Below are 57,671 nucleotides of genomic sequence, written 5' to 3'. Positions count from 1 at the left end.
AGGTATTCCCACCCTTGATGGGCTGGGTGCAACTGGCGCTGCCCCCCATGCGGAATATGAGCACATTGAAATAGCCTCAATTGTACCGCGTGCGGCGATCCTGGCGGCGTTGATACGGCAGGTCTGATACGCCATTCAGCCGTTTGTCAGTGCGTTAAATAAATAACTATATGAAAAAATATTCAGGAAATTTCAACGTGAAAACTAGATCAATACAAAGAATGGCCATGCCCGATGCCTTTGTGATTCTGTTTGGGTTATTACTGGTGGCTTGGCTATTGAGTTTCTTTATTCCCTCGGGCCAGTTTGAGCGAACCACAGAGGGGCGTCCTACGGTTATTCCCGGCAGTTTTCATCTGGTGGAGTCTAGCGGCCTTAATTTTTTCGATATTTTTCTTTCTATTCAAAACGGTTTTATCAGCTCAGCAAACCTCATTGCTTTAGTTCTGGTAATGGGCGGTGCGATTGCAGTGGTGGAGTCTACTGGTGCGATCAATGCAGGTATCAAAAGCCTAGTTGATAAAGCCCGGGGGCGTAAATATCTGCTCGCGATTGTGGTGTCTTTTGTATTTGGCGTGGTATCTGCCATTGGCGTTGGGTCGAATGCCGTTATTGCCTTTATTCCGTTGGGTATCGTGTTGGCACGAGCGCTTAAGTTAGATGCGATCGCGGGGATCGCCATTGTCTATCTGGGCTATTTTTCGGGCTCAGCGGCGGCTGTTTTCGATCCTATTACGCTGGGTATCGCGCAATCTATAGCAGGGCTGCCACTATTTTCTGGCGCGCCGCTTAGGGTGGCGCTATTTTTCGTGCTACTGGCAGTGACAATTGCTTATGTGTGTCGGTATATCAAACGCATTAGCGACGATCCCGCCCGTAGTTTGATGGGGAATCAGCCCTTTAGCACTGAAGCCATTGGGTCCGATGATGAGAACTTAACGTTTACGCGTCGGCATCTGGTCATTTTAATCTTCTTTGTTGCCTGCCTGGCGGTGTTTATTTATGGCTCTTTAGGTTTGGGATGGGGCGTTAATGAGCTTTCTGCCATCTTTATGATCAATGGGATAGGAAGCGCTGCACTCGCTCGTTTCTCGCCTAATGAGTTTGTGCAGATGTTCATGAAGGGGGCCAAAGGTATGCTATATGGTGCCTTTATTATTGGCATTGCCAAAGGCATTACGGTGCTCATGGCCGAGGGGATGATTCTCGATACGGTAGTGAATTCAATTTTTGTGCCCTTGAGTACGCTTCCCTCCATGTTGGGTGCGCTCGCTGTTTTTGTATTCAACCTCTTTTTCAACTTCCTGGTGCCTTCTGGTAGCGGTCAGGCAGCTGTAGTGATGCCGATTTTGACGCCGCTTGCGGATATGCTTGATATCACTCGGCAAACGGCGGTGATTGCATTCAAGCTTGGTGATGGGATCACCAATATTATTACGCCGACATCGGGGGTGTTGATGTCTGTGCTTGCCGTGGGCGGAGTGCCATGGAGTAACTGGGTACGTTTCGCGTTTCCGTTGGTATGCCTCTGGACGCTAGTGGGCATCGCCTTTGTAGTTACCGCTGTGTTGATTAACTACGGGCCTTTCTAATCAAGCGTAAGAATACGCTCGGTTAGTATGCAATACATTGGAAATAAACAACCAAACCGCTCAAGTTGAGCGGTTTGGTTCTCCATTAATGATATTTATAAGATATCGAATGACATTTATATAGTATTTTACCCTCACGTGAGGGCACTGGTAGCTTCCTGAGGTGGTTAACTCAGGAGCTAGCAACATGATTTTGAAAATTTCTGTTTCAGAAATTAAAGCAAGGCAAGAAATTTTTTTAACTAATCTTAAAAATAAGCACTGCGACGCAGCGTTGCTTTTTAGTGTTACCGATATCTTCTATCTTACAGGATTTAACTTCCGCCCTTCAGAAAGGCCGATTGCTCTTATTGTGGATGCACAGGGCTTTTTCAGTTTATTTGTGCCCCGCATGGAGGTAGAGCATGCACAAGAATACGCCGTTATAAGTACTTCTTACGATTACCCTGAATACCCTGGCATTACTCATCCGATGGAGTATCTCAAAAAGGTACTTCAGGATAAGAACTTTGGTTCTTTAAGTGTTGGCATTGATGCCGAGGGGTATGGGTCAGCAAAGGGCTATGCGGGGCCGGCAATTACTTCACTGATCACTTTTGCCGATAAGGTGCTTATCAAAGGGCTCGTTGAAGAGCAGCGTTATATTAAATCATCGACGGAAATAGAGCTGATTAAAGAGTCTGCCCGATGGGGTAATTTGGCGCACAACCTGCTGACTAAGTATACCCATGCGGGTGGCCGTGAAATGGAGGCGGAAAGCCGCGCTACCCAGGAAGCGACCAAGGCGATGTTCGAAACCCTGGGCGCAGGTTATCGTTCCTATGGATCGCCAGCGCATGCATTCTATCGCGGTCAGATTGGCTCGCATTCGGCTTTCCCTCATTCGCAAAACCAGAACGCCATGTTCAAGAAAGGGTTCAATGTTGTCTCGCAGGCGGCCTGCGATGTTTGGGGCTACAAGAGCGAGCTAGAACGTACCATGTTTATTGAAGAAGCAACAAAAGAACAGGAAATATTCTTCAATCATATGTATGAAGCGCAGGAAGTAGCTTTTAGAACTATTAAACCAGGTATTCCCGCTTCTAAAGTAGAGGAAGAGGTGCAACGATACTTTAAGGATAATGGCTTAACGCAATACGTTAAACATCATACCGGCCATAACATGGGACTTTTAAACCACGAGGCCCCATTTTTCGACCTGGGAGATCACACTCTGCTTGAACCAGGCATGGTCTTTTCCGTTGAGCCGGGGCTGTATGTCGATGGCCTGGGCGCTTTCCGACACTCCGACACTATCGTGGTAACGGAAAAGGGTATGGATATGATCACTTACTTTCCCAGAGACTTCGAGTCGCTAATCATTGGTTAATTCACAATAGGGTGAGGCCTTTGACCTTGCCCTTATAAGTTTTAGAGAGGTAAAAATGAAAAAAATAGACCCGAATGCCTCAGCTGTTAAAAAGAAGAAAAATATACCTGACTCCTATGTCATCCTGTTCGCGATGCTAATGATTGCATCAATAGCGACGTGGTTCATTCCAGCAGGCAGCTTTGAGCGTACAACAGAAAGTGGCACTGCTATGGTGGTGCCAGGTAGCTATGAAGCGTTGCCTGCAAGTCCCACCACGCTCTATGATTTTTTTCTTTCGATACAGTCTGGTTTGATCGATTCTGCCAGCATTATCTTTCTTGTGCTGACCATTGGCGGCTCGTTCGCCATCCTGGATCACACAGGAGCCATTCAGGCTGGCATTATGAAGCTGATCAAGAAAACGCAGGATAAAAAATATGCGTTGATAGTGGCGGTGTCTATCGCTTTTTCGGCAGCGGGGTTTATTGGCGCGTTACAAACGGCTGTTATTGCATTTATCCCCATCGGCATCATTATCGCCAGAGCCTTTAAGCTAGATGCGGTAGCAGGCGTGGCGATTATTTACCTGGGAGCATATGCAGGCTACACGATTGGCGGTTTGGATCCGATTACCACCGGGTTTGGTCAAGAGATCGCGGGGCTCCCCATTTTCAGCGGCCTATGGTTTCGTTTTGCCGTCTACCTCTGCATTTTAGCGTCGACGATCGCCTATCTTTGTCATTACATTTCCAAAGTTTCAAAAGATCAAAGTAAATCTGTGCTGGGCGCTACACCTTTCCCCACAGAGGTTGAAAACGCTAACACAATCCCCGCCGAGTTTACTCGGAAACATAAGGTGATATTGGGATACTTTTCGACCTGTATGATTGGCTACGTAGTGGGCGTTTTTAACTTAGGATGGGGGTTGCATGAAATGGCCGCGCTGTTCTTGGTAATAAGCCTGGGAACGGCGGCGATTGAAAAGGTACCCGCAAACCAGTATGTGAATCTGTTCATCAGAGGTGCGCAAGGAATGCTGTACGCAGCATTAATTGTGGGCCTTGCCAGGGCAATTGTGGTCGTGCTCGAAAACGCTTACGTTCTGGACACCATTGTTAACTCGATTGCGATGGTACTTCAGCCATTACCTAATGTGTTGGCGGCACTAGGTATGTACGGGTTCAATCTGGCGTTCAATATCATCATTAGTTCTGCCAGCGGTCAGGCGGCGATTGTTGTCCCCGTGATGGCGCCATTAGCAGACACTATCGGTTTGACCCGGCAAGTTGCCGTGCTGGCTTATAACTTTGGTGATGGTTTTACTAACATTATTACCCCTACGTCGGGAATTTTAATGGCCAGTATTGCGATCGGTGGGGTTCCATGGCTTAAATGGCTTAAGTTCGTGATCCCTTTGCTATTAATCTGGATAGCCATTGGGGCTGCGGCGCTAAGCATTGCGGTGGCCATCAACCTAGGCCCTTTTTAAGAAAGCAGATAAGTTTTAGGCACGATCGGCTTTTCGATCGTGCCTTCATTTATCTTCGATTCAATATACTGAATAAAGAAACGTGCCGTATCAGTCAATAAATTGGAATTCCACGCCATCGAGCTGACCTTTTGCACATCTGAATTAATCGACTTGTACACCACATGGTCATTTTTTATGTAGGTGGCCGAGTGGGGAAGTAGCGTAACGCCCATTTCGGCGGCCACGAGTGCCACCAGTGTTTGCTGCTCCTGAGCTGTCTGAATGACATTGGGCTTGAAGCCATGTTCTTTACACAGAGCCATTATCGCATCATAGTAACCGTGCCCTGCTTCTCGGGGTGTCATCACCCAGTTTTCATTACTGAGTTTACTTACGTCGACCTCCTGGTTAGTGGTCGCTAGTGAATGGCTTTTAGGAAGACAGGCAACGAAGTGCTCTTCTAGTATCGTGATATTGTCTATTCGTTTGTCTGAGACAGGAGAGACAAGAAATCCGACATCAATTGTCCCATGTATCAAGCCGACAATCTGATTGTGAGTGGTAAGTTGTTGCAAACGTATGTCGATACCTGGATGGCTTCTTTTAAAGTCTTTAACGATAGATGGAATCAAGTGAAACGACATAGTACCGCTAAATCCGATTGAAATAGATCCCTCCTTGCCTTGTGCTATTCTTTGAGTAAAGGCTATTTCCTTATCCAGCGTCGCAATGCACTTTCTTGCCGCTTCGAGAAAATGCTGACCCGCTGGCGTGATGCGGACTTCCTTGTTATTCCTAATAAGAAGCTGAACGCCGATTTCTTCTTCAAGGTTTTTTATCTGATTACTTAGGGGTGGTTGCGATATATTAAGTAATTTAGCCGCGCGCCCGAAGTGAAGTTGTTCGGCGACGACAATGTAGTATCTTAAGTGTCTGAGTTCCATGAGCTCCCTTTAGTGCTGGTTTTTATTTATTGAAAAAGGCTGCTGTATTGGCTGAGAAACCACGATTTTATGTAGAAAAAAATAGTATAAATGCAGAGAATAAGCCATGTTAGCAATATATGGTGCTATAGAGTACTCTTTTTCCGACGACCTATTTAATGATATTTCACACATTACATTGGTCGTTTCCCCAAGATATTACTTACATTGTTAAAACTCCTCAGGTGAAGCGTCAGATTATGCATAAATAGTTAAAAACTGCTCCGGTTCGTCGAAAAGCTAATTAATCGTCGAGCTTGCCAATTGCCTTCCACCTGCTAAGAGCCTTCCCGCCACAGCTCCGCTAGTGAACCTCCTGCCGGGGAATCCTCGGGTAAGGCAACGGCAGCGACTCGGGCTTTTGCTGCTGCAAGTTGTGCGGGATCACCGCGCTCTATTTCCGGCTTTTGGCCTGGTGGGTAGGCGCCTACCATGCAGAAATCATCGTCCGCCTCCAGGCTGGCATGCCCAACTCCTGCCGGCAGCACCAGCACATCGCCCGGGGAAAGCATCAGCTCCTGGCCGTTAGGGCCACCTAGCCGTGCCCGGGCCTGCCCACGGAAGATGCCCAGTGCTTCATGGGCGGTGGAGTGAAAGTGATCAAAGTCATACAGGTGGTAGCGCCACGCAGGCGGCCAACCGTGGTGTTTGAACATGCTTTCAAAGGCATCGGCCCGCTCCTCTGCATTGCTGATATCGAGAACCTGGCGATAAACCAGCACTGGTAGAGGGGAGTTGGGGTAGCCGGTCGCTGCATCGCTGTCGAGATGGAGTCGTTCTGGCTGAGGGGTAGACATCCTGGTCTCCTCGTTGGGGGTGTGTTTTTAAAATAGCTTTGAGCACACTCTTTTGCATAGCCGCGCTAACCGATAACAAACTGGCTGTGTGTTTTGTCAATTACCGCCCGGCAGCGTATCCCTCGTTTTCTGTTCGATTGCCTTGATAGCATCAGTCGGTATCATATCGTTGATGTTGTCCATCATTACGCCCTTTTACCGCGAGCTTCTATGACCCAATCTAAAACGCCCTTCACTGTGGTGCTGAGCCTGGCAATGACCATGATGCTGGGCCCGTTTTCCATGGATACGTATCTGCCGGCTTTTCCGGTTATTGGTGAATCGCTGGGGATTTCTCAGCAGGCGGTATCGTTGAGCGTTTCAGTGTATGTACTCGCGTTGGCGTTTGGCCAGTTGATCGGCGGTGCGCTTTCAGACCGCTTCGGGCGCCAGCGGGTGCTGATGAGCGGGCTGGCGATTTTTGCGCTCTCAAGCATCGTCATTGGTATGGCGGATTCTTTGAACACCCTGCTCGGCGGGCGGGCAGTTCAGGCTCTTGGCGCCGGTTTTACCCTGGTATCTGTGCCGGCGCTGGTGCGCGACCGGGTGGCGGGCCGCGACGCCGCGAAACTGTTCTCGATGATGGGCTTTATCATGGTGCTGGCACCTGGAATCGCTCCGAGCGTAGGCAGCGCGATTCTGGCGCTGGGTTCCTGGCACTATATCTTTTTTGCCTTGGCGGTGTACGCGGTGCTGCTGGTGCCGTTGCTGGTGCGGGTGCTGTTTACCGGCCCGGGAAAGGTGTCGCGCGCGAAAAGCCCTAAGATGAGCCTGCTGGCGCGTTACAAACTGGTACTGTCGACAAAACCGGCGCTGCCGTTCATCGTTTGGCAGGCTGCTTCGTTTTCTACTCTGATGATGTTCATCACCTATGCGTCATTTATCTATCAGGGGCATTTCGGCCAGTCGCCTTCAAGCTTTTCGATGCTGTTTGCGGCGAATATCGTCGCGATGCTTATTTTCAACATTCTCAATCGAGTGTTGCTTTCCAGGCTACCGTCACTGCGTATCCTGCAGTTGGCAACGGGCTGTCAGGCAGTGGGTATAGTATTGCTGGTGATGGCTGCCTTTATGGATTGGTCGCTTTACGCCTTCCTCGCCGCCATGATGCTGACCATCGGCGCGGTGGGGGCGATCTCTCCGAATATTCAGGCCTGCTTTTTGGAGTTCTTTCCCACCAGTGGCGGGACGGCCGCAGCGCTTCTGGGCGCAGCACAGTTCGGTGTCGCCGGGCTGCTGAGCGCATTGTCCGCCATGTTGCCGCATACGCTTGAAGCGGTCATTCTGGCCATGGCCGCCTGTGGCTCGGTGGCGTATCTGATGCTTGCCCGCTCTATCATCAAAGGGCGTGCCGCTGTCGAGGCACACTGAGCCAGGCCACACTCCTTTGTCAAAAGCCCCGTGTTTTGGATAACACGGGGCTTTTTTTATTTGTTGATCAGATGCCGCTGGTACACGAGCGCTGCAGATATAGGACGGGTAGTCGGTTGGTGCATGACCTCATACGTGTATTGCAATCATGAACTAAAGTTCAAAATAAATGATTATGATTTGTGTTATTACTATTGACTAGGTGCTGCCACCTTTGGATACTCTCACGGCCTTTTAAAAGAAAACCATAAGGCGAGCAGGGCCGGTTTAATCATTTCAAGGGATCTTCAACATGACTGATAGCAGTAGCACAGTCCGGCGCAACGCAAGTTGGTTACGGTGGCAGCAGACCACTACCGCCATTCTGTGCGGCACCACGCTGGTGACTATTCCCATGATTGGGAACGCCCAGGAAACCGGCGAGAGCAGTGAAGGTAATGAGGGCTATCGCCTTGCTCCCATTATCGTCAATGCTCAGGCTTACGCTGATGATGATGCCAACTCGATAGTGGCCCAAGAGCTATGGGTCGGCGGTAAGGTGGCTACCAGTATCCTTGATACCCCCGCTTCCGTGTCGGTCGTCACTGAGAAGGAGATTGAGCAGCGCAACGCCTCTACCACCGAGGAAGTGCTGCAATATACGCCAGGCGTCCTCACTGATTATTACGGCACCGATGACCGTAACGACTATTTTAAAATTCGCGGATTCGAGGCCACCACCTACCGTGACGGGCTTACGCTAGGCTCAATGCGCGGTGTACGCGAAGAGCCTTACGCCTACGAACGCGTTGAAGTGTTGCGTGGGGCCAACTCCACCCTGTTTGGCCCGGCGGATCCAGGTGGTTCGGTCAACTTCGTGAGCAAGCGGCCACGCTTTGAGCGTTTTGGAGAGGGCTATCTCTCCTACGGTTCATTTGACGCAAAAGAAGCCGGTGTTGATGTGGGTGACACGCTGAACGCTGACGAGACAGTGGCCTACCGCTTTACCGGCACCATCCGAGACAGCGACCGCGAATACGATCACTCCAAAGACAACAATGGTTTCCTGATGGGGGGCTTGGCCTGGGAGCCGACAGATTACACCTCAGCAAGCGTTATCTTCGATTACCTGAAGCGTGACGACACCCCTAACAGCGGCGGTTATCCACTCGACCGGGAGTACGATCGCAGCGAGTTCTTTGGTGAGCCTGATTTTAATTATCACGATGTTGAGCGTACCAGCCTTACCGGACAGCTCACCCATGATTTCAACAACGGGCTGACGCTGCGGGGTAATCTGCGCTATAGCGACCTGACTGATGACTTCGGCTACGTTTATATCACTGACTCCGCGGCGCGAGTTGGTAGCGTGGTGGATCGCGACTATTTTGGAACGGACAACGAAGCCCAGGAGTTGATCGGCAACGCTATCCTGCAATACGACGCCCGCTTTGATCAGGTCGATAGCAGCACGCTCGTGGGTGTCGAGTATCGCGAAGCTTCAACCGAAGACCGTTCGTTTTACGGGGATGCGACCTCCATTGATATCGCAAATCCCGTTTTTAGCGGTGCCCCGAGTAGCCTGAACGTCTACAGCAGCAACAAGCAGGACTTCACCACTGAGTCTGTTTTCCTGACTCAGAATTTGTCCTTCTATGACCGATTCATTGTGACAGCGGGTGTGCGCAACGACTCGATGGATGTCTCAAGCACCAACATGGCGGGCGTTACCGATTCCGATGACTTCTCTGAGACCTCACTTCGCGGTGCGCTGACCTATCGGGTCACCGACGAAATTTCTACCTATGTCAGCATGGTGGAGTCGGTCGCACCGCCCACGATTGGTGTCGACCCCGAACGGGGTGAGCAGTACGAAATTGGTGCGAAATATTCCCCCTTTGGTACCAATGCGCTGTTTTCGGCGGCCATCTATGACCTAACCAGGGACGACGTCACCATCTCGGTTGTACAGGACAATGGCGTTATCGAGCGGGAAACCGTGGGTGAGTCCCGCGTACGGGGTCTTGATCTGGAAGCGAAGGCTGAGTTGACCGATAGCTTTAGCGTGGCCGGTGGTTACTCCTATATGGAGTCGGAGGTGGTACGCGACAGCAACGCAGCCAGAGAGGGTAACGAGTTCACCGCAGCACCCAAACATACGGCGTCGCTGTGGGGCTACTATACCTTGCCAAGCCAGGATATGAGCGTTGGTCTCGGCGCCCGTTACATTGGCTCCTACTACTTTGATGTCGCCAATACGTCAAAGAGCAGTGCGGCAACGCTGTTTGACGCGGCCTTCAGCTACCAGCTCACTAAAGACGCCGACCTAGCCGTCAATGTCAGCAACTTGCTCGACGAGCAGCACGTGGTCGGTTCAAGCACGGCCGATTACTATAATCCGGGTCGCGAAATCAGCGCGAAAGTGAGCTATCGCTGGTGATGTAATTCCGCCTATCCCAGAGGTAAAGCAACGGCAAAACGCCCCGACTTGGTTCGGGGCGTTTTGGTATCGCGTTTTCCATCCCCCAGAGCGTTCGTGGATGTTTAACAGCAAACATTTTTTGGGATTTTTGCTGTATAGGTGTACAGTTTAAGTCGCGATTTATACTTAGCTAACTAAGAAAGTCGCTTTAGCGACAGGTAGATCGGGATAAAAACGGGGGCGCAATCGATGAATGACCAGCAAATACAGATATTCACCAGCGAAGATGGCAAAGCGCAGCTGGAAGTGGCGTTGGAACAGGACTCCGTGTGGTTGAGTCAGGCGCAGATGTGTGAACTGTTTGGGCGTGAGCGTTCGGTTATTACAAAGCACATTCGTAACGTTTTTAACGAGGGAGAGCTGGAGCGAAATTCAGTATGTGCAAAATTTGCACATACTGCCGAAGATGGCAAAGCTTATCAGGTTGATCACTTCAATCTTGATGTCATTATTTCAGTTGGCTACCGCGTGAAATCTCAGCGTGGTGTACAGTTCCGCAAGTGGGCTACCGATGTACTCAAACAATATCTGGTTCAAGGCTATACCCTTAACCAACGCCGACTAACCGAGCGCGGTATCGAGTTTGAACAGGCAGTCAATCTGCTCAGCCGAACCTTGACCAACCAAGGGCTGGTATCTATCGAGGGCGAAGCCGTTGCGCGTGTTATTAGCGACTACGCACGCTCCTGGAGTTTGCTGCAGGGCTACGATGAACAGCAATTAGCTGAGTTAAACATCAAGCAGCCTGATATGCATTCGCTAGGGTTAGAAGAGGCACTGAAAGCCATTAGTGAGTTGAAGCGAACTCTCATTAGCAAAGGCGAAGCAACCGAGCTTTTTGGACAGGTGCGGGGTGATGGTTTGACATCAGCTCTCGCCACCATCGAACAAGGTTTTGGTGATGAGCTATTTTACCCCAATGTGGCTACCCGAGCGGCGCACCTGCTTTATTTTGTTATCAAGAACCATCCCCTAGCTGATGGAAATAAGCGCTGTGGCTCTTTTCTGTTTTTGTGGTACCTGCGCCGCAACGCCGCGTTACTGGCACGCCCTGTTGAGCAGCTTATTAATGACAACACGTTGGTCGCGTTAGCGTTATTAGTGGCGGAAAGTCTGCCCGATCAGAAAACGCTGATGATTCGATTGATTGAGCATTTTGTACTGCTTAAAGAAAGTTGAGCGCTAACGCGGGGGTAATCGTTGCGTCATGATTGGGATAGGGAAAATCGGCCCCGCAAAGGCGAGGGTTCCATCGCCTTTGCAGGTGAGGTTCTTTAGGCTTCTGTTAGGCCATCAACGATAAAAACGCGGTAGTCGGCGCCCTGGAAGCGATGCTTGCGGGCTTCCTGATAGGCGGGGCTTTGATACCAGGCGCGGGCGGCAGCCATATCCGGAAAGCGCAGAATCACCGCACCTTCCATAGCGCTACCTTCAAGCACTTCAAAATCGCCATAAAAAGCGAGCGGTTGCGGATCGTGGCCTTCGCGAGCAGCTTTTGCTTTCTCGCCGTAGCGCTCCATTTCCTTGGCGTCGTGAGTATGTTCACGGGTTAGTACGACGTAAGCGGGCATTAAATTCTCCTGATGTAATCGTTAAGAAATCAACTAGAGCATATCACCGCCCACTAGCGGAGCCACATTAGAAAGACCGCTATTCAGCTTTACTGAGTATCTCTGCAGTGAGGGGCGGGTTATACGTCTGGCTCTGATTCAATCACGATTTCATGTTCCCGACGCTCTTTTTCCAGTGCCGCCAAGGCAATTTGATAACAATCTTCAACATGGCTGTTACCCATGTACTTCATGGCGGTGAAGCTAATGCCACCTGCCACAGCGCTACCTACAAAGGGCACGAACTTAGCAACACCTTTAGACGCTACCTTGACGCCCATCTTGCTTAACAGCATCACGATAAGTTTTTTCGTGATGTATTTACCGGCCATTTTGCTGCCGGTATTTGAGATGGCCGTCATCACAAAGAGCTTGGATTCTGTATCCAGGCTGTCGATTTGTTCAGGCGTTAAACCAAATTTCTGGTTAATTTTGGGAATTAGCCGCATCAATATGGCAACGTCTGAACCTATATCCACCCCTGGAATGGGTATAACCGCTGCGCCCGCAGAGAGGCTCGAACTCTTGGTGACCATCGAATGACACGTTTTTCTAATCGCTTCGAGTTCTTCTATTGATTCAATCATGATGAGGTCCTTTCATTTATTGCCAGATTGATCCAGTGCTGGCTGTACCACTTCCGGGTTCACTTCCTTTCCTAGATACTAGCATTCCTGACCGTTCTTCGAGGTCATTTGAGAATCGCCTGTAGTAAAGTCGTCGGCGAAGGTGGAAGTGTCAAACGGTGTTTGGAAAGGTGAAACTGAAGCGGGAGGCTTGAATGACGAACTTGAGAACCCTATACCCACCGATCGAACCCTACGAAACAGGCATGATCAATGTTGGGGGTGGCCATACGGTCTATTTTGAGCGTGTTGGCAAACCGGGCGGTAAGCCTGCGGTGTTCCTGCATGGTGGCCCCGGCGGTGGAATTTCGCCTGATCATCGACGTCTGTTTAACCCTGAGCACTACGATGTTCTTCTCTTTGATCAGCGTGGCTGTGGACGTTCAGAGCCCCATGCCAGTATCGAAGCCAATACTACGTGGTATTTAGTCGAAGACATCGAGAGGCTACGTGAGCATGTTGGCGTAACCCAGTGGATGGTTTTTGGCGGCTCTTGGGGTTCTACCCTGGGCCTTGCGTACGCCCAGGCGCATCCTGAACGTGTCAGTGAGTTGATTTTGCGAGGCGTCTATACGGTCACTCAAGCGGAGATTGACTGGTACTATCAGTTTGGTGTGTCTGAAATGTTCCCCGATAAGTGGGCGGCGTTTCAGACGCCTATTCCTGAAGCAGAGCGACACGATATGGTGGCCGCCTACCATCATCGTTTGATGGGTGACGACCCTATCGCTCAGCTTGAGGCGGCGAAGGCCTGGACGATATGGGAGGGTGAAACCATCACCCTGCTACCAGACCCTGCCTTATCGGCTCCCTACAGAGAGGGGCATTTTGCGTTAGCCTTTGCGCGGTTAGAGAACCATTATTTCACTCATCGCGCTTGGCTGGAGGAGGGGCAACTGCTTGCTAACGCTTCACGCCTAAAAGGCATTCCCGGCGTCATTGTCCATGGGCGGTACGATATGCCATGCCCTGTTCGTTATGCGCTGGCACTGCATAACGCTTGGCCAGAATCCGAATTCCATTTGATCGAAGGGGCAGGGCATGCCTGGAGCGAACCCGGCATTCTCGATCAGTTGATACGCGCGACAGATCGCTTTGTATCATAAATCTTAACCATGACAATACTTGCTACTGCGCGGTTAATTGAAGTAGTGCATGAGTTAACCTGGTATGAGTTGTTCATATAAAGGCTTCTTTAGAACAAACGGAAAAGGCGGCAGTACAACAGGCTGCCGCCTTTTTTTACGCGGAGGGTTAAGTGTTTACTCATCGCCATCGTAGGTCACGCGCCAAACGGCGTTCGTCAGGTCGTCAGCGATGATAAGGGCGCCCTCTGGATCGATGGTGACGCCGACTGGGCGACCGCGAGTTTTACCGTCTTCAGTAAGAAACCCGGAAACGAAATCAATTGGGTCACCGTCGGGCTCGCCATTGCGGAAAGGGATAAAGACAACCTGGTAGCCCACAGGGTCTGAGCGGTTCCAACTGCCATGTTCGCCGATAAACACGCCTTCAGCGAACTCATCTCCCATTTCCGGTATGGAGAAGGCGAGACCCAGTGGTGCTACGTGCGAGCCTAGGCTGTAGTCGGGTACCACTGCTGACTCCACTTTTTCAGGGTTCTGCGGGCGTACGCGGGGGTCAACATGCTGCCCCCAATAACTAAATGGCCAGCCATAAAAGCTGCCGTCCTGTACGGTGGTTAGGTAGTCTGGAACCAAGTCCGGGCCTAGTTCGTCACGCTCATTAACGACTGCCCAAAGTCGCTCAGTATCGGGTTGGATAGCCAACGCCGTGGGGTTGCGCAGGCCGGTGGCATAAGGCCGATGCATGCCGGTGTCGGCATCAATTTCCCATACCTCGGCTCGACTAACCTCCGCTGCCATGCCACGTTCGGTGATGTTACTGTTGGAGCCAATGCCCAAGTACAAGTAGTCTCCGTCAGCGCTCGCGGTCATCGCCTTGGTCCAGTGGTGGTTGATTTCCGAGGGTAGCAGCGTAATTATTTCTGGCGACCCACTGGCCTCGGTTTGGCCTTCCTCGTAATCGAAGCGTACAACCGCATCTTGGTTAGCGACATAGAGGTTGTTATCAACCAATGCCAGCCCATAAGGCGCGTTGAGGTTCTCGGCAAACACCGTTTGCTCTTCGTAGCTGCCGTCATCGTCGCTATCGCGCAAAAGGGTCAATCGGTTACCGCTTTCAACGGAGGTGGTGCCCTGGCTTTTTATGTAGCCAGCAATAAAATCTTTTGGCTTCAGGGGCGGTGCGTTGCCGCCGCTTCCCTCTGCCACCAGAATATCGCCGTTGGGCAACACCAGCGTTTGGCGCGGCACCTTAAGATCAGTAGCAATGGCCGTAATGGTGTAACCGTCGGGAACCGTCGGTAGCTGGTCGCCCCATTCTGCGGGCTCGGGAACTGACATATCCGGCAGAAGCCCACGTTGTGGTTCAGGAAGGTCAGGGTTTGGCCCATACTTTTGAGAGTCCTGAGCGCGAGCAACACCTGCCACCAGAAGTATCGAGAGAGGAGCGGCGAAGAAATGGGAAAACTTCATGGCTTATCTCCGATACCAAAGCGGGAAAAACCGACCCACGTCGCCGTGCCTGCGAGCAAAACAACGACGATCGAAAGAGCAAAGCCAACTGGCATCATGGCCCAGGCGTCTCGTGCATGGGCTAACGCATTGACAAGACCCAGTACCCAGGTGAGCAATAGCAGCGCTGGATACATCAGAAAAGCCAAACGACGGTCTTGGGAACGAAAAAAGCCAATAATTGCGCACAAAAGCGCAAGTCCCGCGAAAATAAGCCCACCCAAATTTAGCCAAGAAGCAAAGGTGGCCCACTGAATATGGTAGGTGGTTGAGTAGGCGTAATCACATAGCATGGTGCCAAGAAAGAGTGGCGTAGTCCCTGCAAGCATTACGGTATGAAACGGGTTTGGTCCGCTTCGATAAGTGCGATCGTTAGTGGCTGTCACGGCAAACTCCTTATGCTGTTCAAGCTGACTAATTTACCTTTGTTGGCTGGCGCTGCACGCTAGCCAACAAAGGCAACGACATCATGTTCGTTAGGGCGCAGTATAGTTGACGATAAACAACTTGCCCAAAGCGAAGCGGCGCTGGTCGCCGCGATTTTTGCCAGCTCGTTATAACCCTTCTGCACCGTAATAATACATCGTCGATACGTTAAACCTGCTTCTTTTAGCCACTGCACCCACGCTTAACACTCTCTTCTTTAGGCCTAATTAGCCAGTTCATCATTTATCTTGACCTCAAGTTAACCTGAGGTTTTAAAGTAAGCGCCGATTCTTATTTTAGCAATGGCCGATAAAGGGTGGGCAGTGGGTATGCGCAATAGCAATTCGAGATCAATACCGTTGGTAAGAACGATCCTTCTGATCATTCTGATTGGGCTCAACCTGAGGCCATCCATGGCGGCTATTGGCCCGCTGGTTGAGGCAATCCGGTATGATGTGAGTCTTTCATTTACACAGCTGTCGCTTTTAACCACGTTACCGGTACTAGCGATGGGGTTGGGGTGTTTTGTTAGCGCGTTGCTTGCAAAGCGGATCGGCTTTAATAGCGTGATTACCCTGGCGCTTGCGTCGATTGCTTTATCGGACGCGTTACACTGGTTTGGCTTCGGGTATACAGGCTTATGGGCAGCCGCGCTGGGCGCCGGCATTGGCATAGCCTTTATCCAGGCGGCACTTCCTGCGGTGATAAAACAGGCGGCAGGCGAGAAAACCCCGATGGTGATGGGGTTCTACATTGCCTCCATCATGGGGGGCGCGGCTCTAGCCTCTGCCATTACGCCTGTGGTGAGTGATTATATTGGCTGGCAGAGCGCCTTGGCGTTATGGGGACTTTTAGCACTTGCAGGGCTCGTTTGCTGGGTGATGCGCAGGCGAATACTGCCAGCCCCTAGTCAAAACAACAGTGTTAGCATCGCTTTTTCAGCGATGGCTCGGCAGCCTCGGTTTTGGTCGTTGGCGATTTTCTTTGGTTTAGGTACGGCGGGTTATACCTGCCTTCTGGCTTGGATTCCGCCCACCTTTATCAATTTAGGCTGGTCTCAAACGCAAGCGGGGCTGGCGCTTAGTTGGCTAACTGCCATTGAGGTGATGGCTGGCCTAACGTTTCCCATACTGGCTCAACAGATGAAAGACCGTCGCCCGGTGTTATTGCTGGTGCTTCTGTTATCGGTGGCGGGCTTTTTGCTTCTTGGGCTAATGCCTAAAACAATGGCTTGGTTGGCAACCGCGCTGCTGGGGTTAGGAATTGGAGGCCTTTTTCCCTTAAGCTTGATCATCACTATGGATCACTCAGACGACCCCGTGCTATCTGGTCAGCTTGCTGCTTGGGTACAAGGGATCGGCTATCTCATCGCCTCTTTAGCACCTATCGCGGCGGGGTTGATAAAAGACTTACTGGGAGGGTTTGAGCAGGCATGGCTGATGCTTGGGGTGATTTTTATTGGGCTGATAGTGATGAGCCTACGTTTTGATCAATCTAAAGCACCCCAACAGCTACACTTTAGTTAGCGAAAAGGGCTTCTAGGCAAACTAAATGGAAAAGACGAAACGCTAGTGTCCTCGGTTCGTTAGCGTTCTGCTTAATCCGCCCACTGCCAGGGCGGTTCATCTAGCCACCCCTGGCCTAGGATAACGGTCTCACCAAACTCTTTATCCAGCGCGATAGAGTTACAGGCCTGATCTTGCTCCAGTGTTGCCACTAAGCGTGGCGCGTGGGAGACCACCCACACCTGAGTTTCCCTCGATGCACGGATAATCAGGCGGCCCAAGGCGGGAAGCAAATCCGGATGTAGACTGGTTTCTGGCTCATTCAACACTAGCAAGGAAGGCGGCCTGGGTGTGAGCAGCGCCGCCACCAGCAACAGATAGCGAAGCGTGCCGTCTGATAGTTCGGACTGGTTTAAGGGGCGCAACAGCCCCTTTTGTAGAAACTGCAGTAGAAAGCGATTCCCAGCATCGGCCCCAAAATCAATCGTTGCGCCGGGGAAGGCGTCTTCAATTGCCTCATACAAGGCCTTTCGGTCGCCAATCTCGTGTATGGTGCGCAATGCGGCCACTAGGCTGTGGCCATCGTGATCCAGCACCGGGGTACGGGTACCGATTTGCGGTGTGCGGATGATGGAGTGCGGATCGGTTCGGAACTGATCGTAGAAGCGCCAATGACGAATAGTTTGCCGAACCGCATGGACTTCAGGCACGGCGATCGGGTCACTGATTTCGTTCAGAATGCTTTCGTAACTGTTAAGGTGGGCGCCGTAAACCTGCCATTTACGACCTGCACGCACTTTGACCACAGACCCAACTCGGTCAATCAAACAGCTGCTGGGTCGGCAAACATCGCCTGCCCAAATGCATTCCCGTTTTATTTCGGGGTCGAACTGGAACATGGACGGGTCTTGGTAGCCCGCAAAGCCCTGAGGTGCGGGCATCCCCAATGAAATGGCGTAGCCGAAATCTTCACCCACAAAACCCAGCCTAAGCCGGGGACTGTTTTTCTTGGCAGTGCCCTCGATGGGATCGAAGCCGTCTCTCATGCCTCTGGTGAGTTTTTCCGGGCCAGCCCAGAAGGTGTTATCAAGCCCGCCTTCTTGAGCAATCGATGAGATAAGATTGCCTTTGGCTGTTTCTGCCAATAACCGCAGCGCTTTGTATAAATTGGATTTGCCGCACCCGTTGGGCCCAGTCACTACATTGAGACTCGACAGGGGAGAGACAACGTTTTTCAGGCTGCGGTAGTTGGATACGGCAAAGGTGTTGATCATAGGCTCTGCGGCGTTGGGGGCTGGCTGCTCTGAGTAGCGTGAAAATAACAGTTTAGCCCCAAGTGCCCCCTCACTAGAAGACATCGATAGCTGGAGATCTTAAGTGCCAATTGAGAGGCGGAATGTTGATATCCTCGATTTCGGTGAGGGTTTTGGTCGGCAGTTGCCTTTATTCTGTACTAGCTGTCTGACGAGAGTTTCATGCGGGCATCACTTCTTCTCAGTATTAAAAGATTCTCGGAAATATACCGAAAGACTGGATCAGGCAAGAACGAAAGAGTATTTGGCATTCTGATCCGTTCATTTTGAATCTATCATTCATATGCTGATGAAGCGACTAGCAAACCAAGCCTTCTTCTCTAAAAGAGCTAATTAACTCACATGTAGGAAATTAGAGGGGGAAGCGATCCATGAGGTTGCTTTTAGCTCAGTAGGTTGATCGAGTAGTTAAACGTAAGGAGTGAATCATGAAACTTTTAAATGCGGCCTTAATCATTGCATTACTGCTTTCTTCAGGCGTAGCACTTGCTGAAAGAGGCTCGGATGAAGATAACAGGATTGTTTATTCTGGATCGACATCTACAGACAGCGGTAATCAGGATATTCCGGCCTCCCAGGTGCTTTCTGACAACCCTTGAACAGAGCTAAGTAGGTCAGTTGTAGGTAGTGTGTTTTGATGTGAATTAAAGTCATTGAAACTGCTCGGTGGCATGTGGATTTTAAATTAATCACATGTCACAGGGTTGGTCGAGTGATGGCTAGTTATTTAAGGATAAGGAGTAAATTATGAAAATTTTAAATGCAGCCTAAATAATTATATTAGTACTTTTCTCAGGTGAAACATCCGTTGAGAGAGGTTCCGATGAAGATAAAGAGATTGCTTAGCTCGAGTAAATGTTTTCGCAACAAGCGAAAGGGGTTTTCCATTATCTGACACGCTGGTTATAAACCTTAAAGCGAACTACTGATCTTGATATAGACAGTAATGCCGGGCGGGCCTAGTAATTTTAGGCCCGCCCGTTTATTTTCAGGCTTCCATTTGATTCAGTAAGGTTGAGATTTTACGCTACCTCCTAGGGCTGCAGTCTCAATAGCCAAGCACAACATTTACCCCATTAGGTGAAGTGTTGCTTTGTCCAGCCCCGCGCCTTTCATGGTGTTGAGCGTTGAGCCCTGCGCGATGATACCCATCCGGCAATATGCCGGTACCCGCTTATGGCGGCTACCATCAAACTGGGCAGGAACGTCAGGGTGATGACCGTGGAAAACGCGATGCCGAACATCACGATGGCGCCCAGGCCACGGTAGAGTTCTGTGCCCGCCCCGGGAATCAGTACCAGAGGAGCGATACCGAAGATGGTGGTCAGGCTGGACATCAGGATCGCGCGCAGACGGATATTGACCGCATCGTCGACTGCCGCGACGATGGATTCCGCGCCTTCTTCCAGCCGCTTGTAGGTTTCCTGAACGATCAGGATCGGATTGTTGACGACGGAGCCGAGCAATACCAGGAAACCTAGGAGTGTGATCATATCGAAAGGCTGGTGGATGCCAAACGGAGCGCCTACGCCGTTGAGTATCGCCAGCCCAAGAATCCCACCCGCGAGCCCCAAAGGAATCGTGGCCATGACGAATAACGGCCGCCCCCAGTGGCGGAAAATCGCCACGAGCATCAGATAGCACAACAGCACCGCGATCATGAAATTACCCGAGACTGCTTCGCGGGTGGCTTGCAACTGGTCGCTGGCACCGGTGATATCTATCGAGACGCCGTGCGGGATCTCACCGTCACTGCGCATGGCCCCGATCAGCTCGTTTTGCACGCGTTCGACGCCCGTTTCCAGCGCCACCGAGCGCGGCGGCACGATATTCAGCGTCACCGTGCGGCGCCCGTCCAGCCGTCGAATGCTGTCCGTATCGACGGACTCGTTCAAATCGGCCAATGCAGAAAGTGGCAGCACGTCGCCAGAAGGTGTGGCAATGGGCAGGTCACCCAGGCGCTCTGCCCGCTGATCGCTACCCGCGCTGCTGAATAGGTAGATGTCGACCCGACGGTCATCCAGGATCATTTGGTCGGCAAACGCACCATCGCTTAGCGCCGCCACGGAATAGCCAAAGCGCTCAGCGTCGAGCCCGACTTCCACCAGACGCTCCCACCGAGGCTGGATCTCCAGCAATAACTGATCCAGGCTGAGTGAGCTGGGTTCGGAACCAATCTGCGCGTCGTCGAACAGTGCTCCTGCGCGGGCATAGGCAAGGCTCGCAACCTGATAGATCTCGGCAAGATCAGAGCCGGAAATGTCCATGTTGATACTGCGCGTACCGCCATCGTTGGTGGAGATGATGGAGCCCCGTGAGGCGAATGCGCGCATGCCCGGCCAGGCCGTAAAGCGTGCCTCGAGGGCGCCCATTAATGCTTCCAGATCGGTTGGATCTTTCGGATCGGTAATGACACGAATGCCCTGGGCATCGACGAACATGGCGAAGAAGCGCAGTGCGGGCATATTCGTTTCGCCACGGTGGAAGCGTGCCGGTTCGTCATCAAGACGCTGCTGCAGCTCCGGGATTAGCTCCTGCGCGATGGATTCCATCTCCGTCAGGTTGTAGCCCGGCGGCGCGATCATGTTAGAGAAGATGCGCGCCTCTTCGCCTTCCGGCAAGTACTCCGCCGGAGGGGTTAGCCACACCACGACCCATGCCGACAAGCCAAGCATGCCGAGTAGAATCATCGTTCGCCGCATCGGACGGCTATAGGCGCGGGTGATCCAGCGGCCGATGTGGTCAAAGGCGCCGTCCTTGACGGTAACATCTGGCTGTATTGCCGGTAGCAGCCGCGCCGCCATCGCCGGTAGCACGGTCACCGCAACGGCCATCGACGCAAGAATAGAAGAGGAAATCGCAATCGCGATATCCGAATAGAGCTGTCCGGCTTCCTCCTGAATGAACAGTGTGGGGGCAAATACCAGGACTGACGTAAGCGTGCTCGCCATGACCGCCGTCCAGACCCGGCGCACACCCGCCACTGCAGCATCGAAGGGTTTTAGGCCGCGTCGTCGTGCTTGATCGATGCTTTCGAGGACGACGATGGTGTTGTCGAGCGTCATGCCGATGGCAAACGCTACGCCGGCCAATGAGATAACGTTCAGCGTCCGGCCTGCGAGTAACAGGCCGATAAAGGCGGCGATCGTACAGACCGGTATGGCAATCACCCCGACAAAGGTGCTGCGCGCCGAACGCAGGAAGGCAAACATTATCAGTGTTGCCAGCAGTGTCCCGAGTAAAAGGTTATTCCAGACGTTGGCGACCGAGTCTTCAACGTAGCGCGCATCTTCGTTGATCAGCGTCATTTCAAGACCCAGCGGCACCAGAATCTCGTCGCTGATCGCCTCGACTTCCGGCAGTACGGCATACTTGGTCTGGACGACATTCGATCCCGTTTCGCGGCGCACCGCCAGGATCAGTGAAGGTAGGCCGTTATAGAATGCCTGGGTACGCATTTCATGGTGACTGAGCCGGATATTGGCCAGTTCGGAGAGCCGCATCAAGGCGCCCTGGCGCTCGGCAATGATCAACTCGCCCATATCGGCGGGCTCGTGGAAGCGGCCGATCGTGCGTGCCATCACACTGCGCTTTCCACTGTCCAGGTCGCCCGCTGAACTGTCGACGTTACGGGTCTGTAGTGCATTGCGAACATCGGTCATGTCGAGCCCGCGTTCGGCCAAACGGTACGGATCGATTTCTACCCGCACCTGTCGTGCTTCCGCGCCCCATATTTCCACGAGCGAAACACCATTGACGCGCTCCATACGGGGGCGCACCTCATCCTCCAGAAAGTTGCGCATCATCGCCAGATCGAGATTTTCCCCACTCTCTGCATGTGGCCCGATGCGGAAATACATGAAAGGTTCGTCTGAGGAAGAGACTGTCGTCAGGGCGGGGGCATCGACATTTTCAGGGTAGCTGGATACTTGGCTAAGCGCGTTGTTGGTGCGTATCAGCGCTTCATTAATGTCGACGCCGAAGGGAAACTCCAGCTCAATACTGGCTTGGCCGATGCTGGCGGTGGAAACCATTCGTTGGAGATTGGGCAAGGTGCGGAGGTATTGTTCCTGCTCGATAAGGATCTCTTGCTCCACGTCACGGGGAGACGCCCCAGGCCAGCTTGTCTCCACGCTGATGGTGCGTACTTCCAGGTCGGGAATCATCTGAACCGGTACCCGCAGTGCAGCAGTGATCCCCAGCAAGCACAGGATCAGAACCGCGACGGCAATCAGGGTGCTGTGGTGAATAACGCGTCCGAAATCCATGTGTTAACGCTCCACCACTTCTACGGACTGACCGTCGGTCAAGGCCTCGTTGCCTCGGGTGACGACCGGATCGCCCTGGCGCAGGGTGTCGCCTGCAACGGCGACCTGACCGCCCTGTTCATACAGAATTTGCACCTGGCGCCGGCGGGCGATGCGTTCATCGTCTGTGTTATCGACGATGTAGACGCTGTGACTACCATCCGGTTGGCGCAGCAACGCATCGCGACTGATGGCCAACGTATCGGTTGCTTGCGGGGGTAAAGAAATTTCTGCTCGGGCGGAGGTGCCAGGAAGTAATCGACCCTGTGGATCGTTTACCAGTAGGCGAAGTAGAAAGGTTCTCGCCTCGGGGTCGGTGACGGGAACCCGTGCAATGATCTGCGCTGGCAATGGGGTGTCATCCAGCGTATCGGCATATACTTGCGCTTGTGCCTGCTCATCTAGCTGCCCAAATCGCTCTTGGGGCACTTGCACATCCAGACGTATACGATCAATCGTGACTAACGATAACACCGGCGTTCCCCGTTGCACCCATTCGCCAACTTCGGTGAGTTTTTCGGCGACGACGCCTGGGAAGGGGGCTGGCAAACTGTGCCGTTCAACCAGTTCTTCCTGCTCTCGTGTGGCTGCTTGAGCGGAGGCTGCCGATGCCCGTGCTAGATTTAGCGCGGCAACACGCGATGCGACCTCTGTTGCGGGGATGGCCTGACGTTCAGCGAGCCGCTGTGCCTCATTTACCAAGCGTTCAGCCTCTCGCACCGAGGCGTTTGCCTCTTCCTCCTGAGCGCGAGCACGCGTGAGCGCCTGTTGTGCAAGGGCCGGGTCGAGTTCGAGGAGTAGCTGTCCGGTCTCAACATGATCACCCGCTTCAACATGCACGCGTGCCACGAGTCCGTCCGCGCGAGGGGAGAGACGTGTCTGGCGCTCAGCGGTTAGGGTGCCCGTAAGCGACAACTGCTCGCCTAACGTCGCCAGTTCCGCTGGTACCGCTGAGACAGGTACGGCAGCACGCTCATTGTCACTTATATTATCGTCAGCAGGGGTGCCACAGGCGGTCAGCAGAAAACAGGCGAATCCAGAAAGCCAGAATTTGATGGTCATTGTCATCCTCTCCGGCCATCCTCTGCTAGGAGAAAAGCCATCAGTGGGTTCCGATTACTGTGAATGGAGTAGTGCAGATGACACTCCGTCATCGCACGCTGATGCGCTCACCGCTAGCGGCAGGACGAGGCTTACGTCGAACGATGCGGTAGACGGTAGCGGGAGGGACGTTTACGAGTATGCGACCGACACGCATTGCTTTCAGCCCAAGACGATCGAGCAGCGTTCGTGGGATCGGGCAACGGGGGCCATAAGTGAACTGATAGAAAGATCCTTCGGGCCGCATTTTGGCAAAAGCACCGTCCAGAATGGCGATCATCTTGCGTGGAGACATTGACAGCATGGGCAACCCACTGACGACAGCACCGGCATGTGCCCCGTCGAAAAACTCAACTTCGTGTAGCCGTGAAGCATCAATACAAAATGTGTGAGCATGCCCGAAGCGATGCTGTAGCTTGGTAACGAATGCCGCGTCATTCTCGATTAATGCTATGTTTTTCTGGTCGATACCACGCTCAATGAGTGCGTGTGTAAAGACACCCGTCCCCGGCCCAAGCTCGATGATCAGACCCGTATCCGTAGATATTTCCGAGGTGATAAGGTTGGCCAGCGCTCGACCAGAAGGCATGAGCGCACCAATACTCAGTGGGTTAAAGAGCCAAGCCTTGAAGAATAAAAATGTATCGGAAAGGTTTCTAAGTTCCATAGCTTTTCTAAACTCTTCCAAAGGATCGAAGACGGCAGCATCTGCGAAGGCTATCGATTGTTACCAAGACCCTGCCTACTATTAATACTTCGCTGCTCTCTATATGTGATTATCTCTGCTTACCGAGCCGGGCTATCAAAACTTTTCGCTGGAAATGAAAAGTAAGCCATGGTTATGCCCACAGTGTGTCAAGAATTGGGTATTTTGTAGCAAGGTGCATCAAGACAACTAAAGCGCGGTAAATGTTGCTGAAGCCACACAGCTACTTATCCACCGGAGGAGAGTTCTATTGCGAATGGTCGAGACCAAACTCATCTAATGCTAAGCAGTGGTTTCAGGCGAATGATGATTGGCGGTCGGGGGGGGGGAGCGGCACATTGAAAGAAAAGAGACTGTCTTTGACTTACCGAGTGAGTTTCCTCCGGCTTGCGAGTGACACTGTGCTGCTACCTGTCTCTTCCAGCAAGTATATTCGAGGGGCTGCTTTTCTCAGATTCTGCGGCCAAGTCGTTATTAATGATTAATTCGTCATTTGATATTCAGCACAGCAATTAAGAAGTGGATTAGGCCAACAAAAATATAACTAAAAGAGTCCCTACGCCTGCCACTCCTATTGTATTGGTGCACTCTAGTATCTCATCCTCAATATCACTCAGTAGCCAAGCTGTAGTGCTTTTTGATTTTACTTTGGAAAAGATTAAGGCTGTAGTGCTAGCTTCAACGCTAAAGACGGCAATGATGTTTTCAATTGATCCTGCATCAAGAAGTGTCATGGGTAACGCTAAAAAGGCAGTTAAAGTTATTGTGATGCGTAAAGCAAAGCACTGTGAATGACTTAAAGTTCCAGGAGTTTCTGATAGCCAAGCATTTGTGAATAACGTTTTCTCTTCCATGCATAGCGTTACAAGAAAACACTTGGATAGTGAAAATATAGATATAACCATCTTATTGCACCTATTCTCCATGAGTCCCGAAAAACTCAGTCGGGGAGGGACGTCGATTAGTCTCCTGTTACCTCGCGAATACCATCGAGGAGGTCGTAAAAATAGGGATTCCAGGTCAGTCGAGCGTGGTATTTTTCCGCGTCGCTCTGCCCCCATGCGCCGAACCACAGGGCATCCGGGTCGTCGGGCGGCGCGAGGCCATCCTGGCCGTTTTCCAGCATGAGGTAGCTACCCGCTTGACCGTAATAGGTATTCTCGGGCGCAAACAGCACATTCATGTGGGAAAAGTTGCTGATTCGCCGGTCGGGAAGGTGGCTGGTAAAGGCGGTGACGCGGGGGTCGTCAAGGTGCTGTGGTGGATCGCCGTACCAGATGAAGCGCGATTGTTGGTTGGGAAAGCGGTTTTGAAAGGCAATGAGCGTCGCGTTGGGGTCAAGGACACTATCATGTTGACTCATCGTCATCAGGACAGGTTTATTAAAGTGTGAGGTTTTGAGATTTTTTTGCACGGTACTGACCGAGTGATAATAGAGCGAGGCCCCTCGCGCAGGAAATGATTGGTAAGTGACGATATTGTCTTCATCATCGATATCGAGCCAGTCCCATAAATAGGCAATGGTCGGGGCGAGAAATAGATAGTGGGTATCGGGGTAAAATCCAGGAGAAAACAGCAGCAGGCCATCGACATTGTCGTCTGTGAACGCATGGGAGGTGACCAGGTTGCCGCCGGTTGAGAAACCGCCAAGCCAAAGCTCATCGACCTCGGCTGCTAGCAGTTCCGCGTGATGGGCAATGATTTTTTCCCAATCATCATTATCAGGCAGCATCAGATCGGCTGGGCGTGTGCCGTGGCCAGGCAGAAGGATGGAGCGAACCAGCCAGCCGTCATTCGCCATGGCGGTGGCGATATCGATGAAATACCACGGGCTTGCGCCCAGTCCATGCACTAACAGGATACCGCGTTTGGCCGGTTTATCAGGGCGGAGTTCGAACGGCGTATTGAGCTGTATTTCAAGGTCGCGGTCGTCACTGATGAAAGCGCGGTTATCCGCAATCCATGCACGTGTTTCGCGCACATATTGATCGAAACTCTCCTGATCATAGCGAGGCAGGTTTTCTGAGGGTTGAAAACCCTGCGAATCCGGTGGCACGGCGCAGGAAGCCAGCAAGAAAAGTGTGAAAAGTAGAACGTTCAGGCGGCTAATCATGAAACCCTCTCTGTAGGTGCTTGCCTCTGACAGAGAGCCACAAATGTGCTCCCCCTTATTTAGAATGATCGGGCAACCGGGCGGTGCGGTGTTTAACGAGCAGCGTTATTATTTCGACGGTTACGGTCATTTAGCTGTTTAAAGCAAACCCCGGCAGCACTGCCTCGGCCTCGATAGCGATTAACCATTCCGGTTCGGCAAGGCCGTACACAATCAACCAAGTAGCCGCCGGCGGGGCGGTGGGGAAACGATGCTTCAGCGCCTCCATTACCACTTGCTGGTCGTAGCGAGCGGATTCGGCTAAGTAGATTCTCAACATCACCACCCGCAAGAGATCGCCGCCGAGGCTTGATAGCAATCGTTCGATATTGTTCAGCGCTGCTTCGGTCTGCTCGGGAAGTTCAGGGCCCGCTAAATGGCCTTCGGCATCGACCCCTACCTGGCTGGACATCAGTACCCGGGAGCCTCCCTGAACTAATACGGCTTGGCTGTGACCTTCGATCAAGGTATCGGGCAGGTTGGGCGGATTTAGGGGCTTGCGTCTTAAAATTTGCATGACCACCTCGTTGATAAGTGATGTAGGGCGCTGTTTGCAGGGATTAACCCTAGGCTTCTTTGCGTAGCGTCATGATCAACCCGGGATGGGCGTTGTGAGCCGAAAGCACCCAGCCGTGTGCCATGGCGATTTCCTGGCAGATGGCCAGCCCCAAACCAGCACCATGGTCGCGTCGATGTGCACCTCGCCAGAAACGAGAGAACAGCAGAGACAGCTGTTCAGGCTCGACGCCAGACCCTCGGTCACGCACGGTTATCGTATTGCTCTGGATTTCCATGCTGACGAGAGTCTGCGCGGGGGCATGCTGGATGGCGTTCTCCAGCAAGTTCTTGAGCAGAGTGAAGCATGCCCCGTGATCAGCCTTCCATGTCACCCCTTGATCCGCGGCAAGCACCGTTAAATGCACGTCGGCGGACTCCGCCATGCGTTGCAAGTAGATGGAAGCTTCGTGGGCGATGTCGTGCATTCGAACAACGCTAAACTGGTAGTTGTGCGCCTCGCTCGCTTCGGCCAGAAGTAGCAGTTGTTGCACCTGGCGGGTCATGTACTCGACATCGCTCAATAGTTCCTTGCGGTCATTTCGCCCTTCCTCGAGCAACTCAACCTGCCCGCGGATCAGCGCCAGGGGCGTTTTTAACTCGTGGGCCGCGTGGCCGAGAAACTCCTGCTGCAGGCGATAACCCCGCCCAAGGCGTTCCAGAGCGTGATTGAAGCTATGTACCAGCGGGGCAATTTCCACAGGCACGGCGTCCGTATCGAGACGGGCGTCTATAGAGCGCGGCGAGATAGCCGCCGCCGATTTGGAAACATCGCGCAGCGGCTTGAGGGTTAAGCGCAAGGTAATGTAGGCGCATAGACCGAAGGCAACGAACATGACAAAGCCAAACACCAGTACGCCCGCTGCCACCAGTGGAAAGGCGACGAGATAGAGGACATCAACGAATCTTGAACTGGCGACGAACTGCAGATACCACGTTCTTTCACCATGCTCAAAGGGCTCCGTGGCACCGTAGAAAGTTCTGTCGTCATACTCAAAGGAAAAGGTGCCCCGCGCCAAACGCAGAACCTCGCCGTCGGCTGGCCAGAAAGCTTCTCTGGCACTCGAGGCCACCGCCACGTTCCCGGCATCATCCAGAATACGGTACGCCGTTTCGGGTTGTGGGCCTTCGTATAGCCAAGCGCGGTCGTCCATGCTGGCGTCGAAACCAACGGGCCGGCCACGGCTGTCGAACTCGACATTGTCCACCAGCCCATCGGCCGCGTCGGCCATATCCATACGAGGCAGTAGATCGCTCTGAAGCACCACTGCTGCGGCAATTACCAGCAGTGTGATACTCAGCACCATACCTGCCAAATAGGCCAGCAGCACCTTCAGCCTCAGGCTATTGAGCGTCATCCGCTTGACGAAGCGCATATCCCATCCCTCTCACGTTGGCGATCCGCTGGCGCGAACCGATGGCAAGCAGCTTGCGGCGTAAACGGTGCAGGGCGACATCCAAGGCGTTCGGTGTCACCGCCTCGCTTAGCCCCCAGGCCGCTGCTTCCAGCGCGCTGCGGCGAACTACCTCATCGTGCTTATATAACAGCAACTGCATGATGTGCAGCTCCGCCGGGGCGAGGGTAATGCTCTTGTCGCCGCTAAACAGAACGCCGCTTTCCGTATGCAGCCTCAGGTCGCCGTGAATGGGGTCGATTGAATGGAATTCCGCAGGGCGGCGTAGCAAGGCACGGACACGTGCCACCATCTCATCCATGGCAAACGGCTTGGGGAGGTAGTCGTCGGCACCGGCTTCGAGGCCTTCTAGCCTGTCATGCAGCGCATCGCGAGCCGTTAACACCAGGCAGGGCACGCTAAGGCCTGCGTTGCGCAACTTCTTGAGCAATAGCAGCCCATCGCCATCCGGCAAGCCACGATCGAGTACCAGTGCCTGGTAGGGCATCTGCTGAACGGCAGCCCAAGCCGAATCGATGCGGTCGACCACATCAACGCCGATACCGGCGTCCACCAGCCCTTTGCACATCAAGTGGGCTAGCCGGTCATGATCCTCGATCAGCAGTATGCGGCTCATCAGAATGTATAAAGATAGCCAACTAACACGGCGTTTTGGGTCGAACGATCCACCAGTGGGCTATCTTTGATTTCGTTCGCCAGGCTCGTGACCTCAACGCCTAACAGCACAGAGTGATGCTGGTCAAACTGGTACACGCCGCGCACCCCCGCCTCGATATTGGTAGCCGACTCTCCCTTATAGGCGGGGCGATCGAAGCGAACCTCATTATCGCGAACGCCGAAGTAGTAATCGACGTTCTTGTCGTCCTGCCAGGACGCCCCCACGTGTGGGGTTACCATTATATGTTCGCCGAATTCCCACGTTCTCTCCAGGCCAAGATCGAAGCGATGTCCGTCGCTGTTGCCGGAGACGTCGGTGAGCCATTCGGCACTAACATCAACGAAGTCGGTCTCCCATTCCATTTTGGCCCCCGCCCAAAATCCGCCCTTGCGCTCACGCATGCCGTTGAGAATCGGGGCATCGCCTGGCTCGTAGCCGCTCTCATCGTACTGGGCGACGATGCCGAAATTGAGCTGTTGTGAGTCGTTGATGACAAGACTCGGCAGTTTAAATTCGATTTCCGGTCCGAAGACACTAATGTACCGGTTTTCGATCAGGAACAAGGGAAATGGGGTGTTTTTCCTGTCGATACCGGCATAGGGATCCTGTTCGCTTATTGCGCCTACGCCCAATCCCCAAGTGGTTTCGTCTGAGTCCTCTTCGTCGGCGAACGCCAACGGAGAGACAATAACAAGACCACCGATACATGCGGCTGTCGCCAATCTTATAGTGATGAGGCGGCCGTTCAGTAATAGCGACTGATGATAACTCATGGTGGCACTCCTAGCATGGTTTGAAAGTGAGAGTGGTTTGAAAGTGCCATCATCAGGAGCGCTATCTTACGCGTTTCTTACTGGTGCCGGATTTATTTAAAACGTGACGTCAGTAAGAAATGAGAAAGGAAGGCAGACCGATAGTGGTTCAACTGAAATTCTTGGATTTTCTTTTTCATCAATGAATTGAACCCTTTGAAGCAGGCCTGGATTATGCCATTTCCAAAACGAAAAAGTTGTTTCGGCATTATGATTGTCGTGATTGCTAGCGCTGCCGCGCTGGCATGTATGCAGGCGGTGTCGTCGGAAAGTGATGCCGTCGCCGAACCGACGGCGCAGCCCTCACTATCAGTCAACGTGACGACATTAGAACCTCAGACGCTTCCAACGACGATTGCGGCCAATGGTGATATTGCTGCGTGGCAGGAGATCATTATCGGTACCGAAATCGGTGGCCTGCGGCTGGTCGACGTCAAGGCAGACGTGGGTGATGAGGTCACGGAAGGGCAGGTGCTGGCCGTTTATAACGACACGACCGTGCGCGCGGAGCTGGCTAGAAGCCGCGCCGCCGTGGCGGAAGCCGAAGCAACGCTTGCGGAGGCAACGGCTAACGCCCAACGTGCCCGGGGTTTGAAAACCACCGGGTCGCTTTCAGAACAGCAGATTCAGCAATACGAAACCGCCGAGCTCACCGCCAGGGCGAGGCTCAACGTTGCGCAAGCGCAGAATGAAGCCCAAGCGCTACGCTTGGCTCAGACGCAGGTTGCCGCCCCAGACGACGGTTTGATTACCTCCCGCACGGCCACTGTTGGCGCTGTTACAGGCGCCGGTCAGGAGCTGTTCCGATTGACGCGCCACGGTCGGCTGGAGTGGCGGGCCGAGGTCGCCGCGTCCGATCTGAATAAGCTGCGACCCGGCCAGACTGCCAGGATAAGCCTGCCTGGCGGCTACGACCTCGAAGGGCGCTTGCGCACCATCGCGCCGCTAGTGGACACCGCTACACGCAATGGTCTGGTTTATGTCGACCTACCGTTAAGCGACGTTGCCCGGGCGGGAATGTTTGCACGGGGTGAATTTGAACTGGGCAGCCGCCAAGTGATGACGCTTCCCCGTGCCGCGGTGCAGCTACGCGATGGCTTTGGCTACGTCCATCGCGTCAGCGATGCTGGCCAAATAACGGAGCTTAAAGTTTCCCTGGGCCAGCACTCGGGGGATCGCATTGAAATTCTCTCCGGCCTTGAACCTGGCGCCTTGGTGGTCGCCTCGGGCGGTGCTTTTCTTGGCAACGGTGATCAGGTGCGGGTGGTTGAGACCGACGCCGAGGAGGGGGTATGACGCTCAATACCTCATCCTGGGCGATTCGCAATCCTATTCCGGTTGTTCTGCTCTTCATCCTATTGACCTTCTGGGGGCTAATCTCCTTCCGAGGCTTGTTTATTCAGGACTTGCCGGATGTACAGCTGCCCCTCGTAGAGGTATCCGCCTCGTTGCCGGGGGCGGCTCCCGCCTTAATGGAGAGCGAGGTTGCCCGCAAGATCGAGGACTCCATCGCTACCGTCTCCGGCGTCAAAAACATCTCTACAACGCTGACGGATGGCAATGCCGACATTGCTATTGAATTCAGACTGGAAAAGTCCTTGCAAGAGGCTCTGGAGGATGTGCGCGACGCTGTTGCTCGCATCCGCTCAGATCTACCCGCCGACCTGCGTGATCCAGTGATTCGGAAGGGTGAGTTTTTCAGTGAGCCGATTGTACGCTACGCGGTGAGCTCCTCCGATCTAGACGATGAGGCACTCTCCTGGTTCGTCGATGACAAAATGACCAAGGCCGTCTTGTCGGTGCCAGGCGTTGGCTCGGTTCGGCGTATCGGCGGGGTCGATCGCGAAGTCCGCGTGGCATTGGATCCGAACCGCCTGCTGGCGATGAACACGACAGCGTTGGATATCTCACACCAGCTGCGCCAGGCGCAGTTGGAGGCGCCCGGTGGGCGCGTGGATGTCGGCGGAGCCGAACAGGCCGTGCGCATCATCGCCAACGCTGAATCCGCAGCTGAGCTTGCGACGATGGAGCTGGCACTCAGCGACGGTCGGCGTATTCGCCTTGATGAGGTGGCGACGGTTACCGATACCGTGGCCGAGCGGCGCTCGATGGCATTGCTTGATGGCGCGCCCGTCGTCGGCGTCGAGATGACCCGTGCCGAGGGGTACGGCGAGGTAGATGTGGCCGAGGGGGTGCAGGCTGCTGTTGCCGACTTGCAGGCGCAATATCCCCATGTCGAGGTCGAAGAAGCCTTCAATTTTGTTGGGCCGGTGCTGGAGAACTACCAGGGCTCCATGCACATGCTATTCGAGGGCATGGCGCTGGCGGTGCTGGTGGTGTTCTGCTTTCTACGCAATTGGCGGGCCACACTGATAGCGGCGGTCACGCTTCCGCTGTCGATCACCCCCACCTTCGCTTTCATGCACCTGGTGGGCTTCTCGCTCAATGTGGTGACGTTGCTGGCGCTCTCGCTGGTGATCGGGGTGCTGGTGGACGATGCCATTGTCGAGATTGAGAATATCGAACGGCACCTGCTGATGGGCAAGCCCCCGCGCCGGGCCGCCATGGACGCGGCGGCGGAAATTGGCCTGGCCGTTGTCGCCACCACCTTTACATTGATTGCCGTTTTTCTGCCCACGGCCTTTATGAGTGGCACCGTCGGGCAATTCTTCGTTCAGTTCGGTTGGACGGCCTCGGTAGCGGTGCTGTTTTCGCTGCTGGTGGCGCGTCTTCTCACGCCCATGCTGGCTGCGTATCTGCTGCGCAAACCCCAACATCCCTCGCGCGATCCAACGTGGATTAACTACTACTGGATCGTTGCTAACGGGTGCCTGCGCCACCGTAAGACAACGCTCCTCGCGGCGGCGGCCTGCTTTGCAGGAGGTATCTGGCTGGCCTCGACCCTGCCGGGGACCTTCATACCCCCCGATGATAATTCCCAGACGCAGGCGACGCTCACCTTGCCGCCCGGTAGCACCTTGTCTGAAGCGGAGGCGCTTGCCGAGCAGGCACGCTCACGACTGGAGACGCAACAGCATGTAGTCAGCGTCTTCGCGGCCGTCGGTGAGGACTCCGGCAGCAGTGACTCTGATGTGACCTCGGTGGAACTGACCGTTGGTTTGGCGGATCGCGCAACCCGCGCGGGCGTTACGCAGCAAGACATAGAGCAGCAGTTACGCATTGCACTCGCCACGCTTCCCGGCGTGCGAACTCGCGTAGGCGACGAGGGGGATGGCTATGAGTTGGTGCTCGCCGGTGAGGATAGCCGAGTGCTTGAACTGCATGCCCGCCAAGTCGAGCGGGAGATGCGCGCCATTCCCGGCATCGGCGCGGTGAGTTCGACGGCCAGCCTGGTCAGGCCTGAACTCATTGTACGCCCTGATTTTGCCCGCGCCGCCGACCTTGGGGTCTCGGCTCAGACCATCGCCGATACGCTGCGCATCGCGACCGTGGGCGATAACGCCGAGGACCTTCCTAAGTTGAACTTCAGCTCGCGTCAGGTGCCGGTGATGGTTCGGCTGGCGGATGCCGCTCGGGAGGATATGGCGACCCTTAAACGGCTACCAGTGCCTGGTGCGAACGGGCCAGTGCCGCTGGAGAGCGTGGCTAACGTTGAGTGGAGCAGCGGTCCTTCGGAAATCACCCGGCATGATCGTCTGCGCAACGTCAATTTCGAGGTGAGCCTGCAAGGGCAGCCTTTGGGAGAAATCGAACAGGCCGTGCAGGCACTGCCCAGTTTACGTCAGTTGCCGCGCGGCGTGTTTCAGAAAGCAGAAGGCGATGCAGAGGAAATGGAGGAGCTTGCCTCAAGCTTCGGAATTGCCATGCTGACCGGCGTGCTGTGTATCTATATGTTGTTGGTGCTGCTGCTCAAGGATTTCATGCAACCGGTCACTATTCTGGTGGCGCTGGTGCTCTCCGTACCTGGGGCTTTCCTGGCGCTGTTCCTCACGCAGACGCCCGTGTCGCTGCCTGCCATGATCGGATTGATCATGCTGATGGGCATCGCCACCAAGAACTCAATCCTGCTGGTGGACTACATCATTATTGCCCGTCGGGTGCATGGGTTGGAACGCGTGGACGCCATTATTGATGCCTGCAAAAAACGTGTCCGGCCCATCGTGATGACCACCATTGCCATGGGGGCGGGCATGATGCCGATCGCCCTAGGATGGGCTGGCGATCCCAGCTTTCGGGCCCCCATGGCCTTAGTGGTCATTGGCGGGTTGATCACGTCGACGCTGTTGAGCCTGCTGGTCATTCCTGTTGTTTACAGCTGTATTGACGATTTTGTGAACTGGCTGCGACGCTTGACGGAAAACTGCAGGGTGATAACAACGGCTGAGAGTGATTAATATTGGGCAAAATCTAGGAGGGTGACTAATGCGTTCAGAAAAAGACAAGATGCTAGCAGGAGAGCTCTATAACCCTGCTGATCCGCTACTGCTAAAAGAGCGTGAAGAAACAAGGCGACAAGTGAGGCTCTACAATCACGTATTGGAAACTGACGCCCAGCGCTTGAAAGCCTTGAAATCGTTGTTCGGATCGACGGGAGAAAACCTCTATATAGAACCTAATTTACGCTTGGATTACGGGTATAACATTCATGTAGGCGAAAACTTTTTCGCTAACTTCGACTGTATCCTGCTAGATGTTTGTGAAATACGCTTTGGCGATAACTGCATGCTTGGGCCGAATGTGCAGATTTATACGGCGACCCATCCGCTTGATCCGCATGAGCGCAATGCGGGTAAAGAATACGCAAAGCCGATTACGTTTGGCGATAACGTCTGGATTGGTGGCGGCGCCATCATTAATCCAGGCGTTAGAGTAGGCAATAACGTGGTCATAGCGTCGGGCGCTGTTGTAACCAAGGATGTACCCGATAATGTGGTGGTAGGCGGTAATCCTGCTCGCATAATTAAAAATATTGCAGTGAAGGGTGGGTAATCGTTAGCTTGCGTTGAGGTAAGGGCTTGTCTTCTATCCTTTATTCGCTCTGAGAATGGTTGACCGACGTGAATGGACAAATGCACTGTGGCCATCAGCAAACAGTGCATGTGCGAGTTAGAAGGCTAGAGGATAGGGGAGCTCACATCTTGCTGAGCATTTCGACCGCTTGATCGAAGTGTCCGTCACGCTCTGCCCAGCGTAAGAAATTGACTTTCTCCACCAAAATTTCCTTGGGTGTCGGTTGCTGTTGAAACAGTGTCATGACCTCTTCGATGTAATCATTGAGCGGCATATAGCCTTCACGGGTCGACTGGCCCGGCGTCAGCTCCGTCTGCACCGCAGGGGGCGCAAGCTCGATGAGCTCGACCTTACCCTTGAGCTGCTCGCGTAGTGAGATTGTGTAAGAGTGGATGGCTGCCTTGGTGGCGTTATAGGTGGGCGTGCCGCTTAACGGCACAAACGCTAACCCCGAGGAGACGTTCACGATCGCCGCGTCTGGCTGGTTTACCAGATGGTCGGTCAGTGCGTTCGTTAGCCGGATCGGCCCGAGTAGATTGGCAACGACTGTCTGCTCGGCATCGCTCAGGTCGCGGGTGCGGGACAAGTCCTCGCGCCGCATAATGCCCGCATTGTTGATCAGTACATTGAGGTTGGGGTGCTCGGCGATGACACGCTCAGCAAAGGCGGTGATCTCCTCTGGATCCTCAACATCGACAACCATCGCGTGCATGTCGCGCTGGCCAGCAATGGTCTCCTCCAGCGTTTCCATGCGCCGACCGGCGACGATCACGGTGTTGCCAAGCGCATTGAAACGTAAGGCAAGTTCACGACCAATCCCGGAGCCACCGCCGGTGATAAGTATGGTGTTTCCTGACATTTTCATGGTTTAACTCTCCGTCTACTTTTAGAGGCGAATGCCACTCACTTTTTACCAATTTGGCGGCGGCGGGGCTTGCCAGCATCTACAAAAAACTTGCCTGATCCTGTAGGCGAGAAGAAAAGCCTTCATCGCCATGCTAACGTTGAGCCGAAACGCTAGAGAAAAGCTCATGAACTCACTCAAACAGGCGGTTCAGACGTATGCCAAACGTCACGCCAATAGCGATGGTTTGGCGTTAACATCCGTGCCGGGCCTGCGAATGATGTGCGTCGAGGCGCCAGCTGGCGATCTGCAATCGGTCTATAAGCCACTGGTATGTTTGGTTCTCCAGGGCGCCAAGCGCATTCTTGTTGGGAAACAACAAGCGGTCTTGTCCGCCGGGGAGTCGGTGATCGTCAGCGCTGATATGCCCGTGGTGGGTAGGATTGTGCAGGCAAGTACGGAGGAGCCCTATCTAGCCGTTGCGGTCGAGCTGGATAGGGCGATCCTGCGTGAGCTAGCCGCTCATATAGGGAGTGCCCATGCCCAGCAACTACCCGAGATACCGACCTTATTTGCCGAAGATAGTGAAGTCGAGGTGATTGACTGCGTATCAAGGCTGATGAAACTGCTGGATCGCCCTGATTCAGCGCCGCTTCTTCGCCCAGGCATCATGCAGGAGTTGCATTACTGGCTGCTGTCGGGCCCTCAGGGGGCCGCTTTACGGGATATCGCCGACCCGGATAGCTACGCGAGCCGCCTTGCTGACGCCATTGCACTCTTGCGAGCCGAGTACACGTCTCGGGTGTCGGTGGAGCAACTAGCGGCAAAGGCAGGCATGAGCCTCAGCTCGTTTCACAAACACTTCAAGCACATGACCTCGCTAACGCCGGGACAGTATCAACAGCGGCTGCGTTTGATTGAAGCGCGCCGCCTCATGCTCGACGAGGGATGCTCCGCGAGTAATGCTGCCTTTGAGGTCGGTTACGAGAGCGTATCGCAATTCACTCGCGAATACGGCCGTCTTTTTCAAACACCACCGAAGCGCGATGCTCTCCGCTATCAAAAATCTCTCCAAGCCGTTAATGGAGACGTTCCTGAAGCGCAACGAATAGGCGCTTGAGGTACATGGCTGCTTACTCGGGGAGTTTGGCAATGACCTTGATTTCAAAATCAAAGCCCGCCAGCCAAGTGACGCCGACCGCTGTCCAGTTAGGGTAAGGTTTTTCCGGAAACGCGCGCGCCTTGGCTTCCAACCAGATAGGGAATTGGGCTTCCGGATCGGTATGGAAGCTTGTCACATCGACGATATCGTCGAAGCTTGCGCCTGCTGCCTCCAGAACACGCTGCAGGTTATCAAACGCGAGCTGTACCTGAGCGGCGAAGTCTGGCTCGGGCGAGCCGTCTTCACGGCTGCCGACCTGGCCCGACACGAACAGAAAATCGCCAGAGCGGACAGCAGCGGAATAGGTGTTTTGTTCATAAAGCGCTTGGCGGCCTTGGGGGAAAACGACGTCACGCTTAGCCATGGGTATCTCCATCAGTAGGCCGGAACCGACCCGTTGTTTACGATGAAGTCACTTTAAGCCTGCATTTGTGGTGGATAAACGGCGAATTCTGTTCAACATTGTTTGTAGTTTTCAAACAATCACAAGGTGTTTGACTTAGCCATGGATCGTTTTAACGCAATGCAGGCATTCGCCCGAGTCGTGGAGACGGGCAGCTTTACCAAGGCAGCTGATACACTGCACATGAGCAAGACCAGCGTGACGCAACTGGTGCAACAATTAGAGGCACGGCTGCGTGTAAAGCTGCTCAACCGCACCACTCGCAAGGTTAACGTCACGGCGGACGGTGCCGCCTATTACGAGCGCGTTATAAAGCTATTAGCCGATATGGATGATGCTGAAACCAGCCTCTCCAATGCTTCTGTGCTGCCTCGCGGCCGACTAAGGGTAGACGTGCCCAGCCCTTTCGCGCGCATGATTTTGATCCCCGCTTTGCCTGCTTTCCATGCTCAATATCCCGATATTCAAATCGATATGGGGGTAAGTGATCGCATGGTGGATCTGATCGGTGAAAGCGTGGATTGCGTGGTGCGTGGCGGTGAGCTTACCGACCTATCGTTGATGGCGCGTCGCGTGGGTGATCTGACGCTGGGTGTTTACGCTGCACCGAGCTATCTGGAGAGAGCTGGTATTCCTTCACACCCACAAGAACTCTCAGCTCCACCTCACTACATTGTTGGTTTCCGCTGGGCACGTTCTGGCTTGGCCTTTCCCTATGCCCTGCACTGCAATGCAGAGCGTGTCACCGTGCAGGGGCGTTATGTGATCTCGGTCGACGATGGGAACGCTGGGCTTGCAGCGGGCTTGGCGGGACTCGGCGTAATCTGGCTACCGGATTACATGGCTAGAGAGCACGTATCGCGTGGCGAACTGGTTCGCCTATTTGATGGCTGGCATCTCGACCCAATGCCGATGTACGTCGCTTTTCCACCGAATCGGCACGTCAGCGCCAAGCTGCGTGTGTTCATTGATTGGGTGGTAGATTTGATGGCGCAGCATGCGCCTATCGTTGATCGACAGATGCATAAACGCTAACGGTGAAGCCTTTCCTCTTTAAATAGTACCCGACGGTCAGCTCGGGTATCCCCAATAAAAGGCATAACCAAAGGCTTCACCGCATATCAGTTTGCCTCGTTTCTGTCGGCAGATAGGGCAACGTCCTTATACTTTTCGAGCGACTCAATCCGCTCGTTTAGCGCATGACTAATTGAGTCATAGGCGGTGCTTCCCAAAGCCAAGCGTAATGGCGGGTTCTGCATATCCGCTGCTTTAATAATGGCATCAACGGTATTGGTCGCATCGCCTTTAATGGCAAAGGCGCCTGATGCTAGTGCTCTACGTAGCTCCCCCGCAGGGGTGTTTTCATAAGCTGGCATGGGATGTGTGCGGTCTAGCCCTTCCGCGAAGTTTGTGGCTGTTGGGCCCGGCTCGGCGATAATGAAGTCAATACCAAAAGGTGCGGCCTCCTTCGCCACTGACTCGATAAACCCTTCAATGCCCCACTTAGTGGCGTGATAAAGGCTGAAGCTTGGATAGGCGATCTGGCCGCCCTCCGACGATACCTGAACAATGCGGCCGCCCCCTTGTTCGCGAAGGTGGGGGAGCACTGCGCGGATGAATTGCATGGAGCCGGTGAGGTTCGTCGCTATTTGCCGCTCGATCTGTTGGTCGCTAGCTTCTTCGGCAGCGCCAAAGAGACCATACCCCGCATTACTGACAACGACATCGATTCGATCCAACGTCGTGAACGCTCGTGAAACGGCATCTCTCATCGTCGATGTATCGGTTACGTCGAAGGTCAACTGCTGCAAACGATCTCCGTGTAGGGCTAACAAGTCGTCCAGCGCACCCTTGCGTCTTAGCGTGGCCACAACGCGGTCGCCGCGTTCGAGCAGCCGTTCAGTAAGTAGGCGGCCGAGGCCGGTGGATGTGCCTGTGATAAGCCAGGTTTTAGTCATAAGAAATCTCCTAAGTCATTAATCAAATGTTGCAAGACATAGGCTAGGGCAGTATCACTGGTTAGAGAATGCTCAACAATTGGCACGAGGAGGTGAAAGTAATTCACTAATGAGTAAGCCAACGTTAGCCGACCTCAAGGCCTTTCAGGCCGTGGCCGAACACCGCAGCTTTCGCCGAGCAGCCGACCTAATGGGCGTCAGCCGTTCTTCACTTAGCCACACCGTACGTACGCTGGAACAAAGGTTGGGAACCAGGCTGCTGCACCGAACCACCCGTAGCGTCTCTTTGACCGAGAGCGGTGAGCGCCTGCTACTACGTTTGAGTCCGCTATTGAGTGACTTGGACACGATCCTCGAAGATGCATCAAGCTTCGAAGGAAAGGTCACGGGCAGGTTGCGTATCAACGGTAACGAAGCGGCTATTCGCTTGTTGCTGCAAACTGTTGTGCCGCAGTTTCTCACCCTTCATGAAGGCGTCGAGCTTGATCTTGTGGCAGAGGGGCGGCTTGTGGATATCGTCGGGCAGGGGTTTGATGCGGGCGTCAGGCTGAGAGAGGCAGTTCCTCAGGATATGATAGCCATCCCCGTGGGTCATGATTTGCGCTTTCTTGCCGTTGCCTCACCTAGCTATCTACATAGCCGTCCGATACCCGAAACGCCAAGCGACCTAGCGTCTCAACAATGCATAAGACAGAGGCTGCCGAGTGGCAAGCTCTACCGCTGGGAGTTCCACCAGAATGGCCAGGACGTGGCGGTTGATGTGCCCGGCGCTCTGACCTTGGATAGCAGCCCACTTATGGTGGAAGCCGCCGCGGATGGATTAGGCATTGCCTATGTACCGGAGTCTTACGCTCAAGCCTATTTGAGCGATGGAAGGCTGGTTACCGTGCTCGATGAGTGGTGTCCACGGATCCCTGGGCTGTTTCTCTATTACCCGAATAACCGGCTTGTGCCGCCAAGCCTGCGTGCCTTCATCGATCTGCTGCAAGAGAGGCGAGTTTAAGCTGGATGAGACGAGTTTAAACTGGAGGAAAGTGTCCCGGATTGAGTATTCATCTAACACCTCGGCCTAAGCTTTGCTTTCCCTTACCAGTTGCCAGAAGCCTCCGCCTACCTAGGCCGCTCCGCCATGATGCGCGCAAGGCGCTCTAGGGCCAGTTCGAGCCGTTCGATCAAACCCTCCAGCAGTACGCGGCGGTCGGCGGGGACATCGCCATAGGCGATAATCGCTTCGTCCAGCTGTTTACCTGCTTCACGAATCCCTTGGGGTGGCCGCCCGTTGGCGCTCTCTTCAAACCCGCCAGCTAGCGTGCCTAGTAGGTGGCGATGCGCCTCGCGGATTCGCGGGTGCGGTGCATCATCAAGCCGATCACGCAGGCGCAGCGTAGCGGTGCCAACATCCAACCCGGTCAAACCAAGAATAAACAGGTGGCGTTGGTCTTCGGGTAGCATGTCGTCATGCTGCGCCAGTTGCAGAAGCCGATCCGCCATGTGGCCGCTGAAGCGGGTTTCGGCGTCGCGAATCGAGCGCTGGCTTAGCTCATGGATATCGGTGGAAATCGCATTGATTAAACGCCGCCGCCGAAGTCGGGTGCCCAGCCCCGGCAGCAAGCGAAAGCTCATTACCACGCAGCTTAGCCCAATCACTACGGCCACCACCCGGTTGGCAAAACTGTCGAACGAGAAATCCATGCCGTTGCCGGGCATGGTTAGCAGAATATTGAAGATAGTGAAGGCTAGGCAGTAGCCCATGGTGGCTAGGTTAGTGGCACCTAATAGTCCTAAGAACAGCGGTGTACCAAACAGCATTGCTAGCATCGGAAAACCGTTGGCCTGGGAGAGCAATACATGGCCGAACAGAAAAGCACTAGGAATCGCCGCCAGCATACCTTTATAAAACATCATGGTGATGGCGAGGGGATTGTCACGGCTGGCGAAAAAGGCGGAAAACAGTGTGCCCAGCATCATCGCGATCATGGCGCTCTGCCAGGCGGTGACGATCCAGAAAGTCGCCAGTAGCGAAAATACTAGCCCTGAGCGAATGGCGTTAATACCGGCGGCGAGGTGATCGCGGTGCCAGGCCAGTGGCGATGAGCGCAGTTTATGGCTCTCCGGCGAGGCAATCGCCTCCCGGGCATCGAGCATGATCATGGCGTGGCCGATCGATTCACGTAGCCCCAACCGCAGACGTCGATCGAGGGGAGCTAAGCTGGCCTCTTCCTCGCTTTCATGAACCCGATGGCGTAGCGACTGGAGAGCTTTTCTGGCCTCAATGACCCCTTTGACGTGTTCAGCATCGCGAAAGCCTTTTGCGACCTCGCCCGCGAGTTCGATACTTTGCGGAGCGAGTCGGTCAGCGTGGTCGTGCATCAGTTGGTGCAGCGCCTGCAGGTTGGCGAAAAAGCGCAGCGTGCGGCGGGTTAGTACATGGGCTGCCCGAACTCGGCCGGGGCCTACCGGGCCTTCAAAGCGGGCGGCCTGGCTGTCAGTTTCCAGCAGGGTTAACGGCCCGAGGCTGCTGCGCAGGGCTTTCTGCATCGCTGGAATATCGTCGCTGGCTTCTAAGCGCAGGGCGGCATGCTCGAAGGCTTCGTTGATCACGCTGTCGGCCTGAGTGGCAAGGTGGGCGCCCACATGGGATGGCCAGAGCAGCGAGCTGACCAGCATGGCGCAGATGGCGCCCAGCCCCAGTTCGGTAAGGCGCGCCACGGCGATATCGAAGATCCCGGCGGGCGTGCTGCCGCTGGAGATGACCACGATCAGCATGGCGGTTACGGAGGCCATCAGACAGCCGTAGGTGTAGTTATTACGCCACAGCGAGCCCACGTAAGTGCATAGCATAATCCAAGCGGTCAGCACGATAAGCGCAGGCACGCGAGCCTGGGCAAAGAGTGCCATGATCGCGATACCCGCCATGGCGCCAATCAAGGTGCCGACAAGTTGGCAGATGCCTTTTTCTACCACCATGCCGCTCATTGGGCGTATCTGCAGAAACGCTGCCGACATCAGCGCCCAGTAGGGGCGCTCCAAGTCGAACATAAGCGCGATATAGAGCGCGAGCATCATCGCCAGGGTGGTCTTGATCGCAAACTTGACCGCCGTAGCGTTGGGCGTCAGGTAGGTACTAACAAACGGCGACATGGGTTACTCAGACTGTTCGGCAGCGTTTTTAGCAGGGCGGACGCGCACCGTTGCCGTCATGCCGACGCTCAGCAGGGTGTCATCAGGAACGTCTTCTAGTGTAATGCGCACCGGAATACGCTGCGCCAAGCGCACCCAGCTAAAGGTGGGCTCCACTTGCGGTAGCAGCTGCTGGTTAAGGGTTGTGTTGCTATCGGCAATGCCTCGGCCAATACCCGCCACTCGGCCTTCCAGATGGGTGTCGCCGTTCATCAGAATCACATCCACCGGATCGCCCATGTCGATCGACGTCATTTTGGTCTCTTCGAAATAACCCACGACATAGAAGGAATTATCCGCGATCAGCGCCATTACCGGCGTGCCGCGATTAGCGTAAGTGCCAGCGGTAAGGTGGACATTGAGGATATGGCCGCTTACCGGCGCGGTTATTTGGGTGCGCGCTAAATCAAGCTGAGCGCTGGCTAGTTCTGCCTGAGCCTGCTGTAAATCGGCAGCGGCAATGCGCGAGTTGATCTGGGCAATCTGCTGATTTTCTGCGCTAATCGCACGATTGTTGCTCAGCTGGTTACGTCGACTCTCCTCGGCGCGGCTTAGCTCCAGGGTCGCCTGGCGATGGTCAACCGTGGCCTGGGCGCTGTCCACCGCCGCTTGGTAACGCGTGTTATCGATCTCAAACAGCGTATCGCCTTGGGCAACATGGTCGGTGTCCACTACTTCAAGTGTGCGTACCCAGCCAGAGACATCGGGGGCAATCGTCACCACTTCCGCATGAACCCGAGCGTCACGAGTCCAGGGGGTATAGAGGTAGTAGTGCCATAGCCATGCACCAGCGGCAACGGCAATGGCGACAATAACGAGGGTGAGCAAAATACGGAGCGAAGGGCGCATCGGCGATTCTCTCAAGGGCTGTCTTAAGGGCTTTGAAGCAAAACAGTAAAAATGAACGTGGTGGCAGCGGTGAGGATGACAAATAATGAAATGTCGAACCACGCCTCGTACCAGAGCGCGTACTCGCCGACCACCCAGTGCAGTAGTGAACGAATGGTCAGCGTAGCCACAAAGCCGATCAGCGCGTAGATCAACAGAGGGCTTAAGTAGATGCCACCGACAGCGATTTCGTGAAGACCCATAACATCCTTAAGTGGCCTGGAAGTAACGACAATGGGAGGCGCTAAATGGGGCTAATGACGTGCCAGACATTTATCCCCTGCCAGTGAAAGTGATTCAGCACCAGTATAGAGAGCGAGAGCATAGTTTGCCTTATAACGGCGAACGAGGTGTAGGTTCGTGTGCGGTGGCCCTGGTTGGGTTCATTCCCAGCCCCGCTCGCGGGTGTGCTAAAGTGCAGCTTCGTTGTTTTCCTTTGTTTATCCTCTGAATAGTTGATTGTTGCCCGTGAGAACAGATAGCCGCCTCTCTCGTATGCTGCATGTGCTGCTGCACATCGCGCGGGAATCCCAACCGATTACTTCAGAGCAGATTGGCGCCATGCTGGGCACCAATGCTGCCGTGGTGCGGCGCACTATGGCGGGCCTTCGTAAGGCGGGCTATGTAAAGTCTGAAAAGGGGCACAACGGCGGCTGGCGCATCGCCTGTGATTTGCACAGCGTAACGCTGCTGGATATACACAACGCCGTAGGCGGACCGCGCATTTTCGCCATCGGCACCGACCGTGATAACCCGGACTGCGCGGTAGAGCAGGTGGTTAATGCGGCGCTTTTTGATGCCATGCGCGAAGCAGAAGCGCTACTGATCGACCGCTTGGGAGCGGTCACGCTGGCGGAACTAGCCACTCAGTTTGACGATATTGCGACGCGCAAAGGCTACCAACTGCCGACGCCTTAATCTTCACCACCAACCCGATTAGCGTTAATCGGCATTCTCAACATTGCCATTGACCTCTGTACGCTTTTTAATGTATCAATAAAAGATACATGAAATGAGTTTATTCACCATGGGCTTAAAAGACTGGGTGTACACGGAGGAAGGGCAATGAGTTTTGATGCAGTGATTATCGGTGGCAGCTACGCAGGCATGGCGGCAGGGCTACAGCTAGCCCGAGCAAGGCGGAAAATATTACTGATAGATGCGGGACAACCCCGTAACCGTTTTGCTTCTCACTCCCATGGTTTTTTAACCCAGGATGGTGCACCACCCGCAGAGATAGCAGCAGAGGCCCGTAGCCAACTGATGGAGTACCCAACGGTTGAGTGGCGCACGGGGCGGGTGGAGGCAGTAACGGGGACGGCTGATAATTTCTTGGTGGCGCTGGCCGATGGCAGCACCTATCAGGCACGGCGCATTATTCTGGCCGCGGGTGTTACCGATGAGCTTCCAGGCTTACCGGGGCTCGCCGAGCAGTGGGGAAAATGCGTTTTCCACTGCCCGTACTGCCACGGCTATGAGCTGGGCAAAGAGGGTATCGGTGTGCTGGCAACCTCAGAACTCGCGATGCACCATGGTTTGATGCTGCCCGACTGGGGCGCAACCACGCTGTTTGTTAACGATGCCTTTGAACCCACTGCTGAGCAACTGGCTCAGCTTAAGGCGCGCGGTACTCATATCGAATATGGCGCAGCGGCACGGCTAGTCTCCCAAACAGAGATTGGCGTTGAGCTGGTAATGCAGGATGGTCGGGTGTTTCCATTGGTGGGCTTATTTGTCGCGCCGCGCATTCACCTTAGCCCGTTAGCAGCTCAATTGGGATGCGAGCTAGAGGAGTCTCCCATGGGCTGCATTGTTAAAACCGATGCAATGCAGGCCACTTCAATCCCCGGTGTTTTCGCCTGCGGTGATGTAGCCCGCGCCGCAGGGTCGGTCACCTTTGCCGTGGCTGATGGCGCCATGGCCGGGCTTTCTACACACCGGTCGCTGATGTTTGGGTGTTAAGCAAAAGACTGATCTATGCAGAGCCGCCAAGGGGCATGAAGAGTGCCACTTGGCGTGCACTAACTGATCTAGCGCTTCATGCGCATGACGATGATTAGCTGTGTTGCTGCACCTGCAGCGGCAATAACCCCCGCGCCAATGGCTAATGTCGAAACGGGAAGGTGGAAAGCCAGCAAAACGCCCCCGAACGCCGCGCCTATCGCACTGCCTAAATAGAGCGCTGATTCATTGAGTGCGACCGCCAGGTTACCGTCGCCGTGGGCTTGGCGTGCACGAACGAGTTCATTGTTTTGTGGCACTTGAAGCGCCCAGCCCACAGCACCCCAAAGCGCAATTGGAAGTAACGTCAGCAGTGGGTGAACCGACGCCGTGAAAGGTAGAGCAATGAGCGCCAAAAAGAGCAGCAACATAATCGCCAGGGTAATCACAGGGCCGATAAACCTGTCCACCAGAGGCCCAATCAGAAAACTGCCCACGACGCCGCCAATCCCCCACACCCATAAATAGCCGGTAATTGACTGAACAGCACCTGACTCGGTGGCCGCCATAAACGGGGCAATAAAGGTATACATCCCCAAACTGGCCACAGCGCCCAATAAGGAAACCGCCAGAATGGCCATGGCATGAGGGCTTCGCAAAATAGCGAGCTTGCGAACAAGTGAAAGCGTTGGTGCGGATGGAAGAGCAGGTAGTTTTACCTGTAGCCCCGCGTAGGCGATTAACCCAAGTGCTGAAATAAGCCACATCGCTGACTCCCAACCTAAACGCTCTGCTAGCAACAGGCTGATAGGCACCCCCAGTACCGTGCCGCTCGCCATACCGCCCATAATGATGGCAATCGCTTTACCGCGGTGGGCCTCAGCCGTTATGGCGGCTGAGGCGGCAATGCCCATGGCAAGGTAAACCCCTGCGCCAACGCCAGCGACCGCCCGCCATATCGAGAGTGATATAAAACTGGTGGCTAGTGCGCTGGCGATATTTGCCACAATAAAAACGGCTAACGCTAGTAGTAAACCCAGGCGTTGGTGCTTGCCAGGTAGTAGCGCAACGACGACAGGCGAGCCTAAGCCATAGGCTAAGGTGAATGCCGTGACTAACTGAGCAGCCGTGGCCGCAGAGACACTAAAGGCGTCTTCGATGAGGGGAATTAGCCCCGCAGTCACATAAGAGGCCATCCCAAGTGCAAACGCACCCAGTGCCACGAGATATACCGATAGACGAGATTGGTCAGCCATAACGCACTCCAGGCATAAGCATTAGAAAAGAATCCGCCAGCGCTGTTTTGCCAGCGAAGGGCTATTCTGGAGAGGCTTTAAAGGGGGTACAATTTAACTATTTATGCTATTACTAAAAGTGATAAGTTATTCAAGGTAATAAAATGACCGCTCCACGGACGCTGACTCGAACACGGGAAGACTTGGCTGCGTTTCTACGCATGCACCGAGAGAAAATCGCACCAGAAGAGGTGGGGCTTCCTCGTGGCCGCCGAAGGCGTACGCCGGGGTTAAGGCGTGAAGAAGTCGCCGCTTTAGCAGGCGTGGGGCTGACTTGGTATACTTGGTTGGAGCAGGGTCGCGATATCAGCGTATCGGCCACTTTTCTGGACAATCTATCCAAAGCGCTCAAGCTGGATGCGGCTGAGCGCCGACATCTATTCTTGCTTACCCATCAGCGCTTACCCTCTGAGCTAGGCAAAACCTGGTGCAGCGTGCCGCCGCTGGTTCAAAGGTTGATGGACGACCTGCCTACGCGACCTGCGTATATCCTGAACTTGCGCTGGGATGTGCTGGCGTGGAACAGCGCGGCCAATAAGCTGTTCAACTTCTCTTGCCATGCACCAGAGCGTCGCAACATGCTGTGGTTGTTATTTACCGACCCTGCCATGCGTCAGCGCTTGTCACCCTGGGAAACGCAGGTCAGCCAAATGCTATCCAGTTTTCGCCGCGACTTTGCCCGAGCGGCGCAAGACCCCACCATTGATGAGCTTGTCGAAGAGTTAACCAAGGTCTCGCCTGAGTTTAAGCAGTTGTGGAAAACCCAGGAGGTCAACGCCCCTTGCCAGGGAGTACGTCATCTTCACCTTGAGGAGTTAGGCGAGGTAGCGTTCGAGCACACGACGTTAACCGTTGATGAAGAGCGCCACCTACGGTTGGTTTATTATGCCGTAAAGGAGGCGGATCCTCAGGTCGCTGCTTTTACCCGCTGGGTGAGTGACGACAAAGGCGCGAGGTAACGGTGGAAGTTAAGCGAACGTGGCCACAACATCGTCTATGAAATGACGTAGTTTCGGCGTCATGCGTTGATCGGCGGCGTAGAGCAGGTGCATTGGTCTTGATGGCCCAGCATAGTCTGGCAAGATGCGCACCAGCCGCCCAGTGGATAACGCCTCCGTCAATGCAGCTTCGTAGCCCAATGTAATGCCGAATCCTTCCAATGCTGCGCGAAGCAGCCCCTTCCAGTCGTTGATTTGTAGCCGCCCGTTCACGGAAGCGTCGAAATTGCAGTTGTCGCGACTGAAGCGCCACTGCCTGCCCAAGGTGCCGAACCAATAGGCGAACCCCAGACACTCATGCTCAACCAGATCCGCAGGCGTCTCCGGCTCTCCATGCTTCGCTAAGTAGGCAGGCGAGGCGCAGGCGATGAGCTGGTAGGGGGCAAGCGGACGTGCCACCAATGTGGTGCTGTCGCTGATGAGCCCGAGGCGAATGACAGCTTCGTAACCTTCCTCGATAGGATCGACCAGACGATCCGACAAGGTGAGGTCGACCTCCACCTCTGGGTACTTACGAAGGTAGCGGGTGACAAGAGGCACCAGGCTTTGACTGCCAAATGTGACGGGCGCGTTGATTCTGAGGCGACCCCGTGGAACGGCCCGGGCCTGTTCCGTCAGCGCTTCGGCCGCCTCGACTTCTGCAAGGATAACCTGACATCGTTCGTGATAGAGATGTCCGATCTCGGTCAGGCTCTGTTTGCGCGTGGTGCGGTGCAAGAGCCGCGACCCAAGCAGCTGCTCCAGGGCCATGATGTGTTTGGAAACCATCTGCGTCGATAGGCCGAATTCTGCGGCGGTGGCTGTGAAAGAGCCAAGATCGGCAACCCTCACAAAAATAGCCATGCTCGTTAACCGATCCAGCATTATCAACTCTCAGTGGATTATTAAGTCAATAAAGACCTGTTTATCACGTTTGAGTAACGCAATAAAGTACTGCTTATCTTAAAACGGTCGGGAGAAAGACATGCGGATTGGGGTTATTGGTGCGGGCTTTATCGGACAAGCCTTTGCACGCCAGGTGATTGCGGCAGGCCATGACGTCATGATCAGTAACTCGCGGGGGCCGCAGACACTCAGCAGCATTCCGCCGAAAATTGGAGCACAGATTGGCAGCCTGCATGAAGCCATAGGCTTCGGCGAAATTATACTGATCGCCATTCCTTTTCATCAATATGCCACTCTTCCGGTTGAGCCACTGCGTGACAAGATAGTGCTGGACGCCAATAACTACTATCCAGATCGAGATGGATCGATCCCCGAACTGGATGAGCGCAGGGCGACGACGAGTGGACTGCTGGCGCAGCATTTGACAGGCTCCCGTCTCGTGAAGGCATTCAACGCGATTCTGGCCTCCGATCTGGAGAAGGGTGGGCAGACGCTGCCTTCGGGAAACCGGCGCGCCCTACCGATAGCGGGAGATGACGATGCGGCTAAGGAGAGCGTCGCAAGGTTGGTGCGACAGTTCGGCTTCGACGTTGTCGATGCTGGGTCGCTGGCGGAAAGCTGGCGTTTTGAGCGCGCCAAACCAGCTTACTGTATACCGTTTGATCGGGAGGGGGTGCGTCAGGCGCTCGATGAGGCTCAACGCGACATTGATATGCCGGAAGGATCATGGCGTCGGTGAAAGACAAATAATGAGAAAATTGGCTGTGTATTGAAATCCAAAGACTGGAGGTGAAAGCAGGCGGCTGATCTGGCCCAGGACACCTTCCTTTAGCAAACTTCATGAGCCGCGTAGCGTTCTGACCATCATTGCCCGCCGGGTGTGGGTGGACTATGGCAGGAGAGATGATTCTGAGGTTTAAGAGGGGAGAATTGGCCTACTCAAAAGCGCCAAGTAGCACCCAGCAAAGGACCGCTCATCGATATATCGATGCGTGTACCCGATTCGTCTCTATCCACTGCCAAATGGCGATAGCCTGCTGATAAGTGGAGCGCCTTACTGATTTGGTAATTAGCGGTAGCCACTACCTGCCAGGTGCTATCAGAACCAATTCCGAAGCCACCAATATCGGCATGCACTAATGTTGACCACTGGGGGCTCCAGGTGGAACGCAGTCGAGCGGCTAAAATCGGGTCGAGCCAACGTTCGGTCTCGCTTGCACCAACTCCCAGCGCGGGCACATTCACTTCCGCCTCGATCCGCCAAGCGCGAGCGCCCGCCAGTAAATCTAAGTATTGGCTCGAAGTATTGACCACTTGATAACCTGCTGCTGCAGTTAAAGAGCGTTGGCGCAGCTTGCCCTCTATAGCAACGCCAGGAAGCAGCGTGCTCTCGTGGCTAAGCGATGCCCAGGTAATGTCACCAAACAGCACTAGGCGGTCGCGGCGTGCGCTGCCAGCCATGAAAAAGGCACCATCAAGATCATCAAGTACATTGTTAAATGAGCGCGATGTACTAATGGTAGGAGCAGTCGCCAGAGGGCGCACATCGCCAGCTAAACCCGTCATCCAGACATAAGGGGTAAGCTGGAAACGCCAAGCATCCTCTTGGGCATTGGCATTCGTTGCAAAGCCTATCGCTAAGATGCTGAAGGCAGTGATAAACGGGCGTAATTTGGCTATCACAGAAATCCTTATACATTGTCTTTATAGATGCGTCCGCCCTTCATGATCAGTCGCAGATTGCGTTCAGGGTCATGAAGGAAATCAAGATTCTTACTAGGGTCACCGTCTACTAAAAGTAGATCGGCCATCGCGCCCGGCTCTATTTTACCGAGCGTGCCAGGGTAGGGGTTGCGTGATCCTGATAGTGAAAGAAGCTCACCATTGCGGCCAGTCGCCATGGCCAACACGGTAAGTGGGTCATAAAAGCGAGTCAGCTTGACTAATTGACGCAGCTGGTTGGGGGTATTTTGCGGGGTAAATAAAATATCAGTGCCCCAGGCTGTCTTGATATCAAAACGTTGGGCTAGCTCGTAGGCCTGCACAGTGCCTTCGGCTACTTGTTGTTGTGCTTCGCGGCGAGCGGCATCGGGATAAACATTTGCATCTTCATCTTGCAAGAAAGGCTGAAGGCTCCACCATGCGCCTTCCCCTGCCATCATCCTTACGGTTTCTTCATCGGCGAGCTGCCCGTGTTCGATGGATTTAGCGCCTGCCCTTAATGCACGCTGAATACCTCGGGAGGTATAAACATGCACCATGACATAGGTACCCCAGTCTTCTGCTGCATCCACCGCTGCGCGTAGCTCGCGCTCGCTGAATTGGGTGCTATCCAATGGGTCATAGGTAGACGCCACGCCGCCACCCGCCATCAATTTGATCTGTGAAGCTCCTAGCATGAGTTGTTCACGGGTACGTCGTAATACTTCTGCTTCCCCATCGGCAATGACGGCTACGCCTTGGCGTTCCTGTTCACTAAGCGGTGCGTTGTTGGCCCGTGGGATTTCGTAGCGCATTCGAAAATCACCATGGCCGGAGGTTTGGGAGATCATGGCTCCTGCTGGAAGTATTCGCGGTCCAGCCACAATTCCTTCATCAATAGCACGCTTCAGTGCAAAGGATGGCCCGCCCGCATCTCGCACTGAAGTAACGCCACGCATCAGCGTTCTCTCTGCTTCCTGAGCCGCCACTAGATGGATATAGCCTAGATCGGAGGTCATGGCGTCTACTTGGCTAATAGCCGCCAGCGTCGTGTGCCAATGGGCATCAATCAAGCCTGGCATTAATACGCTACCACCACAGTCGATGATTTCTGCGCCTTCAGGTGCGGCATCATCAGGCAAAATAGCCTGGATACGCTGCTCTTCAATACGTACTGAAACGTTGTCGCGTAACGCCGCGCCGCTGCCGTCGAAGAGCCTTAGATTGGTCAATAATAGTGGGCCATCAGCCCGTTTAGGTTGAGCACTTATGGCGGTGGGTGCGCGCAGACCAGAGAAAAGTGCCATTACTGCAGCGGCTCCTCCCATGAATTGGCGGCGGGTAATATCTGCCATCACACGCTCATGAAAGCGTTGTAGTAACGGTGAACCGCAACAGCAAGCCCCGTGTGAGTGATTTAGTGGCGACTGCAATAAAGAGTGGGCGGCGGCGGGAGGCATAGGCGGCACCTTGTCTCAGTAGCGATGTGGTAAGTGACATCTGGAGCGACGTTGAATAGCCTTGCATATAAGTAAATTAGAATGAGGGAGTGAATCGCGCAAGCTGTAATCAGTGATTGGATAAGCTTCCATGCAGTTGCCCCTGTAACTGTTCTGCTAAAAACTCCATAAACAGTCGGGTGCGCTGTGAAAGCGTGGTTTGGCGGTAGTACACGGCGTTCACAGCTTGGGTCTGCAGTTCAATAAGAGCGGGCTGTACGTCCACTTTTCAGCGGCAGCTATCGAGGGACAATAGTGTGGTTAAAGAAAATAATAATGATTTGTATTAACTGGCAGCTGTTACTAGAATATCCCTCCGTTTGCTGATCGTTTGGGAGGGGGGATGCCGGTTTCAGCTGAGAATACGCCATTGGCCGAGATGTATAATGCACATCATGGCTGGTTACAGCGTTGGCTGCAGCGCAAAACGGGCTGTAGCTGGCAGGCGGCTGATCTGGCTCAGGATACCTTTCTGCGCATTCTCACCTCTCCGAGTAACGCCGACCAAATTAGCAAACTCCATGAACCGCGTAACTTTCTGACCACCATTGCTCGCCGGGTGTGGGTGGATTTTGTGCGTCGGGATGCCTTGGAAAAAGCCTGGTTGGAAGCCTTAAAGCATCAACCTGAGCCGGTGGTCGTCTCGCCGGAAGAGCAGGCCTTGATTCTGGAAACCCTGTTTCAGATCGATGAAATGTTGGAAGGGTTAGGCAACAAGGTAAGCCAGGCGTTTTTGCTCTGCCATTTGGAGGGTCTGCGTTATGCCGAGATCGCCGAACGTTTGGGGGTATCCGTCAGCTCGGTGAAAAAGTACATGGCCAAAGCCACTGAACATTGCTTGCTGCTGATGTTTGAAGAACCACTATGAGCGATACCCAGGCAACCCGCAAAGATACCCTCAGAGCTGCGGCCCGCTGGTACGCACTGTTGTGCTCGGAAGATGTTACTGCACAGCAAAAACACGCACATGCGGCTTGGTTAGCGGAGGATCCGGCCCACATTCAGGCTTGGCAACAGGTAGAAAAACTGCGTCAGCAATTGCAGGTGATTCCTGGTACTCCTTCGCTCAATGCGTTGCAGATCAAACAACGTCAGAGTCATAGCCGACGAGCAGTGCTGCGCGGCTTTGCTTTATTGGCAGCAGGAAGCGCGCTGGGCTCGTTGGCCTGGCAACAGGCGCCAGTAGAAAGCTGGATGGCCAGCCACCGCACCGCACGGGGAGAACGCCGTGAATATACCCTGGCCGACGGTACGCAATTGGTACTTAACACGGCCACCGCGCTGGATGTAGTGGAAACCTCGACCACGCGGTTGATTCGCCTCTATGAAGGCGAAATCTTTATTCGCACGGGCCAAGGGGCGAAAGGCGTTGCCGCCGCTAAAGCGCTGCAGGTGCATACCGAGCAAGGCACTGTTGTGCCGTTGGGCACCGTGTTTACCGTGCGCAAGCAGGGCACGTCTACCCAAGTCACCGTGCTGGAGGATGAGGTCGAGTTGATTCCGCAGTTGGCTGGTGGCAAGACCCAGCGCCTTGTTGCTGGAGAGCAGGCGCAGATGAGCTCACGCTCTGTAGAGGTTGCCACCGCCACCGCCCAGGCGGATAGCTGGACACGCGGTCTGCTGGTAGCGGTGGACTGGCCGTTGAGCCGTTTGGTAGCAGAGTTGAGCCGTTACCGTACAGGCGTGCTGCGTTGTGATCCCGCCATTGCCGGGCTGAGGGTATCAGGCGCTTTCCCTATTGATGATACCGACCGGGCGCTGCAAGCCATTGCCAATGCGCTGCCGATTAGCGTCGACCGACTGACCCAATATTGGGTAACTCTCAAATCTAGCGAATAAAAAGTTGGATTATTTATTGTCCCTTTTCCGATCTCGTTCGACCCAGAGATAAAGCAACCGATTCTGGAATTAACGAGATAAAGATGACCAAACCCTTTAACCCCAAGCAGACACTCATATCCCTTCGATACCATCATGGCAAACCCTCGTGCGCGCTTGGCGGTATCGCACTAGGCTGTGCCCTGATGAGTTCGATGTCGCTGTTGCCCCTACAAGCAGCGCAAGCACAAACAGCGGACGGGCAGGCGCAACAGGCTGCTAGCCAGCAGGCATACAGCATCGAACCAGGATCGTTGGGCAGTGTATTGAGCAAGTTCGCCAGCCATGCGGGCATTGTGTTGTCTTTCCCCGCTGACCTCACTGATGACCTGCAAAGCGCTGGATTGAATGGGCGTTATAGCGTGGAGGAGGGGTTTGCCCAGTTGCTTCAGGGTAGTGGTTTGAGAGTGGTCAAGCGGGGGGCCGCGGACTATGTAATGGAAAAAGCAGGTACTGCAGAAAACATGGTATTGGATACCGTGGCAGTGGTAGGCAGCCGAATCAGTAGTGACGGTTATTTGGCTTACAGCACCTCAGCGGGCAGCAAAACCGACACACCGCTGATAGAGCTTGCGCAAAGTATCAGTGTGGTCACCGAAGAGCAGCTTCGTGACCGGCAGCCGTCGTCAGTAGAGCAGGCGGTGGCTTATACGGCTGGGGTTCGGGTTGAAGCAGCGGGGATGGATCCGCGCTTTGACTTGATATCGGTGAGGGGGTATCCGACGGTATATCATGGCGATTTCCTTGATAGCTTGCGCCAACCCAATAGCGGGTGGCTCTCCTACTACTCCACCGTGCCCTATAATCTGGAACGAATTGAGATAGTCAAAGGCCCTGATTCGATGCGCTATGGTCAGCTATCACCGGGTGGGCTGGTGAACCGGGTTAGCAAACGTCCAAGTGCTGATGCGCCACAGGAAGTGCAACTGCAGGTGGGCAGCCATGACCATCTGCAAGGCCAGTTCGATGTGGGTGGTGATATGGGCAGCGATGTGCAGTACCGCTTGGTGGGCGTTATGCGCGATGCGCAAACGGACATTGAACAGGTGGATAATGACGTCTCGCTGCTGGCGCCATCTCTTTATTGGCAGATTAGCGATCGTACCGACATTACCTTTATTACCCAGTATCAGGAACGCCAGACCTCTGCTTCACCGCGTCCTTATCAGGACGGCGATAACCTGACTCATTTTTGGTCCAGCGATGAAGACTTTGACAAGCTGGATCAAGAGCAGTGGGCACTAGGTTATGAATTTAACCACCGTTGGAGTGACCAGCTGCAACTGCAGCAAAATGTGCGCTACGGCCAGGTGGATACCACCAACCAGTACCTCTCAGCAGGCACCTTATCCGGTACAACGCTGAGCCGAAGCAGTGTCGGCCTTTACGAAGAGATGGAGTCTCTTAGTACTGATACTAGGCTGATGGCAACCTTTGATCAGGGCGGGGTGGAACATGCGGTGATGCTAGGCGCCGATTACGCCTATCTCGAGAACGATGTCATTTATGCGGGCGGCAGCGCGCCGTCGATCGATATCGACAACCCGGATTACAGTCAGCCTGTAGCCCAGCCGAGTAACGTGTGGACAAACGACAGTGGGAAAGCCCACCGTAGAGGTCTTTATTTACAGGATCAGGTCAAGCTCGATAACTGGCGTTTGACCGCAGGAATCCGCCGCGACTGGGCGCGTGACGAGACTCGCAACCACCTCACCGGTACTGCCAGCGAAAGCCGGGATGAGAAAAACACTTGGCGCTTTGGCGCACTCTACGCATTTGATTCGGGGCTGTCGCCGTACTTCAGCTATGCGCAATCGTTCCTGCCTGAGAGCGGTACCGATGTGAGCGGCAATGACTTCGATCCTACCGAAGGTGAGCAGTTTGAGCTGGGGCTGAAATATCAGCCAGCGGGCAGTGACGCGATGCTGACTGCGGCGATCTACCAGATCGATGAGGCCAATCGTAAAACCACTGATCTCGAGAACCCGCTATTTCAAGTACAAACCGGAGAAGTGCGTACCCGTGGGCTGGAGCTTGAGGCCGTTGGGAATGTCACCGACGACCTGCGCATGACCGCAAGCTACAACTACAACCGCAGCGAAATCACCGCAGATAATGATGGCAACGAGGGCAGTGACCTGGCGAATACCCCGCGTCACCTGGCGTCCCTGTGGTTGGATTATCGCGTTCCTGCGTTGGAACGGCTGCGTCTTTCCGGTGGGGTGCGCTATATCGGTAGTGAGTACATTGATAATGCCAACAGCAATAAAAACGCTGCATACAGCCTGTTTGATATGGCGGCTCACTATGATTTCGCGGGCTCTTTACAGGGGGTTCGTGCCAGCCTCAACGCCACTAACGTAACGGATGAAGAGCATATCTCCTGTGAGGGCATCTATTGCTATCGCGGTGCCGGTCGCAGTCTGATTGGTAGCATCGCTTACCAATGGTGATGAAGTGGCAGCGTCGCGGGGGCAACGAGTCATGAAACTTTTTGTGAGTAGTTTAGTGTTTGCTGGGTTGGTTTTAATGGCCGGTTCAGGGGCAGCATACGCAGATGAGCCAGACGTGGCGGCTGAGCGTCAAGTGACCCTTGATCAGACGCTGGAATGGACGATGCAAAACCAGCAAGGTGCCGTCTATCGTATCCTGATCAGCAAACCGGAAGGCGAGGTACCCTACAGCGGCGGTTACCCGGTGATCTATGTGTTGGATGGCAACGCTTATTTCGCTTCGTTGCATGAGGCCAAACGGGCACAGGAGCAGTTCCGTCAAGCCATTATCGTTGGTATTGCTTATCCGGGTGAAGCGCCGCATAACTTCTTGCGCCGCTCTTACGACTTATCACCGCCGGTGGCCGAGGAGCACAACACGCCACCTCAGGGCGGACAGGATGAGCTGTTGGATTTTATCGAGCAGAGCTTGATGCCTGCTATTGCCGAGCGCTTTCCTGTAGATGCTAATCACCAGAGTCTTTATGGCCACTCTTTCGGCGGTATGTTTGCGATTTATGCCTTATTTACTCGGCCGGAGCTGTTTAACCACATTGTCGCGGCCAGCCCCAGTCTCTGGTGGAACAATAGCTACCTGTTGAAACATGAAAGGGACTTTAGTCAGCAGGTGGAGGCAGGGGAGGTTAATGCCATCCATCACAGCCTTTCATTGGTCGTGGCCGACAACGACTCACTCCAGAACCAGCAGGATGCTAGTCAGCTTTATCAGCGGCTTGAAGACCTGTCGGCATATGGTTTGCGTAGCAGTTTTCACAAAGTAGAGGGCGAAGATCATATGTCCGTTCCCTTTGTGCTGGAGTCGCATGTTCTCAAACAGCTTCTGGGCACTCGGGGCGGCTGACCGAGTGTTTTAAGCGATCAAATACTTCCCTGGCAGTTGTTCAGCTAAAAACTCCATAAACAGCCGGGTGCGTTGTGAAAGCGTGGTTTGGCGGTAGTACACGGCGTTCACAGCTTGGGTCTGCATTTCTGTGCAGTCGGGTAGTACATCCACCAGTGTGCCGTTTTGACGGGGAGTGATGGTCATAAAGTCGGCTAAGCAAGCGATGCCTTCTCCCGCAACGGCTAACTCGATTAGTGTACTGCCGCTGGAAGCCGCCAGCGTTGGGGTGATGTGCAGGGGGTGACCATCGGCGCGGAACAGTGGCCAGCGGTTGAGATGATCGAGCTGGCTGAAGCCTAGCAAGCTGTGATCTTGAAGGTCGTCGATGCTTTGCGGCGCGCCTTGGCGTTTAAGGTAGGCGGGGCTGGCCAGAAGGCGCAGCGGGCTGTAGCCAAGGAGGCGGGCGTGCAGCGACGAATCTTCAAGCTTGCCAATGCGGATGGCCAAATCAACCCGCTGTTCCAACAGGTCGACAAAGCGATCATGAGTATCCAGCTCCAGCGTAATACCAGGGTAGCGGGCGCGGAACTCGCCAATCACCGGCACAATCACGAACTGCATAAAACTGGGGGCGGCGTTAACTCGTAGCCTGCCTTGGGGCTGGTTGTGGCGATCCAGCATTGCCTCTTCGGCTTCTTCAACGGCAGCCAGAATATGGCGGCAGTGGTTTAGAAACGTTTCTCCCTCTTCGGTAAGTTCCAAGCGGCGCGTTGTGCGACGTAATAGCGTGGCGCCAAGTTTTTGCTCCAGACGGTTAAGCGTACGGCTAACCCCGGAAACGGTCATGCCAAGCCGCTCAGCGGCGCCTGTGATAGAACCGCTAT

Annotated in this window: 51 protein-coding genes (2 of these 51 running past the window's edge); 24 read left to right on the top strand and 27 right to left on the bottom strand. The window is 54.2% G+C overall.

Annotated features, from left to right (window positions below; all coding sequences use genetic code 11):
* The 4 genes from HZS52_RS23990 to HZS52_RS23975 form a co-directional block, all read left to right on the top strand.
* On the top strand, positions 1–127 hold the final stretch of the coding sequence (locus HZS52_RS23990; protein WP_138801309.1) for a M20 family metallopeptidase. It extends 998 nt beyond the left edge of the window; 127 of the gene's 1,125 nt are visible here — the last part of the coding sequence; its start codon lies off the left edge, out of view; the stop codon is at positions 125–127.
* A 70-nt stretch (positions 128–197) separates the two neighbouring features.
* On the top strand, positions 198–1,592 hold the full coding sequence (locus tag HZS52_RS23985) for a YfcC family protein (RefSeq protein WP_212751702.1): 1,395 nt from the start codon (positions 198–200) through the stop codon (positions 1,590–1,592).
* Positions 1,593–1,779: 187 nt separating this feature from the next.
* The gene (locus tag HZS52_RS23980) at positions 1,780–2,961 is read left to right on the top strand and encodes a M24 family metallopeptidase (protein ID WP_190373895.1); all 1,182 of its coding nucleotides are present in this window, start codon (positions 1,780–1,782) and stop codon (positions 2,959–2,961) included.
* A gap of 55 nt (positions 2,962–3,016) precedes the next feature.
* Positions 3,017–4,432: a YfcC family protein gene (locus tag HZS52_RS23975; protein WP_190373894.1), complete on the top strand. Its 1,416-nt coding sequence runs from the start codon at positions 3,017–3,019 to the stop codon at positions 4,430–4,432.
* Here HZS52_RS23975 and HZS52_RS23970 read toward each other — a convergent pair.
* Complete coding sequence (locus tag HZS52_RS23970; RefSeq protein WP_190373893.1) at positions 4,429–5,358, bottom strand: LysR family transcriptional regulator; 930 nt, start codon at positions 5,356–5,358, stop codon at positions 4,429–4,431. The genes HZS52_RS23975 and HZS52_RS23970 overlap by 4 nt on opposite strands.
* Positions 5,359–5,675: 317 nt before the next feature.
* Positions 5,676–6,194 carry a cupin domain-containing protein gene (locus HZS52_RS23965; RefSeq protein ID WP_190373892.1) on the bottom strand — a complete coding sequence of 173 codons (519 nt, stop codon included), beginning with the start codon at positions 6,192–6,194 and terminating at the stop codon, positions 5,676–5,678.
* A gap of 210 nt (positions 6,195–6,404) precedes the next feature.
* Between HZS52_RS23965 and HZS52_RS23960 the strand changes: the two genes are divergently transcribed.
* The 3 genes from HZS52_RS23960 to HZS52_RS23950 all read left to right on the top strand — a co-directional run bounded on the left by HZS52_RS23960 (position 6,405) and on the right by HZS52_RS23950 (position 11,244).
* Positions 6,405–7,604 carry a Bcr/CflA family efflux MFS transporter gene (locus HZS52_RS23960; RefSeq protein ID WP_190373891.1) on the top strand — a complete coding sequence of 400 codons (1,200 nt, stop codon included), beginning with the start codon at positions 6,405–6,407 and terminating at the stop codon, positions 7,602–7,604.
* 292 nt (positions 7,605–7,896) lie between these two features.
* A complete protein-coding gene (locus HZS52_RS23955; protein WP_190373890.1) occupies positions 7,897–10,023 on the top strand; it encodes a TonB-dependent siderophore receptor in 2,127 nt (708 codons plus the stop codon).
* A gap of 231 nt (positions 10,024–10,254) precedes the next feature.
* A complete protein-coding gene (locus HZS52_RS23950) occupies positions 10,255–11,244 on the top strand; it encodes a virulence RhuM family protein/type II toxin-antitoxin system death-on-curing family toxin (protein ID WP_022519810.1) in 990 nt (329 codons plus the stop codon).
* A gap of 95 nt (positions 11,245–11,339) precedes the next feature.
* On the opposite strand, the gene HZS52_RS23945 is transcribed toward HZS52_RS23950, so the two are convergent.
* Together HZS52_RS23945 and HZS52_RS23940 are read right to left on the bottom strand one after the other, a co-directional pair.
* The gene (locus tag HZS52_RS23945) at positions 11,340–11,636 is read right to left on the bottom strand and encodes a DUF1330 domain-containing protein (RefSeq protein WP_022519811.1); all 297 of its coding nucleotides are present in this window, start codon (positions 11,634–11,636) and stop codon (positions 11,340–11,342) included.
* 119 nt (positions 11,637–11,755) lie between these two features.
* Complete coding sequence (locus HZS52_RS23940) at positions 11,756–12,262, bottom strand: hypothetical protein (protein WP_022519813.1); 507 nt, start codon at positions 12,260–12,262, stop codon at positions 11,756–11,758.
* 194 nt (positions 12,263–12,456) lie between these two features.
* On the opposite strand from HZS52_RS23940, the gene pip reads away from it, so the two are divergent.
* Positions 12,457–13,407 (top strand): prolyl aminopeptidase, encoded by a 951-nt coding sequence (gene pip / locus HZS52_RS23935; protein ID WP_022519814.1) that lies wholly within the window; start codon positions 12,457–12,459, stop codon positions 13,405–13,407.
* Positions 13,408–13,563: 156 nt separating this feature from the next.
* On the opposite strand, the gene HZS52_RS23930 is transcribed toward pip, so the two are convergent.
* Together HZS52_RS23930 and HZS52_RS23925 are read right to left on the bottom strand one after the other, a co-directional pair.
* Positions 13,564–14,859 carry a PQQ-dependent sugar dehydrogenase gene (locus HZS52_RS23930; RefSeq protein WP_190373889.1) on the bottom strand — a complete coding sequence of 432 codons (1,296 nt, stop codon included), beginning with the start codon at positions 14,857–14,859 and terminating at the stop codon, positions 13,564–13,566.
* Complete coding sequence (locus tag HZS52_RS23925) at positions 14,856–15,284, bottom strand: DUF2231 domain-containing protein (protein WP_022519816.1); 429 nt, start codon at positions 15,282–15,284, stop codon at positions 14,856–14,858. Before HZS52_RS23925 ends, HZS52_RS23930 begins: the two co-directional genes overlap by 4 nt.
* 453 nt (positions 15,285–15,737) lie before the next feature.
* On the opposite strand from HZS52_RS23925, the gene HZS52_RS23920 reads away from it, so the two are divergent.
* Entirely contained in the window at positions 15,738–16,850 is a 1,113-nt protein-coding gene (locus HZS52_RS23920; protein WP_022519817.1) for an MFS transporter, read from the top strand.
* A 71-nt stretch (positions 16,851–16,921) separates the two neighbouring features.
* Here the strand turns inward: HZS52_RS23920 and HZS52_RS23915 are convergent, their stop codons facing one another.
* Positions 16,922–18,187, bottom strand: a complete 1,266-nt coding sequence (locus HZS52_RS23915) for an AAA family ATPase (RefSeq protein ID WP_223828017.1) — start codon at positions 18,185–18,187, stop codon at positions 16,922–16,924.
* A 383-nt stretch (positions 18,188–18,570) separates the two neighbouring features.
* Between HZS52_RS23915 and HZS52_RS23910 the strand changes: the two genes are divergently transcribed.
* Positions 18,571–18,741 carry a DUF2790 domain-containing protein gene (locus tag HZS52_RS23910; RefSeq protein ID WP_190373888.1) on the top strand — a complete coding sequence of 57 codons (171 nt, stop codon included), beginning with the start codon at positions 18,571–18,573 and terminating at the stop codon, positions 18,739–18,741.
* Between the two features lie 513 nt (positions 18,742–19,254).
* On the opposite strand, the gene HZS52_RS23905 is transcribed toward HZS52_RS23910, so the two are convergent.
* The 9 genes from HZS52_RS23905 to HZS52_RS23865 form a co-directional block, all read right to left on the bottom strand.
* Complete coding sequence (locus tag HZS52_RS23905; RefSeq protein ID WP_190373887.1) at positions 19,255–22,410, bottom strand: efflux RND transporter permease subunit; 3,156 nt, start codon at positions 22,408–22,410, stop codon at positions 19,255–19,257.
* Between the two features lie 3 nt (positions 22,411–22,413).
* Positions 22,414–23,511 (bottom strand): efflux RND transporter periplasmic adaptor subunit, encoded by a 1,098-nt coding sequence (locus tag HZS52_RS23900; RefSeq protein WP_223828016.1) that lies wholly within the window; start codon positions 23,509–23,511, stop codon positions 22,414–22,416.
* Positions 23,512–23,599: 88 nt separating this feature from the next.
* Entirely contained in the window at positions 23,600–24,139 is a 540-nt protein-coding gene (locus HZS52_RS23895) for a class I SAM-dependent methyltransferase (protein WP_223828015.1), read from the bottom strand.
* A gap of 641 nt (positions 24,140–24,780) precedes the next feature.
* Positions 24,781–25,110 (bottom strand): hypothetical protein, encoded by a 330-nt coding sequence (locus HZS52_RS23890; RefSeq protein WP_190373884.1) that lies wholly within the window; start codon positions 25,108–25,110, stop codon positions 24,781–24,783.
* A 107-nt stretch (positions 25,111–25,217) separates the two neighbouring features.
* Positions 25,218–26,369: an alpha/beta hydrolase gene (locus HZS52_RS23885; RefSeq protein WP_190373883.1), complete on the bottom strand. Its 1,152-nt coding sequence runs from the start codon at positions 26,367–26,369 to the stop codon at positions 25,218–25,220.
* 130 nt (positions 26,370–26,499) lie between these two features.
* Positions 26,500–26,925 (bottom strand): Rid family hydrolase, encoded by a 426-nt coding sequence (locus tag HZS52_RS23880; protein WP_039858846.1) that lies wholly within the window; start codon positions 26,923–26,925, stop codon positions 26,500–26,502.
* 49 nt (positions 26,926–26,974) lie between these two features.
* Positions 26,975–28,339, bottom strand: a complete 1,365-nt coding sequence (locus tag HZS52_RS23875; protein ID WP_190373882.1) for an ATP-binding protein — start codon at positions 28,337–28,339, stop codon at positions 26,975–26,977.
* Positions 28,308–28,994 (bottom strand): response regulator transcription factor, encoded by a 687-nt coding sequence (locus HZS52_RS23870; RefSeq protein ID WP_009286853.1) that lies wholly within the window; start codon positions 28,992–28,994, stop codon positions 28,308–28,310. Before HZS52_RS23870 ends, HZS52_RS23875 begins: the two co-directional genes overlap by 32 nt.
* A complete protein-coding gene (locus HZS52_RS23865; protein ID WP_190373881.1) occupies positions 28,994–29,809 on the bottom strand; it encodes a MipA/OmpV family protein in 816 nt (271 codons plus the stop codon). Before HZS52_RS23865 ends, HZS52_RS23870 begins: the two co-directional genes overlap by 1 nt.
* A 213-nt stretch (positions 29,810–30,022) precedes the next feature.
* Between HZS52_RS23865 and HZS52_RS23860 the strand changes: the two genes are divergently transcribed.
* From HZS52_RS23860 to HZS52_RS23850, 3 genes are read left to right on the top strand one after another with little or no spacing between them, the layout of a single operon-like run.
* A complete protein-coding gene (locus HZS52_RS23860) occupies positions 30,023–31,144 on the top strand; it encodes an efflux RND transporter periplasmic adaptor subunit (RefSeq protein WP_223828014.1) in 1,122 nt (373 codons plus the stop codon).
* Positions 31,141–34,203: an efflux RND transporter permease subunit gene (locus tag HZS52_RS23855; protein WP_190373879.1), complete on the top strand. Its 3,063-nt coding sequence runs from the start codon at positions 31,141–31,143 to the stop codon at positions 34,201–34,203. The genes HZS52_RS23860 and HZS52_RS23855 overlap by 4 nt, the downstream gene beginning before the upstream one ends.
* 28 nt (positions 34,204–34,231) lie before the next feature.
* Complete coding sequence (locus tag HZS52_RS23850) at positions 34,232–34,798, top strand: sugar O-acetyltransferase (RefSeq protein ID WP_190373878.1); 567 nt, start codon at positions 34,232–34,234, stop codon at positions 34,796–34,798.
* A gap of 142 nt (positions 34,799–34,940) precedes the next feature.
* Here HZS52_RS23850 and HZS52_RS23845 read toward each other — a convergent pair whose 3' ends face one another.
* On the bottom strand, positions 34,941–35,684 hold the full coding sequence (locus tag HZS52_RS23845) for an SDR family oxidoreductase (RefSeq protein ID WP_022519833.1): 744 nt from the start codon (positions 35,682–35,684) through the stop codon (positions 34,941–34,943).
* Between the two features lie 166 nt (positions 35,685–35,850).
* Here HZS52_RS23845 and HZS52_RS23840 point away from each other — a divergent pair, with 166 nt between their 5' ends.
* The gene (locus HZS52_RS23840) at positions 35,851–36,783 is read left to right on the top strand and encodes an AraC family transcriptional regulator (RefSeq protein ID WP_190373877.1); all 933 of its coding nucleotides are present in this window, start codon (positions 35,851–35,853) and stop codon (positions 36,781–36,783) included.
* Between the two features lie 13 nt (positions 36,784–36,796).
* On the opposite strand, the gene HZS52_RS23835 is transcribed toward HZS52_RS23840, so the two are convergent.
* The gene (locus HZS52_RS23835) at positions 36,797–37,189 is read right to left on the bottom strand and encodes a RidA family protein (RefSeq protein WP_071695507.1); all 393 of its coding nucleotides are present in this window, start codon (positions 37,187–37,189) and stop codon (positions 36,797–36,799) included.
* A gap of 141 nt (positions 37,190–37,330) precedes the next feature.
* Here HZS52_RS23835 and HZS52_RS23830 point away from each other — a divergent pair, with 141 nt between their 5' ends.
* A complete protein-coding gene (locus HZS52_RS23830) occupies positions 37,331–38,263 on the top strand; it encodes a LysR family transcriptional regulator (RefSeq protein WP_190373876.1) in 933 nt (310 codons plus the stop codon).
* A gap of 86 nt (positions 38,264–38,349) precedes the next feature.
* On the opposite strand, the gene HZS52_RS23825 is transcribed toward HZS52_RS23830, so the two are convergent.
* The gene (locus tag HZS52_RS23825; RefSeq protein WP_190373875.1) at positions 38,350–39,186 is read right to left on the bottom strand and encodes an SDR family oxidoreductase; all 837 of its coding nucleotides are present in this window, start codon (positions 39,184–39,186) and stop codon (positions 38,350–38,352) included.
* Between the two features lie 109 nt (positions 39,187–39,295).
* Here HZS52_RS23825 and HZS52_RS23820 point away from each other — a divergent pair, with 109 nt between their 5' ends.
* On the top strand, positions 39,296–40,189 hold the full coding sequence (locus HZS52_RS23820) for a LysR family transcriptional regulator (protein WP_190373874.1): 894 nt from the start codon (positions 39,296–39,298) through the stop codon (positions 40,187–40,189).
* Positions 40,190–40,296: 107 nt separating this feature from the next.
* Here HZS52_RS23820 and HZS52_RS23815 read toward each other — a convergent pair whose 3' ends face one another.
* From HZS52_RS23815 to HZS52_RS23805, 3 genes are read right to left on the bottom strand one after another with little or no spacing between them, the layout of a single operon-like run.
* Positions 40,297–42,327 carry an FUSC family protein gene (locus HZS52_RS23815; protein WP_190373873.1) on the bottom strand — a complete coding sequence of 677 codons (2,031 nt, stop codon included), beginning with the start codon at positions 42,325–42,327 and terminating at the stop codon, positions 40,297–40,299.
* Between the two features lie 3 nt (positions 42,328–42,330).
* The gene (locus HZS52_RS23810; RefSeq protein ID WP_190373872.1) at positions 42,331–43,215 is read right to left on the bottom strand and encodes an efflux RND transporter periplasmic adaptor subunit; all 885 of its coding nucleotides are present in this window, start codon (positions 43,213–43,215) and stop codon (positions 42,331–42,333) included.
* A gap of 23 nt (positions 43,216–43,238) precedes the next feature.
* Positions 43,239–43,457, bottom strand: coding sequence for a DUF1656 domain-containing protein (locus HZS52_RS23805; protein WP_022519635.1), 219 nt, complete (start codon positions 43,455–43,457; stop codon positions 43,239–43,241).
* Between the two features lie 265 nt (positions 43,458–43,722).
* Between HZS52_RS23805 and HZS52_RS23800 the strand changes: the two genes are divergently transcribed.
* Positions 43,723–44,172, top strand: coding sequence for an Rrf2 family transcriptional regulator (locus tag HZS52_RS23800; RefSeq protein ID WP_027957229.1), 450 nt, complete (start codon positions 43,723–43,725; stop codon positions 44,170–44,172).
* A 147-nt stretch (positions 44,173–44,319) separates the two neighbouring features.
* Positions 44,320–45,216 carry an NAD(P)/FAD-dependent oxidoreductase gene (locus HZS52_RS23795; protein WP_027957228.1) on the top strand — a complete coding sequence of 299 codons (897 nt, stop codon included), beginning with the start codon at positions 44,320–44,322 and terminating at the stop codon, positions 45,214–45,216.
* 68 nt (positions 45,217–45,284) lie between these two features.
* On the opposite strand, the gene HZS52_RS23790 is transcribed toward HZS52_RS23795, so the two are convergent.
* Entirely contained in the window at positions 45,285–46,451 is a 1,167-nt protein-coding gene (locus tag HZS52_RS23790; RefSeq protein ID WP_190373871.1) for an MFS transporter, read from the bottom strand.
* A 143-nt stretch (positions 46,452–46,594) separates the two neighbouring features.
* Between HZS52_RS23790 and HZS52_RS23785 the strand changes: the two genes are divergently transcribed.
* Complete coding sequence (locus tag HZS52_RS23785; RefSeq protein WP_190373870.1) at positions 46,595–47,449, top strand: helix-turn-helix transcriptional regulator; 855 nt, start codon at positions 46,595–46,597, stop codon at positions 47,447–47,449.
* A gap of 9 nt (positions 47,450–47,458) precedes the next feature.
* On the opposite strand, the gene HZS52_RS23780 is transcribed toward HZS52_RS23785, so the two are convergent.
* Positions 47,459–48,352 (bottom strand): LysR family transcriptional regulator, encoded by an 894-nt coding sequence (locus tag HZS52_RS23780; protein WP_190373869.1) that lies wholly within the window; start codon positions 48,350–48,352, stop codon positions 47,459–47,461.
* 100 nt (positions 48,353–48,452) lie between these two features.
* On the opposite strand from HZS52_RS23780, the gene HZS52_RS23775 reads away from it, so the two are divergent.
* Positions 48,453–49,112: an NADPH-dependent F420 reductase gene (locus HZS52_RS23775; RefSeq protein WP_022519630.1), complete on the top strand. Its 660-nt coding sequence runs from the start codon at positions 48,453–48,455 to the stop codon at positions 49,110–49,112.
* A 200-nt stretch (positions 49,113–49,312) separates the two neighbouring features.
* Here the strand turns inward: HZS52_RS23775 and HZS52_RS23770 are convergent, their stop codons facing one another.
* Together HZS52_RS23770 and HZS52_RS23765 are read right to left on the bottom strand one after the other, a co-directional pair.
* Positions 49,313–50,056 (bottom strand): hypothetical protein, encoded by a 744-nt coding sequence (locus HZS52_RS23770; protein ID WP_159176208.1) that lies wholly within the window; start codon positions 50,054–50,056, stop codon positions 49,313–49,315.
* Positions 50,057–50,064: 8 nt separating this feature from the next.
* Positions 50,065–51,429 carry a metal-dependent hydrolase family protein gene (locus tag HZS52_RS23765; RefSeq protein WP_223828013.1) on the bottom strand — a complete coding sequence of 455 codons (1,365 nt, stop codon included), beginning with the start codon at positions 51,427–51,429 and terminating at the stop codon, positions 50,065–50,067.
* A gap of 487 nt (positions 51,430–51,916) precedes the next feature.
* Between HZS52_RS23765 and HZS52_RS23760 the strand changes: the two genes are divergently transcribed.
* The 4 genes from HZS52_RS23760 (at position 51,917) to HZS52_RS23745 (ending at position 56,805) form a co-directional block, all read left to right on the top strand.
* The gene (locus HZS52_RS23760) at positions 51,917–52,441 is read left to right on the top strand and encodes a sigma-70 family RNA polymerase sigma factor (RefSeq protein WP_022519626.1); all 525 of its coding nucleotides are present in this window, start codon (positions 51,917–51,919) and stop codon (positions 52,439–52,441) included.
* On the top strand, positions 52,438–53,412 hold the full coding sequence (locus HZS52_RS23755) for a FecR domain-containing protein (protein WP_190373867.1): 975 nt from the start codon (positions 52,438–52,440) through the stop codon (positions 53,410–53,412). The genes HZS52_RS23760 and HZS52_RS23755 overlap by 4 nt, the downstream gene beginning before the upstream one ends.
* Before the next feature lie 83 nt (positions 53,413–53,495).
* Positions 53,496–55,904: a TonB-dependent siderophore receptor gene (locus tag HZS52_RS23750; protein WP_223828012.1), complete on the top strand. Its 2,409-nt coding sequence runs from the start codon at positions 53,496–53,498 to the stop codon at positions 55,902–55,904.
* A 31-nt stretch (positions 55,905–55,935) separates the two neighbouring features.
* Positions 55,936–56,805, top strand: coding sequence for an alpha/beta hydrolase (locus HZS52_RS23745; protein WP_190373866.1), 870 nt, complete (start codon positions 55,936–55,938; stop codon positions 56,803–56,805).
* Positions 56,806–56,814: 9 nt separating this feature from the next.
* Here HZS52_RS23745 and HZS52_RS23740 read toward each other — a convergent pair whose 3' ends face one another.
* Positions 56,815–57,671: the 3' portion of a LysR family transcriptional regulator gene (locus HZS52_RS23740; RefSeq protein ID WP_190373865.1), read on the bottom strand. The gene runs 46 nt beyond the window's last position; only the last 857 of its 903 coding nucleotides appear in the window; the start codon falls outside the window, past its right edge; it ends in the stop codon at positions 56,815–56,817.

Origin of the sequence: Vreelandella titanicae (assembly GCF_014697095.1) — a bacterium.
Lineage (GTDB): Bacteria > Pseudomonadota > Gammaproteobacteria > Pseudomonadales > Halomonadaceae > Vreelandella > Vreelandella titanicae.
Note: the sequence above shows the minus strand (reverse complement) of the source record. Positions and strands in the feature narration are given on the sequence as shown.

Bases quoted from the DNA above. Each gene is read 5' to 3' on its own strand.
- HZS52_RS23915 (WP_223828017.1), bottom strand. From the start codon at position 18,187: ATGTCTTCTAGTGAGGGGGCACTTGGGGCTAAACTGTTATTTTCACGC.
- HZS52_RS23745 (WP_190373866.1), top strand. From the start codon at position 55,936: ATGAAACTTTTTGTGAGTAGTTTAGTGTTTGCTGGGTTGGTTTTAATG.
- HZS52_RS23905 (WP_190373887.1), bottom strand. From the start codon at position 22,410: ATGGATTTCGGACGCGTTATTCACCACAGCACCCTGATTGCCGTCGCG.
- HZS52_RS23845 (WP_022519833.1), bottom strand. From the start codon at position 35,684: ATGAAAATGTCAGGAAACACCATACTTATCACCGGCGGTGGCTCCGGG.
- HZS52_RS23885 (WP_190373883.1), bottom strand. From the start codon at position 26,369: ATGATTAGCCGCCTGAACGTTCTACTTTTCACACTTTTCTTGCTGGCT.
- HZS52_RS23875 (WP_190373882.1), bottom strand. From the start codon at position 28,339: ATGCGCTTCGTCAAGCGGATGACGCTCAATAGCCTGAGGCTGAAGGTG.
- HZS52_RS23830 (WP_190373876.1), top strand. From the start codon at position 37,331: ATGGATCGTTTTAACGCAATGCAGGCATTCGCCCGAGTCGTGGAGACG.
- pip (WP_022519814.1), top strand. From the start codon at position 12,457: ATGACGAACTTGAGAACCCTATACCCACCGATCGAACCCTACGAAACA.
- HZS52_RS23840 (WP_190373877.1), top strand. From the start codon at position 35,851: ATGAACTCACTCAAACAGGCGGTTCAGACGTATGCCAAACGTCACGCC.
- HZS52_RS23950 (WP_022519810.1), top strand. From the start codon at position 10,255: ATGAATGACCAGCAAATACAGATATTCACCAGCGAAGATGGCAAAGCG.
- HZS52_RS23790 (WP_190373871.1), bottom strand. From the start codon at position 46,451: ATGGCTGACCAATCTCGTCTATCGGTATATCTCGTGGCACTGGGTGCG.
- HZS52_RS23910 (WP_190373888.1), top strand. From the start codon at position 18,571: ATGAAACTTTTAAATGCGGCCTTAATCATTGCATTACTGCTTTCTTCA.
- HZS52_RS23835 (WP_071695507.1), bottom strand. From the start codon at position 37,189: ATGGCTAAGCGTGACGTCGTTTTCCCCCAAGGCCGCCAAGCGCTTTAT.
- HZS52_RS23765 (WP_223828013.1), bottom strand. From the start codon at position 51,429: ATGGCAGATATTACCCGCCGCCAATTCATGGGAGGAGCCGCTGCAGTA.
- HZS52_RS23970 (WP_190373893.1), bottom strand. From the start codon at position 5,358: ATGGAACTCAGACACTTAAGATACTACATTGTCGTCGCCGAACAACTT.
- HZS52_RS23870 (WP_009286853.1), bottom strand. From the start codon at position 28,994: ATGAGCCGCATACTGCTGATCGAGGATCATGACCGGCTAGCCCACTTG.
- HZS52_RS23945 (WP_022519811.1), bottom strand. From the start codon at position 11,636: ATGCCCGCTTACGTCGTACTAACCCGTGAACATACTCACGACGCCAAG.
- HZS52_RS23965 (WP_190373892.1), bottom strand. From the start codon at position 6,194: ATGTCTACCCCTCAGCCAGAACGACTCCATCTCGACAGCGATGCAGCG.
- HZS52_RS23980 (WP_190373895.1), top strand. From the start codon at position 1,780: ATGATTTTGAAAATTTCTGTTTCAGAAATTAAAGCAAGGCAAGAAATT.
- HZS52_RS23825 (WP_190373875.1), bottom strand. From the start codon at position 39,186: ATGACTAAAACCTGGCTTATCACAGGCACATCCACCGGCCTCGGCCGC.
- HZS52_RS23955 (WP_190373890.1), top strand. From the start codon at position 7,897: ATGACTGATAGCAGTAGCACAGTCCGGCGCAACGCAAGTTGGTTACGG.
- HZS52_RS23895 (WP_223828015.1), bottom strand. From the start codon at position 24,139: ATGCCTTCTGGTCGAGCGCTGGCCAACCTTATCACCTCGGAAATATCT.
- HZS52_RS23855 (WP_190373879.1), top strand. From the start codon at position 31,141: ATGACGCTCAATACCTCATCCTGGGCGATTCGCAATCCTATTCCGGTT.
- HZS52_RS23760 (WP_022519626.1), top strand. From the start codon at position 51,917: ATGCCGGTTTCAGCTGAGAATACGCCATTGGCCGAGATGTATAATGCA.
- HZS52_RS23900 (WP_223828016.1), bottom strand. From the start codon at position 23,511: ATGACCATCAAATTCTGGCTTTCTGGATTCGCCTGTTTTCTGCTGACC.
- HZS52_RS23785 (WP_190373870.1), top strand. From the start codon at position 46,595: ATGACCGCTCCACGGACGCTGACTCGAACACGGGAAGACTTGGCTGCG.
- HZS52_RS23775 (WP_022519630.1), top strand. From the start codon at position 48,453: ATGCGGATTGGGGTTATTGGTGCGGGCTTTATCGGACAAGCCTTTGCA.
- HZS52_RS23750 (WP_223828012.1), top strand. From the start codon at position 53,496: ATGACCAAACCCTTTAACCCCAAGCAGACACTCATATCCCTTCGATAC.
- HZS52_RS23975 (WP_190373894.1), top strand. From the start codon at position 3,017: ATGAAAAAAATAGACCCGAATGCCTCAGCTGTTAAAAAGAAGAAAAAT.
- HZS52_RS23940 (WP_022519813.1), bottom strand. From the start codon at position 12,262: ATGATTGAATCAATAGAAGAACTCGAAGCGATTAGAAAAACGTGTCAT.
- HZS52_RS23815 (WP_190373873.1), bottom strand. From the start codon at position 42,327: ATGTCGCCGTTTGTTAGTACCTACCTGACGCCCAACGCTACGGCGGTC.
- HZS52_RS23755 (WP_190373867.1), top strand. From the start codon at position 52,438: ATGAGCGATACCCAGGCAACCCGCAAAGATACCCTCAGAGCTGCGGCC.
- HZS52_RS23930 (WP_190373889.1), bottom strand. From the start codon at position 14,859: ATGAAGTTTTCCCATTTCTTCGCCGCTCCTCTCTCGATACTTCTGGTG.
- HZS52_RS23890 (WP_190373884.1), bottom strand. From the start codon at position 25,110: ATGGAAGAGAAAACGTTATTCACAAATGCTTGGCTATCAGAAACTCCT.
- HZS52_RS23780 (WP_190373869.1), bottom strand. From the start codon at position 48,352: ATGCTGGATCGGTTAACGAGCATGGCTATTTTTGTGAGGGTTGCCGAT.
- HZS52_RS23960 (WP_190373891.1), top strand. From the start codon at position 6,405: ATGACCCAATCTAAAACGCCCTTCACTGTGGTGCTGAGCCTGGCAATG.
- HZS52_RS23805 (WP_022519635.1), bottom strand. From the start codon at position 43,457: ATGGGTCTTCACGAAATCGCTGTCGGTGGCATCTACTTAAGCCCTCTG.
- HZS52_RS23795 (WP_027957228.1), top strand. From the start codon at position 44,320: ATGAGTTTTGATGCAGTGATTATCGGTGGCAGCTACGCAGGCATGGCG.
- HZS52_RS23860 (WP_223828014.1), top strand. From the start codon at position 30,023: ATGCCATTTCCAAAACGAAAAAGTTGTTTCGGCATTATGATTGTCGTG.
- HZS52_RS23850 (WP_190373878.1), top strand. From the start codon at position 34,232: ATGCGTTCAGAAAAAGACAAGATGCTAGCAGGAGAGCTCTATAACCCT.
- HZS52_RS23920 (WP_022519817.1), top strand. From the start codon at position 15,738: ATGGCGGCTATTGGCCCGCTGGTTGAGGCAATCCGGTATGATGTGAGT.
- HZS52_RS23810 (WP_190373872.1), bottom strand. From the start codon at position 43,215: ATGCGCCCTTCGCTCCGTATTTTGCTCACCCTCGTTATTGTCGCCATT.
- HZS52_RS23880 (WP_039858846.1), bottom strand. From the start codon at position 26,925: ATGCAAATTTTAAGACGCAAGCCCCTAAATCCGCCCAACCTGCCCGAT.
- HZS52_RS23865 (WP_190373881.1), bottom strand. From the start codon at position 29,809: ATGAGTTATCATCAGTCGCTATTACTGAACGGCCGCCTCATCACTATA.
- HZS52_RS23820 (WP_190373874.1), top strand. From the start codon at position 39,296: ATGAGTAAGCCAACGTTAGCCGACCTCAAGGCCTTTCAGGCCGTGGCC.